Annotated in this window: 52 protein-coding genes and 2 tRNA genes (2 of these 54 cut by a window edge); 23 read left to right on the top strand and 31 right to left on the bottom strand. The window is 72.5% G+C overall.

Translation table 11 applies throughout. From position 1 onward, the window contains the following. On the bottom strand, window positions 1–386 hold the 5' portion of the coding sequence (locus HDG69_RS18210) for a DUF3145 domain-containing protein (RefSeq protein ID WP_171785237.1). The gene continues 115 nt to the left of window position 1, outside the view; the window shows 386 of its 501 coding nt (coding positions 1–386); the start codon lies at window positions 384–386; its stop codon lies off the left edge, out of view. A gap of 158 nt (window positions 387–544) precedes the next feature. After that, entirely contained in the window at window positions 545–1030 is a 486-nt protein-coding gene (gene def / locus HDG69_RS18205) for a peptide deformylase (protein WP_171785236.1), read from the bottom strand. 104 nt (window positions 1031–1134) lie between these two features. Here def and HDG69_RS18200 point away from each other — a divergent pair. Then, window positions 1135–1208: transfer RNA gene (locus tag HDG69_RS18200), tRNA-Ile, on the top strand. Window positions 1209–1302: 94 nt separating this feature from the next. Here HDG69_RS18200 and HDG69_RS18195 read toward each other — a convergent pair. Next, on the bottom strand, window positions 1303–1476 hold the full coding sequence (locus HDG69_RS18195; RefSeq protein ID WP_171785235.1) for a CsbD family protein: 174 nt from the start codon (window positions 1474–1476) through the stop codon (window positions 1303–1305). Between the two features lie 96 nt (window positions 1477–1572). Between HDG69_RS18195 and HDG69_RS18190 the strand changes: the two genes are divergently transcribed. The 3 genes from HDG69_RS18190 to HDG69_RS18180 all read left to right on the top strand — a co-directional run bounded on the left by HDG69_RS18190 (window position 1573) and on the right by HDG69_RS18180 (window position 3813). Continuing rightward, window positions 1573–2085, top strand: a complete 513-nt coding sequence (locus HDG69_RS18190; RefSeq protein ID WP_171785234.1) for a hypothetical protein — start codon at window positions 1573–1575, stop codon at window positions 2083–2085. A 54-nt stretch (window positions 2086–2139) separates the two neighbouring features. Next, window positions 2140–2212: transfer RNA gene (locus tag HDG69_RS18185), tRNA-Asn, on the top strand. A 197-nt stretch (window positions 2213–2409) separates the two neighbouring features. After that, window positions 2410–3813, top strand: a complete 1404-nt coding sequence (locus HDG69_RS18180) for an MDR family MFS transporter (RefSeq protein ID WP_171785333.1) — start codon at window positions 2410–2412, stop codon at window positions 3811–3813. A 7-nt stretch (window positions 3814–3820) separates the two neighbouring features. Here HDG69_RS18180 and HDG69_RS18175 read toward each other — a convergent pair whose 3' ends face one another. The 9 genes from HDG69_RS18175 to HDG69_RS18135 form a co-directional block, all read right to left on the bottom strand. Beyond that, entirely contained in the window at window positions 3821–4396 is a 576-nt protein-coding gene (locus HDG69_RS18175) for a Dps family protein (RefSeq protein WP_171785233.1), read from the bottom strand. 76 nt (window positions 4397–4472) lie between these two features. Then, window positions 4473–6431, bottom strand: a complete 1959-nt coding sequence (dnaG, locus tag HDG69_RS18170; protein ID WP_171785232.1) for a DNA primase — start codon at window positions 6429–6431, stop codon at window positions 4473–4475. A 42-nt stretch (window positions 6432–6473) separates the two neighbouring features. After that, window positions 6474–7772: a deoxyguanosinetriphosphate triphosphohydrolase gene (locus HDG69_RS18165; RefSeq protein ID WP_343036524.1), complete on the bottom strand. Its 1299-nt coding sequence runs from the start codon at window positions 7770–7772 to the stop codon at window positions 6474–6476. Window positions 7773–7841: 69 nt separating this feature from the next. Beyond that, the gene (locus HDG69_RS18160; protein ID WP_171785230.1) at window positions 7842–8582 is read right to left on the bottom strand and encodes a metallophosphoesterase family protein; all 741 of its coding nucleotides are present in this window, start codon (window positions 8580–8582) and stop codon (window positions 7842–7844) included. A gap of 40 nt (window positions 8583–8622) precedes the next feature. Further along, window positions 8623–10515, bottom strand: a complete 1893-nt coding sequence (locus HDG69_RS18155) for a glycoside hydrolase family 13 protein (RefSeq protein ID WP_171785229.1) — start codon at window positions 10513–10515, stop codon at window positions 8623–8625. 52 nt (window positions 10516–10567) lie between these two features. Then, a complete protein-coding gene (locus HDG69_RS19470) occupies window positions 10568–11140 on the bottom strand; it encodes a hypothetical protein (RefSeq protein WP_216645953.1) in 573 nt (190 codons plus the stop codon). Window positions 11141–11194: 54 nt separating this feature from the next. Continuing rightward, the gene (locus HDG69_RS18145) at window positions 11195–12109 is read right to left on the bottom strand and encodes a sugar ABC transporter permease (protein ID WP_171785228.1); all 915 of its coding nucleotides are present in this window, start codon (window positions 12107–12109) and stop codon (window positions 11195–11197) included. Window position 12110: 1 nt separating this feature from the next. After that, a complete protein-coding gene (locus tag HDG69_RS18140) occupies window positions 12111–13766 on the bottom strand; it encodes an ABC transporter permease subunit (RefSeq protein WP_171785227.1) in 1656 nt (551 codons plus the stop codon). A 67-nt stretch (window positions 13767–13833) separates the two neighbouring features. Then, window positions 13834–15081 carry a sugar ABC transporter substrate-binding protein gene (locus HDG69_RS18135; protein WP_171785226.1) on the bottom strand — a complete coding sequence of 416 codons (1248 nt, stop codon included), beginning with the start codon at window positions 15079–15081 and terminating at the stop codon, window positions 13834–13836. A gap of 195 nt (window positions 15082–15276) precedes the next feature. Here HDG69_RS18135 and HDG69_RS18130 point away from each other — a divergent pair, with 195 nt between their 5' ends. From HDG69_RS18130 to HDG69_RS18120, 3 genes are all read left to right on the top strand, one after another. Beyond that, window positions 15277–16299 carry a LacI family DNA-binding transcriptional regulator gene (locus tag HDG69_RS18130; protein ID WP_343036515.1) on the top strand — a complete coding sequence of 341 codons (1023 nt, stop codon included), beginning with the start codon at window positions 15277–15279 and terminating at the stop codon, window positions 16297–16299. A 187-nt stretch (window positions 16300–16486) separates the two neighbouring features. Beyond that, on the top strand, window positions 16487–18229 hold the full coding sequence (locus HDG69_RS18125) for a glycoside hydrolase family 13 protein (protein ID WP_171785224.1): 1743 nt from the start codon (window positions 16487–16489) through the stop codon (window positions 18227–18229). Between the two features lie 122 nt (window positions 18230–18351). Continuing rightward, window positions 18352–19950, top strand: coding sequence for a protein kinase domain-containing protein (locus tag HDG69_RS18120; protein WP_171785223.1), 1599 nt, complete (start codon window positions 18352–18354; stop codon window positions 19948–19950). 23 nt (window positions 19951–19973) lie between these two features. Here the strand turns inward: HDG69_RS18120 and dusB are convergent, their stop codons facing one another. Next, the gene (gene dusB / locus HDG69_RS18115; protein ID WP_171785222.1) at window positions 19974–21179 is read right to left on the bottom strand and encodes a tRNA dihydrouridine synthase DusB; all 1206 of its coding nucleotides are present in this window, start codon (window positions 21177–21179) and stop codon (window positions 19974–19976) included. A 30-nt stretch (window positions 21180–21209) separates the two neighbouring features. Next, on the bottom strand, window positions 21210–22658 hold the full coding sequence (locus tag HDG69_RS18110; protein WP_171785221.1) for an alanine/glycine:cation symporter family protein: 1449 nt from the start codon (window positions 22656–22658) through the stop codon (window positions 21210–21212). Between the two features lie 251 nt (window positions 22659–22909). On the opposite strand from HDG69_RS18110, the gene HDG69_RS18105 reads away from it, so the two are divergent. After that, window positions 22910–23059, top strand: coding sequence for a hypothetical protein (locus HDG69_RS18105; protein ID WP_171785220.1), 150 nt, complete (start codon window positions 22910–22912; stop codon window positions 23057–23059). Between the two features lie 88 nt (window positions 23060–23147). On the opposite strand, the gene HDG69_RS18100 is transcribed toward HDG69_RS18105, so the two are convergent. After that, a complete protein-coding gene (locus HDG69_RS18100; RefSeq protein WP_171785219.1) occupies window positions 23148–24536 on the bottom strand; it encodes a glycine--tRNA ligase in 1389 nt (462 codons plus the stop codon). A gap of 213 nt (window positions 24537–24749) precedes the next feature. Here HDG69_RS18100 and HDG69_RS18095 point away from each other — a divergent pair, with 213 nt between their 5' ends. The 9 genes from HDG69_RS18095 to HDG69_RS18055 all read left to right on the top strand — a co-directional run bounded on the left by HDG69_RS18095 (window position 24750) and on the right by HDG69_RS18055 (window position 32668). Next, entirely contained in the window at window positions 24750–25739 is a 990-nt protein-coding gene (locus HDG69_RS18095) for a metal ABC transporter solute-binding protein, Zn/Mn family (RefSeq protein WP_171785218.1), read from the top strand. After that, window positions 25736–26539 carry a metal ABC transporter ATP-binding protein gene (locus HDG69_RS18090; RefSeq protein WP_343036514.1) on the top strand — a complete coding sequence of 268 codons (804 nt, stop codon included), beginning with the start codon at window positions 25736–25738 and terminating at the stop codon, window positions 26537–26539. The genes HDG69_RS18095 and HDG69_RS18090 overlap by 4 nt, the downstream gene beginning before the upstream one ends. Further along, window positions 26539–27477 (top strand): metal ABC transporter permease, encoded by a 939-nt coding sequence (locus tag HDG69_RS18085; protein ID WP_171785331.1) that lies wholly within the window; start codon window positions 26539–26541, stop codon window positions 27475–27477. The genes HDG69_RS18090 and HDG69_RS18085 overlap by 1 nt, the downstream gene beginning before the upstream one ends. Then, the gene (locus HDG69_RS18080; RefSeq protein ID WP_171785217.1) at window positions 27474–27878 is read left to right on the top strand and encodes a Fur family transcriptional regulator; all 405 of its coding nucleotides are present in this window, start codon (window positions 27474–27476) and stop codon (window positions 27876–27878) included. Before HDG69_RS18085 ends, HDG69_RS18080 begins: the two co-directional genes overlap by 4 nt. Before the next feature lie 33 nt (window positions 27879–27911). Beyond that, window positions 27912–28490, top strand: a complete 579-nt coding sequence (locus HDG69_RS18075; RefSeq protein WP_171785216.1) for a DedA family protein — start codon at window positions 27912–27914, stop codon at window positions 28488–28490. Window positions 28491–28546: 56 nt separating this feature from the next. Then, complete coding sequence (locus HDG69_RS18070) at window positions 28547–29584, top strand: FecCD family ABC transporter permease (protein WP_171785215.1); 1038 nt, start codon at window positions 28547–28549, stop codon at window positions 29582–29584. Between the two features lies 1 nt (window position 29585). Continuing rightward, complete coding sequence (locus HDG69_RS18065) at window positions 29586–30614, top strand: FecCD family ABC transporter permease (RefSeq protein ID WP_171785214.1); 1029 nt, start codon at window positions 29586–29588, stop codon at window positions 30612–30614. Beyond that, window positions 30611–31486 (top strand): ABC transporter ATP-binding protein, encoded by an 876-nt coding sequence (locus HDG69_RS18060; protein ID WP_171785213.1) that lies wholly within the window; start codon window positions 30611–30613, stop codon window positions 31484–31486. Before HDG69_RS18065 ends, HDG69_RS18060 begins: the two co-directional genes overlap by 4 nt. Window positions 31487–31606: 120 nt before the next feature. After that, entirely contained in the window at window positions 31607–32668 is a 1062-nt protein-coding gene (locus tag HDG69_RS18055; RefSeq protein ID WP_171785212.1) for an ABC transporter substrate-binding protein, read from the top strand. A gap of 76 nt (window positions 32669–32744) precedes the next feature. Here the strand turns inward: HDG69_RS18055 and HDG69_RS18050 are convergent, their stop codons facing one another. The 13 genes from HDG69_RS18050 to hrcA form a co-directional block, all read right to left on the bottom strand. After that, the gene (locus tag HDG69_RS18050) at window positions 32745–33536 is read right to left on the bottom strand and encodes an isoprenyl transferase (RefSeq protein ID WP_171785211.1); all 792 of its coding nucleotides are present in this window, start codon (window positions 33534–33536) and stop codon (window positions 32745–32747) included. Further along, entirely contained in the window at window positions 33536–34270 is a 735-nt protein-coding gene (recO, locus tag HDG69_RS18045) for a DNA repair protein RecO (protein WP_171785210.1), read from the bottom strand. Before recO ends, HDG69_RS18050 begins: the two co-directional genes overlap by 1 nt. A 34-nt stretch (window positions 34271–34304) precedes the next feature. Next, on the bottom strand, window positions 34305–36083 hold the full coding sequence (gene leuA / locus HDG69_RS18040) for a 2-isopropylmalate synthase (RefSeq protein WP_171785209.1): 1779 nt from the start codon (window positions 36081–36083) through the stop codon (window positions 34305–34307). 172 nt (window positions 36084–36255) lie between these two features. After that, entirely contained in the window at window positions 36256–37986 is a 1731-nt protein-coding gene (locus HDG69_RS18035; protein ID WP_171785208.1) for a DUF7937 domain-containing protein, read from the bottom strand. Between the two features lie 97 nt (window positions 37987–38083). After that, window positions 38084–39664: an alpha/beta hydrolase gene (locus HDG69_RS18030; RefSeq protein WP_171785207.1), complete on the bottom strand. Its 1581-nt coding sequence runs from the start codon at window positions 39662–39664 to the stop codon at window positions 38084–38086. Between the two features lie 50 nt (window positions 39665–39714). Next, entirely contained in the window at window positions 39715–40677 is a 963-nt protein-coding gene (era, locus tag HDG69_RS18025; protein WP_171785206.1) for a GTPase Era, read from the bottom strand. Then, a complete protein-coding gene (locus HDG69_RS18020; protein ID WP_171785205.1) occupies window positions 40674–42011 on the bottom strand; it encodes a CBS domain-containing protein in 1338 nt (445 codons plus the stop codon). The genes era and HDG69_RS18020 overlap by 4 nt, the downstream gene beginning before the upstream one ends. A gap of 8 nt (window positions 42012–42019) precedes the next feature. Continuing rightward, window positions 42020–42472, bottom strand: a complete 453-nt coding sequence (ybeY, locus tag HDG69_RS18015; protein ID WP_171785204.1) for an rRNA maturation RNase YbeY — start codon at window positions 42470–42472, stop codon at window positions 42020–42022. Further along, a complete protein-coding gene (locus HDG69_RS18010; protein ID WP_171785203.1) occupies window positions 42469–43551 on the bottom strand; it encodes a PhoH family protein in 1083 nt (360 codons plus the stop codon). The genes ybeY and HDG69_RS18010 overlap by 4 nt, the downstream gene beginning before the upstream one ends. A gap of 2 nt (window positions 43552–43553) precedes the next feature. Then, complete coding sequence (locus HDG69_RS18005; protein WP_171785202.1) at window positions 43554–43907, bottom strand: HIT domain-containing protein; 354 nt, start codon at window positions 43905–43907, stop codon at window positions 43554–43556. A gap of 10 nt (window positions 43908–43917) precedes the next feature. Beyond that, window positions 43918–44700: a 16S rRNA (uracil(1498)-N(3))-methyltransferase gene (locus HDG69_RS18000; RefSeq protein WP_171785201.1), complete on the bottom strand. Its 783-nt coding sequence runs from the start codon at window positions 44698–44700 to the stop codon at window positions 43918–43920. Window positions 44701–44879: 179 nt separating this feature from the next. Continuing rightward, window positions 44880–45998, bottom strand: coding sequence for a molecular chaperone DnaJ (dnaJ, locus tag HDG69_RS17995; protein ID WP_171785200.1), 1119 nt, complete (start codon window positions 45996–45998; stop codon window positions 44880–44882). 49 nt (window positions 45999–46047) lie between these two features. After that, the gene (gene hrcA / locus HDG69_RS17990; RefSeq protein ID WP_171785199.1) at window positions 46048–47079 is read right to left on the bottom strand and encodes a heat-inducible transcriptional repressor HrcA; all 1032 of its coding nucleotides are present in this window, start codon (window positions 47077–47079) and stop codon (window positions 46048–46050) included. 282 nt (window positions 47080–47361) lie between these two features. On the opposite strand from hrcA, the gene HDG69_RS17985 reads away from it, so the two are divergent. The 3 genes from HDG69_RS17985 to HDG69_RS17975 all read left to right on the top strand — a co-directional run bounded on the left by HDG69_RS17985 (window position 47362) and on the right by HDG69_RS17975 (window position 51565). Next, the gene (locus HDG69_RS17985) at window positions 47362–47580 is read left to right on the top strand and encodes a hypothetical protein (RefSeq protein ID WP_171785198.1); all 219 of its coding nucleotides are present in this window, start codon (window positions 47362–47364) and stop codon (window positions 47578–47580) included. After that, window positions 47577–50444 carry an ATP-binding protein gene (locus tag HDG69_RS17980; RefSeq protein WP_171785197.1) on the top strand — a complete coding sequence of 956 codons (2868 nt, stop codon included), beginning with the start codon at window positions 47577–47579 and terminating at the stop codon, window positions 50442–50444. The genes HDG69_RS17985 and HDG69_RS17980 overlap by 4 nt, the downstream gene beginning before the upstream one ends. 239 nt (window positions 50445–50683) lie before the next feature. Continuing rightward, window positions 50684–51565 (top strand): DUF3097 family protein, encoded by an 882-nt coding sequence (locus HDG69_RS17975; protein WP_171785196.1) that lies wholly within the window; start codon window positions 50684–50686, stop codon window positions 51563–51565. On the opposite strand, the gene HDG69_RS17970 is transcribed toward HDG69_RS17975, so the two are convergent. Continuing rightward, complete coding sequence (locus tag HDG69_RS17970) at window positions 51566–52075, bottom strand: DUF4282 domain-containing protein (RefSeq protein ID WP_171785195.1); 510 nt, start codon at window positions 52073–52075, stop codon at window positions 51566–51568. It lies immediately after the preceding gene. A 123-nt stretch (window positions 52076–52198) separates the two neighbouring features. Between HDG69_RS17970 and HDG69_RS17965 the strand changes: the two genes are divergently transcribed. Both HDG69_RS17965 and HDG69_RS17960 read left to right on the top strand, forming a co-directional pair. Next, entirely contained in the window at window positions 52199–52591 is a 393-nt protein-coding gene (locus HDG69_RS17965; protein ID WP_171785194.1) for a DUF4870 domain-containing protein, read from the top strand. A gap of 119 nt (window positions 52592–52710) precedes the next feature. After that, window positions 52711–53139, top strand: coding sequence for a DUF4870 domain-containing protein (locus HDG69_RS17960; RefSeq protein WP_246256769.1), 429 nt, complete (start codon window positions 52711–52713; stop codon window positions 53137–53139). Between the two features lie 37 nt (window positions 53140–53176). Here the strand turns inward: HDG69_RS17960 and hemW are convergent, their stop codons facing one another. Further along, on the bottom strand, window positions 53177–54457 hold the full coding sequence (hemW, locus tag HDG69_RS17955; protein ID WP_171785193.1) for a radical SAM family heme chaperone HemW: 1281 nt from the start codon (window positions 54455–54457) through the stop codon (window positions 53177–53179). Window position 54458: 1 nt separating this feature from the next. Next, the gene (lepA, locus tag HDG69_RS17950; RefSeq protein WP_281360241.1) at window positions 54459–56357 is read right to left on the bottom strand and encodes a translation elongation factor 4; all 1899 of its coding nucleotides are present in this window, start codon (window positions 56355–56357) and stop codon (window positions 54459–54461) included. A 144-nt stretch (window positions 56358–56501) separates the two neighbouring features. Between lepA and HDG69_RS17945 the strand changes: the two genes are divergently transcribed. Then, window positions 56502–57268: the 5' portion of a maleylpyruvate isomerase N-terminal domain-containing protein gene (locus tag HDG69_RS17945; protein ID WP_171785192.1), read on the top strand. Its footprint extends 37 nt past the window's final position; 767 of the gene's 804 nt are visible here — the first part of the coding sequence; its start codon is at window positions 56502–56504; the stop codon falls past the right edge of the window.

Below are 57268 nucleotides of genomic sequence, written 5' to 3'. Positions count from 1 at the left end.
TGGGGGTCCTGGTGGTTCTCCATCGCGCTGCGCACCCGGTCCTCGGGGACGACGACGTTGCCGTGCACGTCCGTCATCGCGTGGAAGAGGCCCAGGTCCGGCGTGTGCGACCAGCGGGCACCGTCGGCGCCGTGGCTGGCGTCCTCGGTGACCTCGTAGCGCAGGTGGTCCCACCCGCGCAGGGCGGACGCCAGCCGGGCACCTGTCCCCTGGGGGCCCTGCCAGGGGTACTCGGCGCGGTAGAGACCCCTGGCCGCAGGCTGGGGTGACCAGTCGAGCGAGACGTCCCCGCCCAGCACGTTTCCTGCCGCCCACTCGAGGTGGGGGCAGAGCGCGCGCGGCGCTGAGTGCACGAAGAGCACACCGTGGGTGATTGCGCCAGCCATCTTGTCCTCCCTGGGTTCCGAGGTCCGTCTTCCCCTACGTCCTCAGTGCCCGAGAATCTGCTGGTCAGCGCATCGCTACGGCGTGTCGTGTTGCTTCTGCCCATATCTTGCCGGACCCTGGCGGCACCCGCGAGGGGGACCCGGACATTTGAGGCACCTCAGAGGCGCTCTCGCAGCTCCCTCATCGCCTTCTTGCGGATGCCGCGCTCGAGCCGGTCGAGGTAGAGCTTGCCGTCCAGATGGTCGCACTCGTGCTGCAGGCAGCGAGCCATGAGCTCGGTGCCCTCCACGACCACGGGGTTGCCGTCGAGGTCGATCCCCTCGACCCGTGCGTACCACGCGCGCGTGGTCGGGTAGTAGAGGCCAGGGACGGACAGGCAACCCTCGTCGCCATCCTGGATCTCCTCCGAGACGTCCACGAGCCGCGGGTTGAGCACGTAGCCGATCTCGTCGTCGACGTTCCAGGAGAAGGCCCTCAGGTTGACGCCGATCTGGTTGGCAGCGAGCCCGGCACGCCCGTCCGCGTCGACGGTCTCGAGCAGGTCGTCCACGAGCCCGCGGACACGGTCGTCGATCGTCGTGATCTCGTCGCACGCCGTGCGCAGGACAGGGTCGGGCACCACCCGGATCTCTCGCATCGCCATAGGCGACATTCTCCCACGCCGACGCCGTGACCTGCGGCATCCGGACGCCTGACGGCAGTACGTCACACCGGCGCGACAAGACGGTTCCGGTAGGCTCGCGCCGCGCCCCGTTAGCTCAGCTGGTCAGAGCAGTCGACTCATAATCGATCGGTCGCGGGTTCAAGTCCCGCACGGGGCACCGCAGCGAGTCGTGCGGCGGCGCGGGCCCTTCGGGGCACGACAGAGGGCGGGCGCCGCACACGGCGGCACCCGCCCTCGAAGAGCGTCGGAGCCTACTTGCCGAAGGCGTCCTTGACGTTGTCACCGGCCTTCTTCAGGTTGGCCTTGGACTGGTCGGCCTGTCCCTCGGCCTCGAGCTTCTCGTCGTCGGAGGCCTTGCCCGTCGCTTCCTTGATCTTGCCGGCGGCTTCTTCCGCGGAGTGCTTGGCCTTGTCGGCGAATCCCATCATGAACCTCCATCTACGGGGATTCATGACGCTACGAGCGGTCGCCCATGCTCGCATCCGGGCTCGGGCCGGACGTCTGCCGCTAGCGTGGCCCCCATGTTCTCGCGCCGACGCCAGCTCCCCCCCACCGTTCGCCGTGCCGTGGCCGCCCAGGGGGCCGAGCGGCTCCTGGCGGGCGCCGAGCTCGCGGACGGTGATCACGCCGTCGCCACCACGGCGGGCCTCGCGGTGGTGTCCGGCGAGGGCGCGCGCGTCACCCTGCGACGCCCCTGGTGCGACGTGGACCGTGCGGCATTCGACCCCGAGCGCTCGGTGCTCTCGATCGTCTGGGTGGACGCCGCCCCCGACCTGCGGCTGCGCCTGCACGACCCGCGGACCACCAACCTGCCGGCCGTGCTGCACGAGCGCGTCCTGTGGTCCGTGGTGCTGGCCGAGACGGTGGACGTCCCCGGCGGTCGCGTCCGCCTCGCGGTGCGCCGCCGGCTGGACGGTTCGCTCTTCTCGCAGGCCGTCGCCGGCGACGGGGTCGACCTGGCGGACCCGACCGTCGCGGCCGTGGTGAACGCCACGGAGTCCAGGCTCCGGGGCGCGTGCGGACTACCGGGGTGAACCTGGTATTGTTTTTCCCGGCCCGGCGGTCCGCTGGAACGCCTGGCCCGACGATCCCGCGTAGCTCAGCTGGCAGAGCATCCGACTGTTAATCGGACGGTCACTGGTTCAAGTCCAGTCGCGGGAGCCCCCGGAACCAGCCCTCGGCCTGCTCGACAGGTCGGGGGCTGAGTCGTTCCTCGCCACCCCCGCGGCGGTCCCGCAGCGCAGGCGGGAGAAGTTGCCCCGGAATACCGGGGCCCGGTCGGGGACTTGACCTGAGACGTGACCTCCATCACGTCGGTCGGGCTGCGATCCGCACGGGGACCCGTCCTGCTCGCGCTCATGCTGTCCACCGCGCTCGTCGCCCTGGACGCGACGATCATCGCGACGGCGTCGGCCACCATCGCACGCGAGGTCGGCGGGTTCGAACAGCTCCCGTGGCTCTTCTCCACGTACCTCCTGGCGCAGGCCGTCGGCACCCCGCTGGCCGGGCGCCTGGCGGACGTGCTCGGCCGCCGGCGGATGATGCTGGGGGGCGTGGCCCTGTTCTTCCTCGGCTCGGTGGTGTGCGGCGCGGCACCCTCGATGGGCGTCCTGATCGCCGGCCGGGTGCTGCAGGGCCTCGGTGCGGGCGCCGTCATGCCGACGTCGCTGACCATCGCGGCGGACATCTACACGCTCGAGGAGCGGGCCAGGACCCAGGGCTACCTGGCGTCGGTGTGGGCGATCTCCTCCGTCGTCGGGCCCACGCTGGGCGGTGTCTTCTCCGAGTTCGTCAGCTGGCGCTGGATCTTCTTCGTCAACGTCCCGCTGTGCGCGCTCGCCGCCTGGATGCTGCTGCGCCGCTACCACGAGTCGCCCCGCGACGGTGCGCGCGAACCCATCGACTACCTGGGCGCCGGGCTGCTGGCGAGCGGCAGCACCGCCCTGCTCCTGGGCCTGCTGGAGGGTGGCAGCACCTGGGCCTGGGGATCGCCCGCTTCCCTCGTGCTCTTCGCCGCCGCCGTCGCGCTCCTGGCGGGGTTCGTGGTGCGCGCCCGCCGCGCCCGGCACCCGATCATCGACCTGGGCATCCTGCGACGCCGGGTGATCGCCGTCCCCACGGCAGCCTCCCTCCTGGTGGGGGTCATCGTGCTGGGGCTGGCCACCTACATCCCGATCTACGCCCAGGGCGTGCTCGGGGTCGGTCCGCTCGTGGCGGGTTTCACCCTGGCGGCGATGATGGTGGGCTGGCCGTTGTCCGCGACCAACGCCGGCCGCCTCTACCTGCGGCTCGGGTTCCGGCTGACCGCGATGACCGGTGCGACCCTGGTGCTCACCGGGACAGCCCTCGCCCTGCTGCTGGGCGCCTCCAGCGCCGTCGTCGCCGTCGCGGGCGTGTGCTTCCTCGTGGGTCTCGGTATGGGGCTGACGGCGGTCCCCACTCTCATCGCCGCTCAGTCGGCCGCGACGTTCACGGAGCGAGGCGCCGTGACCGGCACCACCATGTTCGCCCGGTCGCTGGGTTCCGCCGTCGGTGTCGCGGTGTGCGGTGCGATCGTCAACTCCCGCACGACCGTCGGAGCCGACGGCGTGCCCGAGGGTCCGGGGCTGATGTCGGCGATGCACGTCGTGTTCATCGTGCTCGCGGCCTGCGCGGCGGTCCTCCTGCTGGTGGCGACGCTCATGCCCGCCGACCGGGACCAGGCACGAGAACGCCGCGCGGGGACGGGGTCGGCCGAGGCCACCCCGACCCGCGCGGCGTGAGGCAGGGTCAGCCGCGCTGCTCCGCCTCGCGCGCGTCGCGTGCCGCCCCGAGCTCGGTGGTCGCGTCCGCGGTGGACAGCCGCCCGGTCGCCGACTCCAGGTGGGCGCGCACGAACCAGTGGAACTGCTCCAGCTCGCGCAGGTTGCCGATCAGCAGGTCGTTGGTGACGTCGTCGAGCTCGGCCGTGGCGTCCGCGGCGGCGCGGTGAGCACTGATGACGCCCTTGTACACCTCGTCGAGCGCACCGAGGTGCTCGGTCGTCGTGGCCCGACCCAGGTGGTAGTCCTCCCAGGTCCGGGACGCGACGAGCGCTCCCGGGGTGCCGTGCGGCTCCGCCCCGAGCGTCGCGATGCGCTCGGCGACGTCGTCGGCCATGAGCCGCACCGCGTCCACCTGCGGGTCGAGCATCTCGTGCACCGCGATGAAGTGCGGGCCCACCACGTTCCAGTGGACGTGCTTGAGCGTCAGGTGCAGGTCGGTCAGCGAGTTCAGCCGGTCCTGCAGGATCTCGGCGACCTTGGCGCCGTCCTCGGGCGTCAGCGACGGCACGGTGTAGGTGGGCACGTGCTTGGCAGCAGACATCTGGGCCTCCTCTGTCGAGCGATGTCGGGTGCGCCCATCGTGCCCACGAGTGCCGGGGCCCGCGACCGGACCGGCATCACACGCTCTCGCGCAGCTCGCGACGCTCCCTCTCGATGGCCACGAGCTGCGCGAACGCGGCACCGTAGGCGTCGGCGTCCCGGGCGGGGTCGAGGCGCTGCACCCGGCTCTTGGCGTCCGCGATCCGGCGGGTGAGGCCGAGGTCCATCACCTTGCGCACGACGTCGGCCACGTACGCCGCGATGACGTTCTCGCGGTCCTCGGGCACCGGCGCGACCGCGAGCTCGGTCACCAGCGGGCCGACGGCGTCGCCCGCCTCGTCGACGACGGCCTCCACCCAGCGGCTGCCGGCGACGTCGCGTCCGCTCGCCACTCCCCCGGCCGCCCGGACCGCGGCGTGCACCGCCCGCCACGCGGGGGTGGCGAAGGCGTCCTCGTCGAGGGTGTCGAACAGCGCCGGGACGTGCTGCGGGTACTGCAGCGTGACGACCAGCGCGAGCCGTTCGATGCGGGCGACGGGGTCGCGCGGGTCCGGTGCGGTGAGGACGGGGCTTCCCGGCCCGCCGTCCGGGCCCGACGCCGGAGCGTCGTCCCGCGGGCCGCGCACGTCACGCTCGTCGCCCCGTCGGGCGGGGCCCGACCGGGAGGAGGCGCGTCCGACCTCCCGGCGCACCTCCTCCGGGTCGAGGCCGATCCATCGCGCGAGCGAGCGGCTGTAGCCCATCTGCATGGAGCGGTCGCGGATGCCGGCCACGAGCGGGGCAGCCGTGCGCAGCGCGCCGACCCGCCCCTCGACGGTCTCCAGGTCGAAGCCGTCCAGGGTGGTGCGGATGACGAACTCGAAGAGCGGCACCCGGCCGTCCACGAGCGCCTTGACCGCTTCCGGACCTCGCGCCATGCGCAGGTCGCACGGGTCCATGCCGCTCGGCTCGACCGCCACGAACGTCTGGGCGTGGAACCTCTGGTCCTCGCCGAAGGCCCGCATGGCGGCCTTCTGCCCCGCGGCGTCACCGTCGAACGTGAAGATGATCTCGCCGCCGAGCGAGGCCCCGGAGGCGAGCTGCAGCCCGCCGCCGGCGGTGGTGTCCCCCAGCAGCCGCCGCACCACCTTGGCGTGGTCGGCGCCGAAGGCCGTGCCGCACGTGGCGACGGCGACCTCCACGCCGGACAGGTGCGCGGCCATCACGTCGGTGTACCCCTCGACGATCACCACCCGCTTGGACTGCGCGATCGCACGCTTGGCGAGGTCGATCCCGTAGAGCACCTGGGCCTTCTTGTACAGGCTGGTCTCGGGGGTGTTGAGGTACTTGGGGCCCTGGTCGGAGTCGAAGAGCTTGCGTGCGCCGAACCCGATGACGGCGCCCGTCACGTCCCGGATCGGCCAGACCAGCCGGCCGCGGAAACGGTCGTAGACGCCACGCTGCCCCTGGCTCACGAGCCCGGAGGCGACGAGCTCGGGCTGGGTGAAGCCGCGGCCCTGCAGGTGGCGCATCAGGGCGTCCCACCCGGTCGGCGCGAACCCGAGGCCGAACGTCTCCGCGTCGTCCCGGCCGAAGCTGCGCTCGGCGAGGAAGGCACGGGCGGCCTGCGCGTTCGGCGCGAAGAGCTGCTCGGCGTAGAACTCCGCGGCGACCCGGTGCGCCTCGATCAGCCGCTGCCGGCGTCCCGGTTCTTCCCGGGGCCCCCGCGAGGCGGCGGCCCCGGTGCGGGAGTCCTCGTAGCGCAGCTGCACCCCGACGCGGTCGGCGAGGTGCTCCACGGCGTCGGTGAACCCCATGCCGTCGATCTTCTGCACGAAGGAGATGACGTCCCCGCCCTCGCCGCAGCCGAAGCAGTGCCACCGCCCGACGCCGGGACGCACGTGGAACGAGGGTGAGCGCTCGTCGTGGAAGGGGCAGAGGCCCTTCATGGATCCGACGCCGGCGGACTTGAGGGTGACGTGCGCCGAGACGATCTCCTCGATCCTCGCGCGCTCGCGTACCGCCTCCACGTCCTCGCGCTTGATCAGCCCTGCCACGCAGGGGAGTCTATGCCCGGGCGGCCGGTCAGGGTGGCCGTCTCAGTCGTCCCGGCCCAGCAGCCGCGCGTGGAGCTGCATCGCCGAGACGTCGGTGAGGGAGGCGACCTGGTCGATGACGACACGCAGCCGAGCGCCGTCGTCGGCGGCGTGCTCCCAGTCCGCGGCGAAAGCCGGTTCGAGCGCCACCGGCGCCCGGTCGAGGAGCACCTCCACCAGCTCGGTGACGATGGCGCGCTGCGCACCGTAGACCGGTTCGGACTCCCGCGGCGCCATGACGTAGGTGACCGCGACACCCTTGAGGGCGAGGATCTCGTCCGCGGTCTCCGGCGGCACCACCAGCCGTGCGGAGTACCGCGTCAGCGGACCCTCGCCGTACAGCTCGCGGGTGGCCCGCTGGGCCGCTCCGCTGAACCGACCGATGAGCTGGCTCGTGGCGTCCTTGAGCGCGGCGAGCGCGCGCCGTGACCCGTCGAAGTCGGTGACCAGGTAGCCGGTGTCCCGCAGCCGGCACAGGGCGGCGTCGAGCGCCTCGGGGTCGTGCCAGTCGCCGTACCAGGACCGCACGTGCTCGACCACGCGGGCGCGCTCGGCCTCGTCGTCGAGGAGGCGCAGGTCGACACGCCCGCCGACCACCGCGTCCTCGACGTCGTGCACCGAGTAGCTGATGTCGTCGGCGAGGTCCATGACCTGCGCCTCCATGCATCGCACCCCACCGCGCGGCGCCCCCTGACGCAGCCAGGCGAACACCGGGGCGTCGTCGGGGTACACGCCGAACTTGTGGGTGGCGCGACCGTCCGGCCGCGCCGGCCCCTCGCCGAGCCGCCACGGGTACTTCACGCTCGCGTCGAGCGAGGCGCGCGTCAGGTTCAGGCCGCGCGGGGCGCCGTCGTCGGCGATGATCTTCGGCTCGAGCCGGGTGAGGAGCCGCAGTGTCTGGGCGTTGCCCTCGAAGCCGCCGATGTCCGCCGCGAGGTCCGCGAGCGCCCGTTCGCCGTTGTGCCCGAACGGCGGGTGGCCGAGGTCGTGCGTGAGGCAGGCCGTGTCGACGAGGTCCGGGTCGCACCCCAGTGCGCGCCCCATCTCGCGCCCCACCTGGGCGACCTCGAGGGAGTGGGTGAGCCGGGTGCGCACGAAGTCGTCGCTGCCGGGGGTGAGCACCTGGGTCTTGGCGCCGAGGCGGCGCAGCCCCGAGGAGTGCACCACCCGGGCGCGGTCCCGCTCGAAGGGGGTGCGGTGCTTGGACTTGGGCGGCTCGGTCGCCCAGCGCTCTGTGTCGGCGTCGGTGTACGAGGTCGTGCCCTCCTCGCCAGGAGCGGGGCGCGGCCCGCTCCCGACCACGGTCGGGTCGAACGCGTCCTGCGAGAAGGTCTGCACGGGGAGCAGCCTACTCAGCGTCACCGACGAGGCTCACGGTGTCAACGCGCGGTAGACGGCGGTGCGCAGCTCCTGCTCCCAGGCGGAGTACTGGGGCATGCCGGCGTCACGCGTGGCGGCGAGCTCGGCGTCGATGTCGTAGGGCAGGCGGACCACCTGCAGCCCGAACGGCGCGGGGTCGGGCCCGGGGACGCCCTCGAGGATCGCGTAGCTCGCGCTCGGCTCGTCGAGGGCGTTGCCGACGCTGCCCGCGTTGAACAGCGTGCGCCCCCGGCGGGTGCGCTGGTACGCGGCATGCACGTCGCCGTAGCCGACCACGTCCGGTGCGGGACCGGGCCCGGTGAGCTCGGTGGCGGCGAACATGCCGGCGAACTCCTCGCGGGTGTGGTCGACGTGCACCCGGACGTGGACGCTGGCCGCCGAGGCGTGGAAGAGCCGGACGCGACGCCCGGAGAGCTGCAGGTCGTGGCTCAGGGGACGACGCCGGATCCTCTCGCGCTGGTCGGGGCGCAGCTCGTCGCGCCACCAGACCAGCTCCGCGGCGCCGTCGTCGGGGATCTGCGGCAGGAAGTCGTCCCAGTTGCCGCGGACGTTGACCTCGCAGACCTGCTCGGTGCGGTCCACGACGGCGCTGCCGCGCGGGCCCTTGCCGACGTCGTCACCGAGGTTGACGATGCGTCCGACCCCCCGGGAGGCGATGTCGGCGAGGACCGTCTCGAGGGCGGTGAGGTTGCCGTGGACGTCGGAGATGATCGCGATCTGCTCGGTGGCCACGCCCCGATGCTGCCACAGCGCTGCTGCTGCAGGGAGGGTGTCAGGCGAGCCGGTGCACCCCGACTCCGGGGCCGTCCCCCGGCACGACGATCCCGGCCTCCGTCGCGCGCACCTCGACCTGCCCGTACAGCGGTTCGGGCGACGCGCCCGGTGCCACCAGGTGGCCGGGCAGCACCGCACCCGCCCAGGGCCCGCGGGCCAGCACCACCAGCACGCGCTCCGTCGGCGACTCGCGCAGGAACACCACGGCGTCCTCGGTCACCACGGCCCACCGCAGGCCGCCGTCGCGCAGCGCCGACGATCCTCTCCGCACGGCCGACAGCCGCCGGTACACGTCCAGGGTCGCGGCGTCCCAGCGCGGCCCGCCCCCGCGAGCGCCCTGGTCCCAGGCCATGGTGGTCCGGGCGTGCTCGCCGTTGTCCCCCGTGGCGCCGACCTCGTCGCCGGCGAAGACGACGGGTGTGCCGGGGTAGGTGAACAGCAGCGTCGCGGCGACCTCGACCAGCTCGGCCGAACCGACGACGGTCGCCAGCCGCGGCGTGTCGTGCGAACCGAGCAGGTTCCACTGCCGTGCGGTGACCGACCACGGGACCGCGGCGTCGAAGTCGCGCATCGCCGCGACCATGGCCGAGCCCGGACGCCGGACACCGGCCACCGGCAGCCCGTGCGCCGCCACGGGCGAGCCGTGCTGGGCGAGCCACGACCAGGCCGGGCGCGTGAAACCCGTGTAGTTCATGTTGGCGTGCCAGCCACCGGCCAGCAGGTCGTGCGTCGCGTCGTGGAAGTGCTCGGCGATCAGCCCCGCGTCCGGGCGCTCCCCGACGACGGCGGCACGCAGCTCGCGTGCGACGTCGTGCGCCCGGTCCGCGCTCCCCCACCGGCCGGTCATGTTCGCCACGTCGACGCGCCACCCGTCCAGGCCGAACGGCTCGCGGAGGTAGCGCGTGATCGGGGCCCGGTCGCCGGTGACCAGGCGGCGCCAGGTCTCGGGTGAGGACCAGTCGAGCTTCGGCAGGGAACCGAAGCCCAGCCACGCGGCGTACCCCGCGCCGTCGGGCGTCGTCGCGACGTCGGGCCGTCCGGGCTCGTCCCACACGTACATGCCGCGCTCGGGCGACGTCGGGTCGGCCAGCGCGCGGGCGAACCACTCGTGCTCCTGCCCGGTGTGGTTGGTGGTGATGTCGCCCATCAGCCGCATGCCCCGGGCGTGCACGGCCGCCGAGAGCCGCGCGTAGGCCTCGTCCCCGCCGAGCAGCGGGTCGACGTGGTCGAAGGTGGAGGCGTCGTACCGGTGGTTGGAGCGTCCGGGGAACACCGGGGTCAGGTAGACCGTGCCCACGCCGAGCGCCACCAGGTGGTCGAGGTGCTCGGTGATGCCGTCGAGGTCGCCGCCGTAGAGCTGGGTCCCGGCGAGCACCCCGTCACCGGCGGGCTCGTCGTCCCACGCCGCCGGGGCCGCCCAGTCCGGCACCGCCCGGTCGCTCGCCGCGCCCGAGCGCGCGAAACGGTCGGGGAAGACCTGGTAGACCAGGCCGTCCCCCAGCCAGGCCGGGGCGGGGGCGTGCGTCGTGAGGCGGAAGCTGCCGGCGTCGGGCACGTCGCGGTCGTGCACCCCGCGTCCGTCGAGCCAGCGGTAGCCGCCCGACCCGTCGAGCAGGAACCGGTAGGGGGTCACCGGGTTGTGCACGTCCACCTCGGTGACGAACGACGCCTCGCCGCCCGGGGTGTCACCGTCGCGCACCGCCTCGGAGAGCCGCGGCTCGCCGTCGCGGACCGTCCGCAACCACACCCGGTCGACACCGGCGGCCTGCGGCACGCGGACCCGGACGGGGACACGGTCGCCGAGCGTCGGGGTCCCCTCCGGGACGTGCAGCGCCGACCCGTCGTGGTGCGGCTGGTCGAGCAGGTTGGTCACGGCACGGATGCGATGCATGAGATCCTCTCGGTCGGCGGCCCCCGCGCCGACCGAGGCCCTCAGGAGCCGGTCAGCGGCGGCGGCCGATCGCCCACCCGGCGGCGAGCGCGATCGCGATCCCGACGATCTGTCCGCCGAGGATCGCCTTGTTCAGGTCCAGCACGGGCTGCCAGCGGGCTCCCTCGGCCGACACGACGTAGACGCCGAGCGGCTTCACCTGCAGACCGTAGCCACCGCCGCCGCCACCACCCTCGCCGGAGCCCTCCCCGTGGGTCTCGCCGCGGATCTCTCCCTGGGCGTCGCCGGAGGCGTCACCGGCGTCGGAGCCGTTGGCAGAGTCGTCGCCCGCGTCGCCGCCCGCGGTCTCCGACCGTGACCCGGCCTGGAAGGACCTCGACCAGCCGGCCAGGTGACCGGAGCCCTTGCCGGTGCCCGTCCCCTGACCCGAGCCGTGGCCCGCGCCGGTCCCGGCACCGCCGCCGGAGCCGGTCCCGATGCCTCCCCACACCTTGGCGACGGGGACGATGAGATGACCCTGGTGCTCGTAGGGCTCACCGTACGCACGGCGCACGGAGAACGAGTCGTCGGCGGCGTCGGTCAGGCGCCGCAGGTCCGGGGAGTAGCTGCGCGTGTCATCGGTCATGCGCCCAGGCTAGAGGCACGGTGTGAGCCCCGCCACAGCCCGGCAGGACGTTCCTCAGCCCTTCACCGATCCGGCCGTCAGCCCGCCGACGATGAACTTCTGCAGGAACAGGAACAGCACGAGGATCGGGATCGTGGAGATCACCGCTCCCGCCGCGAAGAGGCCCCAGTTCGCCTCGAGCAGGCTGGACACCCAGGAGTAGAGCCCCACCGCGAGGGTCCAGTTCGACTCCGACTGCAGCAGCACGCGGGCGATGACGAACTCGCCGAACGTCGCGATGATGGACAGCAGCGCCACGACCGCGAGGATCGGGGTGACCAGGCGCAGGATGATCGTCCAGTACGTCTGGGCGTGCGTCGCGCCGTCGATCTTCGCCGCCTCGTCCAGCTCGCGCGGGATCGTGTTGAAGAACCCGTACATCAGGAACGTGTTCACCCCCAGGGCGCCACCCAGGTAGACGCACACGAGCGCCACCTTGGAGTTCAGGCCCAGGGCCGGCACGACCTCACCGAGGCTGATCAGCAGCAGGAAGATCGCCACGAACGCGAGCATCTGCGGGAACATCTGCACGATCAGCAGGGTCGTCAGCCCCGCGCGGCGCCCCTCGAAGCGGAACCGGCTGAACGCGTACGCCGCGGCGGCGCCCATGAGCACGGTGCCGATCGACGTCACCACGGCCACCTGGACCGAGTTGGCGAACCACGACCAGAACCTCGTGCCGGCCAGCGCCGCGTAGTTGTCGCCGCTGATCGTGTCGAAGAGCTGGTTGGAGCCCGTCAGGGTCCCGCCGGCGGACAGGGACGCGGACAGCACGTAGACGATCGGGAAGACCGCGTACACGACGAACACGACACCGACGAGGTGGCGCCAGCCGGTGTCCGCGAACCAGCGGCCCGGTGTCCGACGGCGGGCGGCGGGCGGCGACGGACGACCGGTGGCGCGCCCCTCGGGGAGGATGGTGGCGGTCATGTCAGTTGATCTCCTCGAGCGAGCGGGTCCGCTTGAAGGCGATGGCCGAGATCGTCGCGATGATCACGAAGATGACGATCGACAGCGCACTGGCGAGCCCGAAGTTCTTGGGCGCGCTGCCGTCCAGGCCGGCCACGGCGTACACCATCGTGATGAGGATGTCGGTGTGACCCAGCGGCACGGAGGCGTCGGCGAACCGCGGCCCGCCCCCCGTGAGCATGTAGATCAGCGCGAAGTTGTTGAAGTTGAAGGCGAAGCTCGAGATGAGCAGCGGCGTCGTCGAGACCAGCAGCAGCGGCAGCGTCACCGAGCGCCAGGTGCGCAACCGGCCGGCGCCGTCGATCTTCGCGGCCTCCATCACGTCGGTCGGCAAGGACTGCAGCGCCCCGGTGCAGATGAGGAACATGTAGGGGAAGCCGAGCCACAGGTTGACGGCGATGATCGAGAACTTCGCCAGCAACGGGTCGGTGAGCCACGGGACCGCCGCCCCTCCGAGGAGCACCTGGTTGACGAACCCGAAGCTGCGGTTGAGCAGGCCGGACCACAGCAGCGGGGCGACGAACCCCGGGATGGCGTACGGCAGGATCAGCAGCGTGCGGTAGACCCTGCGCCCGCGGATCGGGGCGTTGAAGGCGGTCGCCAGGAACATCCCGAGCAGGAACGTGGTGGCGACCGACGTGAAGGCGAACACGAAGGTCCACACGACGACCTGGAAGAAGGGCCCGGCGTACCGCGAGTCGCTGAACGCCGTGGTGAAGTTGTCGAAGCCGATGAACACCCGCCAGCCCACCTGCAGGGTGGAGCCGTCCGCCGCCTCGAACTGGCCCTCGTCGTTGGGGGCGTAGACGGCCCCGGTCGTGGTGTCCGTCATCGTGTCGGCGACCTCGTCGTAGACGAGCGCCGGGGTGAAGAGGTACCCGGTGCGTGCGTCCTGGGTGCGGACCGATCCGTCGTTCGGGTCCTCGGAGGCGGGCACCCGCAGGGTGGTGACCTCGCCCTGCCTCTCGAGGATCTCCTGGCGGTCCAGCACCTCCCAGCCGTCGACGGCGGTGATGCGGCCCTCGTCGACGGTGGCGTCGACGGGAGCGAGCGCCGTGTCCGCGCTGCCGGCCGCCGTCGTGCCGTCCGGCCGGACGACGGCGAACCCGAGCTCGTCACCGTCGGTGACGACGGTCAGCGGCAGGCTGGGCGAGTCCTCGACGCGACGCTCGTTCTGCGCGAGCAGGGCGGTGATCGCGTCGTCCTTGGTGGAGTTGTGGCCGTCACCGTAGTTGGTGAACGCCACCCACCCGGTGTACGCGATCGTGAAGATCTGGAAGGTGAACAGGAAGATCAGGCCGGGCAGCACGTACTTCAGCGGCACCGTGCGCCGGGAGAAGTACACCCAGTTGGCCACCGCGAGCATGGCGAGCATCGCCCCGAGGATGACCCACGCCTCGGCCACCCACGCCGACCAGACCACGTAGACGCCGAACGCGTCGACGACGGCCATCATCGCGAGCTTGGCGAGGAACCCGGGCCCGAGACGGCGCGCCGGGGACTCGTCGGGACGGACCCGGCGTCCGCGGGACGGCTCCGGCGGGAGCGTGGAGCCGGCGCCCGGGCCCGGGCGCTCGACGGTGGCGCGCGGGGCGCCGGGGTGCTGCAGATCGGTCATCGCAGTGCCTTCCGAGGTCGCACGACGGGCCGTGGCGTGCCGCCACGGCCCGTCGTGTGCTGGTACGTCAGGAGCCGAGGGCCCCTTCGATGTCCGAGATCATCTTGTTCCAGGCCTCGGCCGGTTCGGCCTTGCCCGAGATGATGCCCGCCTCGGTGACACCCCAGAAGGCCCAGACCGAGCCCATCTCCGGGATCGACGGCATCGGCACGGCGTCGGCGCCGACCTCACGGAAGCCCGCGACGATGGGGTCGGACGACGCCGCGTCGGCGGCGGCGGTGAGGGCCGGCGGACGGCCACCCGCCTCGAAGAGCGCGGTCTGCGCCTCCTCCGTGGACAGGAAGTTGACGAGGAAGTCGTTGGCGAGCAGGGCGTTCTCGCTGCGGGCGCTGACGTAGAAGCCCTGGACGCCCACGAACGGCTGCGCCGCCTCGTCCCCTGCTGCGGGGACCGGGTCGATGGCGAGGTCGAGGTCGGCGAACTGCTCGAGCATCCACGGGCCACCCACGATGAACGGCGACTCGCCGTTGGCGAAGGCCTCGACGGAGATGTCGTAGGTGGTGTCGATCGTCAGGTTGCCGGCCTCGCCCTGGTCGGCGAGCCACTGGGCGTAGGCCTCGCCGTTCTCGCCACCCATGGCGAGCTCGGGGGTGTAGGAACCGTCGGCGTTCTGCTCGAAGACGGGGGCGCCGAACGACGTCTGGAAGGGGTAGTAGGTGTACGGGTCACCGTTCTCCCCGTCGGACTGGATGAGGAAGGGGAACTTCGTCCCGGCGTCCTCGCCGGCGGCGATCGCGTCGTCCCAGGTGGCCGGCGCGGAGTCCGCGAGCTCGGTGTTGCGGATCAACGCGATGTTCTCGATCGCGTACGGCAGGCCGTAGACCTGGCCGTCGGCGGTGAACGCCTGGACGGCGACCTCCTCGAACTCCGCGGCGGTGTCACCGAGCTCGACGGGGGCGACGACACCGTTGGTGATGAGCTCGCCGAGCCAGTCGTGGGCGCCGACGGTCACGTCGGGACCCTCGCCGGTGGGGACCTGCGCGATGAAGTCCGCGCGGATGTCCTCGAAGGGCTTGAGGACGAGCTCGACCTCCGCACCCGTCTCGGACTCGAACGCCTCGGCAGCGGCCGCCACGGCGTCCTGGCGGGTCTCGTCGACCCAGACCGTGAGCGTGCCGCCGTCGCCGGCGGGCTCGGTGGTCTCGTCGGCGGCGGCACTCTCGTCCGCTGCCGCCTCGCCCGTGTCGTCGGTCCCGCACGCCGTGAGGGCGAGCGTGGTGACCAGGGCGGAGGCAAGAAGGATGCTCCGTCGCATCGTGGTACTCCCAGCATGAGTCGGTCGGCCCGGTGAGCTACGCACCCGGTGGGCCCTGCTGAGGGACGAACCTAAGAGGTACGATCAGTTTTTGCAAGGTCTTGCAATAACGTTTCTGCAACACGGCGTCATACCGCGCGTCCACGCACCGGGCGCCCAGGACGAGGAGGTCCGTTGTCCCCTACCATCGGCGGCGTGCGAACCCGACTGAGCGACCTGGCCGAACAGGCCGGCGTCTCCACCGCGACGGTCTCGCGCGTGCTCAACGGCAAACCGGGGGTCGCCAGCTCGACCCGTCAGTCCGTCCTGGCAGCCCTGGACGTCCTGGGCTACGAACGACCCTCGGCACTGCGGGCCCGCTCCGCCGGCCTCGTCGGCCTCGTCGTGCCCGAGCTCACCAACCCCGTCTTCCCCGCCTTCGCCCAGGCGGTCGAGTCGATCCTGTCCCAGCACGGGTACACCCCGCTGCTGTGCACCCAGGCCCCCGGCGGCACCACGGAGGACGAGTACGTCTCCACGCTCGTGGACCACTCCGTCGACGGCATCGTCTTCATCTCCGGCCTGCACGCGGACACCCGCGCGGACCACACCCGGTACGAGCTGCTGCGGGGCCAGGGCATCCCCATCGTGCTCGTCAACGGCTACGCGCCAGGGATCGACGCCCCCTTCGTCTCTCCCGACGACACCGCCAGCGTCGACGTCGCCGTCCAGCACCTGACCACGCTCGGCCACCGCCGGATCGGCCTCGCGATCGGCCCGGAACGCTACGTCCCCGCCCAGCGCAAGCTCGCCGCGTTCACCGCCGCCCTGGTCCGTCACGGGCTCGCGGCCGACGAGCGCGAGGCCCGCGAGCACGTCACCAGCACGCTGTACACGCTGGAGGGCGGGCAGGCCGCCGGTGCGGAGCTCTTCGCCTCCGCGCACACGGCCGTGGTGTGCGGCTCCGACCTCATGGCGCTCGGCGTCGTGCGGGCGGCACGCTCGCGCGGCCTGCGCGTGCCCACGGACGTCTCGGTCGTGGGATACGACGACGCCCCGCTGATCGCGTTCACCGAGCCGCCGCTGACCACCGTGCGCCAGCCCGTCGAGGCCATGGCCCACGCGGCCGTCAGCGCGCTGCTGACGGAGATCGGCGGCGACCGGGCTCCGCGGACCGAGCTGCTGTTCGCACCCGAGCTGGTCGTGCGCGGGTCGACGGGCGTCGTTCCCCGCGTCTGACGGGCTTGCCCCGGCCCCACCCCACCCGTCGGGCACGTCACCGGCCGGTTTGCGGCCCGCCCGCGAGCCGCGCAGGCTGGGCGGCGAGCAGGACACGCCCGGACGCCCCGGCAGCCCTTCGTGAAAATCTTGCAGCAACGCATACACTCGACCGCCGTACCTACTCGCCGAATCCTCGAGGACCCCCATGGCCACCACCGAGCCGACCATCCCGAACATGCCGGCGCTCGCCGCGGACGCCACCGTGCACGTCGGGTCCGACACCGCCCGGGAGTGGTGGCGCGACGCCGTGATCTACCAGGTCTACCCGCGGTCGTTCGCCGACGGCGACGGTGACGGGATCGGGGACATCCCGGGGATCACCGCGCGCCTGGACCACCTGCGCACCCTGGGCATCGACGCCGTCTGGCTCTCCCCGTTCTACCGGTCCCCGCAGAAGGACGCCGGCTACGACGTCGCCGACTACCGTGACGTCGACCCGCTGTTCGGCACCCTCGACGACTTCGACGCGATGCTCGCCGGCGCTCACGAGCGCGGCATGCGGGTCATCGTGGACCTGGTCCCGAACCACACCTCCGACCAGCACGTCTGGTTCCAGCAGGCGCTCGCCGCCGCCCCCGGCTCCGCCGAGCGTGCCCGGTACATCTTCCGGGACGGCAAGGGGCCCGGCGGTGACGAGCCGCCGAACAACTGGCAGTCGATCTTCGGCGGCGCCGCCTGGACCCGCGTCCCGGACGGCCAGTGGTACCTGCACCTCTTCGACTCCTCGCAGCCCGACCTCGACTGGAACCACACCGAGGTACGCGCCGAGTTCGAGGACGTGCTGCGCTTCTGGCTCGACCGGGGCGTCGACGGCTTCCGCGTGGACGTCGCCCACGGCATGGTCAAGGCGGACGGCCTGCCCGACTGGCACGGTCAGGTGTCGATGGTGGAGGGCAGCAGCGACGAGCAGCCCACCGACCCCGGCGCACCCGAGGACGGCTCCACGGGCGCCGGCAACCAGGGCCCGATGTTCGACCAGGACGGCGTGCACGAGATCTACCGCTCGTGGCACCAGGTGCTCGCCGCCTACGACGGCGACCGCTGCCTCGTGGCGGAGGCCTGGGTCGAGCCGCTGTCCCGCCTCGCCCGCTACGTGCGTCCGGACGAGATGCACCAGGCCTTCAACTTCTCCTTCCTGACCACCGCGTGGGACGCGGCAGCACTGCGCCGGGTGATCGCGGCCTCGTACCAGGCCAACGACGAGGTCGGCGCCCCGACCACCTGGGTGCTGTCCAACCACGACGTGGTCCGGCACGCCACCCGCCTCGGTCTGCCCGACCCGGGGACGCGGCCCAACGGTGTCTTCGCCACCGACCCTCAGCCCGACGAGGAGCTCGGTCTGCGGCGGGCACGGGCCGCCTCGTTGCTCATGCTCGGCATGCCCGGCTCGGCCTACCTCTACCAGGGCGAGGAGCTCGGCCTCCCGGAGCACACGACGCTGCCGAACGAGGTCCGCCAGGACCCCGGCCACTTCCGCACCGACGGCGCCGAGGCGGGCCGGGACGGCTGCCGCGTGCCCCTGCCCTGGGAGGCCGACGCGCCGGGCTACGGCTTCGGACCGACCGGGGCCACCTGGCTCCCCCAGCCCGACTCGTACCGTCGCTACGCGGCGGACGCCCAGTACGGCGTGGACGGCTCCACGTTCGAGCTGTACCGCACCGCGCTGGCCGCTCGCCGGGCGGAGGGCCTCGGGCACGGCGGGCTCGCCTGGCTCGACGCCTGGGCCGACTCCCCCGACGTCGTCGCGTTCGTCAACCGTGACGTCGCCGTGGTCGCCAACCTGTCGTCCACGCCGGTCGCCCTGCCCGGGGCCGACGTGCTCCTGGCCTCCGGGCCGCTGGACGAAGGTGCGCTGCCGGCCGACACGACCGTCTGGCTGCGCGCCTGAGCCCTCGGCAACCCACGGCCGGGTCGGCACCCTCCTGCCGACCCGGCCGGGGCCGTGCGGATGAACGCTCACGGCCCCGGAGTCGGTAGCCTCCTGGTGTCCGACCACCCCGGAGGAGCCCCGTGTCCCAGAGCAGCCCCGGCGAAGCGCTGCCCGACGGCGTGACACCGCTCGCGCCGACCGATCCCCGCACCCTCGGGGCACTGCGCGTGCTGGGCAGGATCGGCCGCGGCGGCATGGGACTGGTCTACCTCGGCGAGACCGGCACCGGCGTGCAGGTGGCGATCAAGGTGGTGCGCCCCGAGTACGCCCAGGACCCCGAGTTCCGCACCAGGTTCCGCCGGGAGGCCGCGGCCGCCCAGCGGGTGCGCAGTCGCTACACCGCTGCGCTCGTCGACGCCGACCTCGACGGACCCGCTCCCTGGCTCGCCACCGAGTACGTCCCCGGTCCCACCCTCGCGGCACAGGTGGCCGACGTCGGTCCGCTCGCCGAGGTGCAGGTGCGGCAGCTCGTGGAGCACCTCGCCGGCGCGCTCCACGACGTCCACCGCGCCGACCTCGTCCACCGTGACATCAAGCCGGCCAACGTCCTCCTCGGACCGGACGGCCCCCGGCTGATCGACATGGGGATCGCCCGCGCCGCGGACTCGACGTCCCTGACGATGACGGGGATGCAGCTCGGCACGCCCGTGTTCATGGCCCCCGAGCAGGCGAGGGTCGACGAGCCCAGTGCCGCCACCGACGTCTGGGCGCTCGGCGCCGTGGCCTTCTTCGCCGCCACCGGCCGACGGCCCTTCGGCGAGGGTCGTCCCGACATCATGTACTACCGGGTCGTCCACGAGGAGCCACGCCTCGACGAGTGTCCGGACTTCCTGCGGCCCTTCGTCGAGACCTGCCTCGCGAAGGAACCCGCGGACCGGCCCACCGTCCCCGAGATCCTCGCCGCCCACCCTCACCTGCCCGGTCCACGTCCGAGCCCGGGCACCGTCCGGCATGCCGACGTGCCGTTCGTCGCGCCCGAACCGGTCGACGACTCCCCCACCGACGACACCCAGGTGCCACGGGCCCCCGCACCGGAGCCCACGCCGGAACCCGCCGAGGCCGCGCCGCGGCGCCGCGGCCGCCCGGTCCTGGTGGCCGCAGCCGCCGGGATCCTCGTCCTCGGTGCCGGGGCGGCGCTCGCGATGAGCTGGCCGCTCGTCGGTGGGACGCCGACGACGTCCCCGAGCACGACGCCGTCGACGTCACCGTCGCCGTCGGCCACGCCTGCCGCGACCGATCTCGCGACCGGCGCCACGATCGACCCGTGCCTCGTGGGGCGCTGGGAGCAGACCTCCATGACCGACACCTGGGACCTGCTGGGCGAAGACGTCGGCATCTCGGGCTGGGACGGCCGCGTGCTCGAGATCCACGACGACGGCAGCCAGGTCATCACCTACGACGACGCCGACCCCGTGACCGGCGCGATGAGCGTCGGCACCATCACGGACACCTGGAGCGGGACCACCACGGACCAGCTCGCCACGGACGACGGCACACTGGAGTTCACCGCGACCGATCACTCCGCGGTCACGGTGGACCGTGACGTGGCGGGGTTCACCGAGACCTACCGACCGCCGTCGGGCACCGCTGACGGCGTGCTCTACACCTGCGACGGGACGACCCTCACCCAGCGTGAGCCGGACGGGGCCTACGAGGCGACGTTCACCCGCCTGGACTGACGCGGGTGGGCGCCCCCACGGCGTCAGCCGCCCGACACGCTCAGCTCGGCCTCGCGCAGCTTGGCCTCGAACTCGGCGTCGAGCTCTCGCGAGTCGAGCCAGCCGTAGGGCAGGTGGGGCTTCTTGGGCGAGCCGGCACGGCCACGTGGCCCCTCGGCGTCGGCCCCGGGATAGCCGAGCGTGAGGTCGAGCGCGTCGAGGTGCTCACGCAGCTCGACGAGCGTGGAGACCATCGCCAGCGCGCGGCGGGTCTCACCGCCGACGGCGTATCCCTTGAGGTACCAGGCCATGTGCTTGCGCAGGTCCCGCATGCCCTTGGACTCGTCGCCGTCGTAGTAGTCGATCATCAGCTCACCGTGGCGGTAGATCGTCTCGGCGACCTCGCGCAGCCCGGGGCGCACGCGCTGGTCGGAACCGTTGAAGGCGGCGGCGAGGTCGGCGAACAGCCACGGCCGCCCCTGGCAGCCGCGGCCGACGACGACGCCGTCGGCACCCGTCTCACGCACCATCCGCAGCGCGTCCTCGGCGGCCCAGACGTCACCGTTGCCGAGCACCGGGACCGTGGTCACGGCCTCCTTGAGCCGGGCGATGGCCGTCCAGTCCGCCGTGCCGGAGTAGTGCTCCGCGGCCGTGCGGGCGTGCAGGGCGACGGCGGCCACCCCGAGGGACTCGGCAGTGCGCCCGGCGTCGAGGTAGGTGAGGTGGTCGTCGTCGATGCCCTTGCGCATCTTGACCGTGACCGGGACGCCGTACGGCTCGGCGGCGTCGACGGCGGCGCGCACGATGTCGGTGAAGAGCTGCTTCTTCCAGGGCAGCGCCGAGCCGCCGCCCTTGCGGGTCACCTTGGGGACCGGGCAGCCGAAGTTGAGGTCGACGTGGTCGGCCCGGTCCTCGGAGGCGATGATCCGCACCGCCGCTCCGACGGTGGCCGGGTCGACGCCGTAGACCTGCGCCGAGCGGGGCGACTCGTCCTCGCCGAAGGTGACGATGCGCAACGCCTCGACGTTGCGCTCGACCAGCGCACGGCTCGTGACCATCTCCGCCACGTACAGCCCCGGGTCGAAGCCCGTGGCACGACCCGCCTCGCGGCACAGCGTGCGGAAGGCGCGGTTGGTGACGCCGGCCATCGGCGCGAGCACCACGGGCGTTCCCACGGTGATCGGGCCGATCTGCAGCGGCGGCAGCACGCGGGTGCTGACGGGTTCGAGCATGGAAGTCACATCCGCCATTGTCGCAAACGCGCCGGGCGGACCCGAGGGCTACGCCTTGACGACCGGCGTGACACCGGTCACCGTGCGCTCGTCCTCCCAGCACTCGATGCCGGACACCTCGGGCAGCCGGTCACGGGTGAAGACCGGGTCGAGACCGGAGCGCCGCTGCGCGAGGTAGTCGGCGAGCAGCTTCCACACGATCCCGGACAACAGCGCGATCGCCACGAGGTTCACGAGCGCCATGAGGCCCATGATGCCGTCGGCGGTGTTCCAGATCAGCTCCGAGGACGCGACCGAGCCACCGAGGATCGCGAGCACCACCAGGGCTCGGTAGCCCTGCAGCACGCCTCGGGAGGTGGTGATGAACTCGATGTTGGACTCGCCGTAGTAGTAGTTGCCCAGGATGGAGCTGAAGGCGAGCAGGAAGATGATCACGGTGAGCAGGACGTTCGACCAGGATCCGAGGCTCGCTACGAGCGCCTCCTGGGTCAGGGTGATCCCGGGGGCGGCGTTCGCCAGGTCCGGCCCGGTCACCAGGATGATGAACGCGGTGACCGAGCACACGACGAACGTGTCGAAGTAGACGCCCAGCGACTGCACCAGCCCCTGCTTGACCGGGTGCGTCACGGCGGCCGTCGCACCGGCGTTCGGCGCCGACCCGAGGCCCGCCTCGTTGGAGAACATCCCGCGCTTGACCCCCTGCATGATGACGGTGCCGAGCGTGGCACCGAGCACCTCGTTGAACCCGAACGCGTCGGTGAAGATCGCGCCGACGACGTCCGGGATGCGCTCGGCGTTCAGGGCGACGACGACCAGCCCCGTGAGCAGATAGACCAACGCCATCGTGGGGACCACCGCCTGCGTCACGTGCGCGATGCGTCGCACCCCGCCGAAGATCACCAGGCCGGTGAGCACCGCGAGGAGGATGCCGACGCCCCAGGCGAGCCCACCACCCTCGACGCCGGCGGTCGTGGCCACGGTGACGGAGATCGTGTTCGCCTGCAGGGACGAGAAGGCGAACGGGAAGCAGAGGATGAGGATGACGGCGAACAGGATGCCCATCCATCGGGCCTTGAGCCCTCGCTGCATGTAGTACGCCGGCCCGCCGCGGAACCCGTCGGCGTCCCTCGTCTTGAACAGCTGCCCCAGCGTGGACTCGACGAACGCCGACGCCCCGCCGACGAACGCCATCAGCCACATCCAGAAGACGGCGCCCGGACCACCCACCGCGATCGCGGTGCCGACGCCGGCGATGTTGCCCACCCCGACGCGCGAGGCCGCCGAGATGGTGAAGGCGCCGAACGCGGAGACGGACTGGGCTCGGCCGTCCGGGCCCTTGGGGGCCGGGTTGGTCAGGGTGCGGAACATCTCCGGGAGCAGCCGCAGCTGCACCACACCGCTCCGGACCGTGAAGTAGACGCCGAGCACCGCCACGACGGGCAGGACGATCCAGGTCCACAGCGCGTCCCCACCGGTGAGGATCCAGTCGTTGAGCATCCGGTCATTCTGTGCGGCGCCGGCGCGCACGTCGAATCGAGCGTGCGCGCCGGCGTGCCTGTGACCCGGAGCACCGCCATCCTGGTGGAACGGTGTCAGACCGACGCTGGGGCGCCATCGTCGACCGAGTAAACCGGCACGTCGGGCGACGAGCCTTTTGTCCGATATGAGTGCCGGGGTGCGTCATACCCGTCGATGTGACACGTTCAAGGAGTCACGGCAACTGTTCGTGACTGACGAAGGAGGTCGACATGCCACTCTGGCTCATTCTGATCCTGATCGGCGTCGTACTGGTCGTGCTCGGCGTCGCCACAGAAATCGGCATCTTTCTGCTCTGGATCGGTGTCGCTGTCCTGGTGGTCAGCCTCGTGCTGGCCCTGGTGAGGCGGACCAAGACCTGACCCTCATCTCGATGCACCTCCGCTCACCAGCGGGAGCAGAGCGGGGGCCGTCCGTCCGGACGGCCCCCGCTCGTGTGCTGGAGCGACGTCAGACGCCAGGCATCCGCTGGGCCAGGTAGCCGGCGACCTGGTCGAGGGCCACCCGCTCCTGAGCCATGGTGTCGCGGTCGCGGATCGTCACGGCCTGGTCCTCGAGCGTGTCGAAGTCCACGGTGACGCAGTACGGCGTACCGATCTCGTCCTGACGCCGGTACCGCTTGCCGATCGCCTGCGTGACGTCGTGGTCGATGTTCCAGTGCTCGCTCAGCTCGGCGGCCAGCTTCTCTGCCGTGGGCAGCAGGTCGGCGCTCTTGGACAGCGGCAGCACAGCGGCCTTGACCGGCGCCAGGCGCTTGTCCAGGCGCAGCACCGTGCGCTTGTCCACCCCACCCTTGGTGTTGGGCGCCTCGTCCTCGGCGTAGGCCTCCACGAGGAAGGCCATGAGAGAACGCGTCAGACCGGCGGCCGGCTCGATGACGTACGGGTAGTACTTCTCGTTGGTCACCGGGTCGCGGTACTGCAGGTCCTTGCCCGAGTGCTCCGAGTGCGTCTTGAGGTCGAAGTCCGTGCGGTTCGCGATGCCTTCCAGCTCACCCCACTCGCCCCCCACGAACCCGAAGCGGTACTCGATGTCCACCGTGCGCGTCGAGTAGTGGGAGAGCTTGTCGGCAGGGTGCTCGTACACCCGCAGGTTCTCCGGCGCGATACCCAGGCCCGTGTACCAGGCCATCCGCGCGTCGATCCAGTACTGGTGCCACTCGGCGTCGGTCCCCGGCTCGACGAAGAACTCCATCTCCATCTGCTCGAACTCCCGCGTGCGGAAGATGAAGTTCCCCGGCGTGATCTCGTTGCGGAAGGACTTGCCGATCTGGGCGATGCCGAAGGGCGGCTTCTTGCGCGCGGCGGCAGCGACGTTGGCGAAGTTCACGAAGATCCCCTGCGCGGTCTCCGGGCGCAGGTAGTGCAGGCCCGAGTCGTCGTCGACGGCACCGAGGAAGGTCTTCATCAGACCCGAGAAGTTCCGCGGCTCGGTCCACGCACCAGGCTGACCCGTCTCCGGGTCCCGGACGTCGGCCAGGCCGTTGGCGGGCGGGTGGCCGTGCTTGGCCTCGTACGCCTCGATGAGGTGATCGGCGCGGTACCGCTTGTGCGTGTGCAGGGACTCCACCAACGGGTCCGTGAACACCTCGACGTGGCCCGAGGCGTGCCAGACCTGCGGCGGCAGGATGATGCTGGAGTCCAGGCCCACGATGTCGGGGCGGCGCGTCATCGCCCGCCACCACTGACGCTTGATGTTCTCCTTGAGCTCCGTGCCGAGCGGACCGTAGTCCCAGGCGGACCGGGACCCGCCGTAGATCTCACCGGACTGGAAGACGAACCCCCGCCGCTTGGCGAGGGAGACGACGGCGTCGAGCTGGGCGGTCGCGGATGCAGCCACGGATCACTCCTGAGGTCGACCCCGCAGGTGGCTCCGGCGGGGCGGGTGTGCATGGACAGCGCCGACGAACGGACGCCGGCACCAGTGGTTCAGCCTACCGGGCAGGCCTCGCGGCCCAGGCGTCCGGCACCACCGCAGAGCTGCGCGTAGCGTGACGAACGCCCTAGCCGACCGCTTTGACTTCCCTTCCCGCCAAGCCTGAGAATCGTTCTCATGACTCGTCGTCCCCTGCTCGCCCTCGCTGCCGCCCTGCCCGTCACGCTCGCGCTCACGGCGTGCTCCACCGACGGCGGCGGCTCCGAGGCGGACGGGGTGCAGGTCCTCGCCTCGTTCTACCCCCTGCAGTACGTCGCGGAGCAGGTCGGCGGCGACCTGGTGAACGTCGAGAACATGACTCCCCAGGCCGCGGACCCGCACGCCCTGGAGCTCGCCCCCTCGCAGGTGCGCGCCATCGGCGACGCCGACCTGGTGGTCTTCCAGTCCGGGTTCCAGCCCGCGGTCGACGAGGCCATGGACGCCCGCGCGCCCGAGCACGTCGTCGACGCCGCCCCGCTCGGCGGCCTCGAGGCCCACCCCGGGTCGGTGCAGCACAGGGACGAGCACGAGGGCGAGTCGGCGGAGGAGCACGCCGACGAGGAGCATGCCGACGACCACGGGCACGAGGGTGGGTACGAGAACCTCGACCCGCACTTCTGGCTCGACCCGACCCGGCTGGCCCCCGTCGCCGAGGAGGTCGCGGCGGAGCTCGGCGCCGCCGACCTCGACAACGCCGCCACCTACACCGCCAACGCCGAGTCACTCGTCGCGACGCTGGAGGACCTCGACACCGAGTACGCCACGGCGCTCGAGCCCTGCCAGGGCGAGACGCTCGTGACGAGCCACGCCGCCTTCGGCTACCTCGCCGAGCGGTACGGACTCGTGCAGATCGGCATCTCCGGCCTCGACCCCGAGGCCGAGCCGTCCCCGGCCCGCCTGCGCGAGATCGGGGCCGTCGTCGCCGGGAACGACGTGCAGACCATCTTCACCGAGACGCTCACCAGCCCGAAGGTCGCCGAGACCCTCGCCGGCGACCTCGGCGTGACGACCGCCCTGCTCGACCCGCTCGAGGGACTGTCCGCCGAGGCCGAGCAGTCCGGCGCGGACTACATTTCTGTCATGGACGACAACCTCGCCGCGATCACCGAAGGACTGGGCTGCGCGTGACCACACCCGTCATCGACGCCCAGGGAGTGCACGTCCACCTGGGTGCCAGCCACGTGCTGCGCGGGGTGGACCTGCGCGTGGACACCGGAGAGGTCGTCGCCCTGCTGGGCGCCAACGGGTCCGGCAAGTCCACCCTGGTGCGCACCGTCGTCGGTGTCCTGCCCCCGTCGCGCGGCACGGTGAGCCTCCTGGGCCACCCGCTGGGCAACGGGGTGCCCTGGCACCGCATCGGCTACGTCCCGCAGCGCGTCAGCGCGGCCGCCGGCGTCCCCTCGACCGCGGCCGAGGTCGTCGCCTCCGGGCTGCTGCACGGTCGACGCCTCGCGCTGCCGCGCGGGTGGCGGCACCTGGTGCGCGAGGCTCTCGACCAGGTGGGCCTCGCCGACCGTGCCGACGACGCCACCAGCCAGCTCTCCGGGGGTCAGCAGCAGCGCGTCCTCATCGCCCGCGCCCTGGTGCGCGAGCCCGAGGTCCTCGTCCTCGACGAGCCGGTGGCCGGGGTCGACCGGGCCAGCCAGGAGGCCTTCGCGGCGACGATGACCCGGCTCGCCGACAGCGGCCTCACGGTGCTCGTCGTGGTCCACGAGCTGGGCGAGCTCGCCGGTCTCGTCACCCGCGCCGTCGTGCTCCGGCACGGTGTCGTGGTGCACGACGGCGCCCCGCCCCGCGCACGGGCCGCGCACGACATCCCCGAGCACGACCACGTGCACCCGCACACCTCGGAGCTGCCTCTCCAGACGGCCGAGGTCGGGCTCGGCGACGGCCCTCTCGGCACCGGCCCGACGGAGGTGAACCCGTGATGGGCGAGCTCGGCTCGATGTTCACCGACCCCCTGATGCAGCGGGCGCTCGTCGCGGCCCTGCTCGTCGGCGTCAGCGCCCCGGTGGTCGGCACCTACCTCGTGCAGCGGCGCCTCGCCCTCCTCGGCGACGGCATCGGGCACGTCGCCCTGACGGGTGTCGCGCTGGGCTGGCTCGTCGGGGCGGGCCTGGGGCTGGTGCCCAACGACGTCCTCGCGATCCCCGGCGCCGTCGTGGCCGCCGTCGTCGGCTCCGTGCTCATCGAGGTCGTCCGACGGCGTGGGCGCACCTCCGGCGACCTGGCGCTGGCGATCATGTTCTACGGGGGCATCGCCGGCGGCGTGCTCATCATCGGCATCGCCGGTGGCTCCTCCGGCAACCTCATGGCCTACCTGTTCGGGTCGATCTCGACGGTCACCTCCACCGACCTGATCCTCACCGTGGTGCTGTGCGCACTCATCCTCCTGGTGGGCGTCGGCCTGAGGCCGGCGCTGTTCTCCGTCAGCCACGACGAGGAGTTCGCGATCTCCTCGGGCCTGCCGGTCTGGGCGCTCAACATGGCCGTGGCCGTGCTCGCCGCCCTCACCGTCACCGTCGCGATGCGGGTCGTGGGGCTGCTGCTCGTCTCGGCGCTGATGATCGTCCCGGTGGCGATCGGCCAGCTCGTCACCCACTCGTTCCGTCGCACGATGGCGGTAGGCTCGGTGGTCGGCGTCGTCGTGTGCGTCGTCGGGCTCAGCATCACCTACTGGTACCCGGTCTCCCCCGGTGCCCTCATCGTGGTCCTGGCCATCGCCGTGTACGCGGTCGTGGCAGGCTTCCACCCGCTGCTGACCCGTCGACGGCCGGCGCGAGACCCGCACCCCGACATCCCCGACGACGTCGAGGTCGAGGTCGCCGCCACCACCACCAGCACCGAAGGAGTGTGCGAGAGATGACCCAGCAGCTGCGCATGACCAAGCAGCGTGCCGCCGTCGCCGGCGCGCTGGACGCGACCGACGAGTTCCGCAGCGCGCAGCAGCTCCACGAGCTGCTGCGTGACCGCGGTGACGCCGTCGGGCTCGCCACCGTCTACCGGACGCTCCAGTCCCTCGCCGCCGGCGGCGAGGTCGACGTGCTGCGCACCGAGGACGGCGAGGCCCTGTACCGGCGCTGCGTGCGCGACGAGCACCACCACCACCTGGTGTGCCGCTCCTGCGGTACGGCCGTGGAGATCGACGGCCCCACGGTCGAGTCCTGGGCGGCACGCGTCGCAGCGGCCCAGGGCTTCTCCGACATCGAGCACACCGTGGAGCTGTGGGGTACGTGCGCGGCCTGCCGTGCCGCGCGCGAGGGTTAGGCCAGCCATACCTCAGCAGGGCATGATGTGCTCATGACCCTCGCCTCGATCACCCCGGCCGCGGTCGTCGTGGTCGCCTCGACCGGGGAGAGCGGGCACCGCGGGGTGTTCACGCTCGACGGGTTCCCCTACTGGGTCGTCTACGTCATCGCCTTCTGCATCGTCATGGCGCGCGCCCAGGGGACGTACTGGCTCGGCCGTGGCGTCGCCCGCGGCATGGGCGGGACCCGGGTGGCGCACCTGCTGGCGACCCCCCGCGCGGTCCAGATCGTCGACCGCATCCACCGCTGGGGGCCGCCGGCGGTCACGGTGTCCTTCCTCACCGTCGGGGTGCAGACGATCGTCAACCTCGCCGCCGGATACCTGCGGATGCCGTTCGGCCGCTACCTCGTGGCGCTCTTCTTCGGCTGCCTCATCTGGGCCGCGGTCTGGACGACGGTCGGCACGGCCGTGGTCTATGCGGCGATCCTGCTCTTCCTCGTCCACCCGGCCGCGCTGGCCGTGGCGCTGCTGTTCGCCGCGGCCGGCGTCGCCTGGCTCGTGCGCCGCCGTCGGTCCCGGCTCCGGACCGAGGACGCCGCCCTGGCGGACCCGGCGAGCGATCGAGCCTGACGGCTCCTCGCGGACAGCGGTCCGGATCACCCGGACCGCTGTGACAAGATAAGGCAATGCTTACCTCACCGCAGGTCACGTCCTCGGACGCGGCCCGTCTGGTGGCGTCGCGCGCCCGGCGACGGGTCGCGGCCTGCGTCGTGGCCCTCGGTGCGCTCACGCTCGTCGTCGTCGCCAGCCTCGTGCTCGGCGTGCGCGAGGTCTCCCCGGCCGTCGTCTGGGAGGCACTGACGGCTCCCGTCGCCGGGGACGTCGACCACCAGGTCATCCTGGGCCAGCGCGTACCTCGCGCCCTGGTCGGCGTCTGCGCCGGCCTCGCCCTCGGTGTCGCCGGGGCGGTCATCCAGGGCGTCACCCGCAACCCGATCGCCGACCCCGGCCTGCTCGGGCTGAACTCCGGGGCGTCGCTCGCGATCGTCTGCGCGGTCTGGCTGCTCGGCCTGACCGCGCCGGCGCAGTTCGTGTGGTTCGCGTTCCTCGGCGCCGCCGCCGCGGCGGCGCTCGTCTTCTCCATCGGGGCGGGGCAACCGGTCAAGCTCGCCCTCGTCGGCGCGACGGTCACCGCCCTCATCACGCCGATGATCACCCTCGTGCTGCTGCGCGACCAGCAGGCCTTCAACCTCTACCGCTTCTGGGCCGTCGGCTCGCTGACAGGACGGGGTCTCGAGACGCTGGCGGTCGTCCTGCCGATCATCGCGGCCGGCGCCGTGCTCGCCGCGGGCCTTGCGCACCGGCTCAACATGCTCGCCCTCGGCGACGACGTCGCCCGCGGCCTCGGGCAGCGGGTGGGCATGACCCGTGCGCTGGCCGGCCTGACGATCGTGCTCCTGGCCGGCTCCGCCACGGCGCTCGCCGGCCCGATCGCACTGGTCGGCCTCGCCGTCCCCCACGCCGCCCGCCGCCTCGTCGGCACCGACTACCGCTGGGTCCTCGCTCTCTCCGCCCTCCTGGGGCCGGTGATGCTGCTCGGCGCCGACGTGATCGGTCGCCTCGTGCTGCCCGGCAGCGAGCTCGAAGCCGGTGTGGTCGCCGCGGCGATCGGCGCGCCCGTGCTCGTCGCGGTCGCACGCGGCCGGAAGGTCGCAGGGGTCTGACATGAGCTCACCGGCCACCGTCGCCTCCCTCCGCACGCTCCGCCACCGACGCCTGGCCCTCGTGCTCGGCTCGCTCGCCGCGCTCGTCGTGGTCCTCGCCGCCCTCGGGCTGACCCTCGGCGCAGCGTCCCTCACGCCGGGCCGGGCGCTGCTCGCCGTCGTCGGTGTCGGTGACGCGGGCGACCTCTTCGTCGTCCACCGCCTCCGGCTGCCCCGGGTCGCCGCGGCGCTGCTCGCCGGGGCCGCCTTCGGGCTGGCGGGCGCGCTCTTCCAGTCCACCCTGCGCAACCCGCTCGCCAGCCCGGACATCCTCGGCATCGCCAGCGGGGCCTCCCTCGGTGCCGTCACCGTCCTCCTCGGCCTGGGCCTGACCGGTGCCGCCGTCTCCGCCGGGGCGTTCGTGGGCGCTGCCACCATCGCCGTGCTCATCTGGTTCTTCGCCTGGCGTCAGGGCCTGCACTCCATCCGCTTCGTCCTGGTCGGCGTCGGGTTCGCCTACCTCGCCTCCTCGCTGCTCGCCTGGATGCTGGCGAGCGCCGACCAGCGTGACGCCGCCACGGCGCTGGTCTGGACCGTGGGAAGCGTCGCCGACGTCCGCGGTCCAGCGCTGACCGTGCTCGGCGTGGGCCTGGTCGTCCTCGCCGCGGCCGTCGCCGCCCTCGCCCGCTGGCAAGGGCCGCTGGCGCTCGGTGACGACCACGCCCGCGGCCTCGGCGTGGCGACCGACGCGGCCCGTGTCACCACGCTGCTGGTCGCCGTCGCTCTCGTCGCCCTCGCCACGGCGACCGTCGGTCCGCTCGCCTTCGTCGCGCTGGTCGCCCCGGCGATCGCCCGCCGGTTGGTCGACGACGGCGGGCCCGCCCTGTCGGTCTCGGTCGCCACGGGCGCGACGCTGGTGCTGGCCGCAGACATCGTCGCCCAGCACGGCCTGCTCGGCGTGTCCGCACCGACCGGCATCGTGACAGGCCTGGTCGGCGCCCCCTACCTGCTGTGGCTCCTCGCCACCCACGAGAGGAGAAGTCGCGCATGATCGACGTCCCCCACGCCCCTCCGGGGTCACGCACCTCGGCCGGCGACCTGACGGCGCACGGCGTGTCGATCGGCTACGACGGACGCCCGGTCATCGAAGGGCTCGACCTCACCCTGCCCCAGGGGAGGGTCACCGCCGTCGTCGGACCCAACGCCTGCGGCAAGTCCACCCTGCTGCGCGGGCTGGCGCGTCTGCACCCGCTCATCGCGGGCCGCGTCACGCTCGGGGACCGGGACGTGACGAACCTGCCGCGCAAGGAGCTCGCCCGCCTCGTCGGTGTGCTCCCCCAGTCGTCGGTCGCCCCGGACGGCGTCCGCGTCGCGGAGCTGGTCGGCCGCGGCCGCTACCCGCACCAGGGATGGTTCGGTCGGCACAGCAGCGACGACGACGTCGTGGTCATGCGTTCGCTGGAGGCGACAGGGGTGGCGGACCTCGCCGACCGGCCGGTGGCCGAGCTGTCCGGCGGTCAGCGTCAGCGCGTCTGGGTGGCGATGGTCCTGGCGCAGGAGACGGACGTGGTGCTGCTGGACGAGCCGACCACCTTCCTGGACGTCACGCACCAGGTCGAGCTGCTCGATCTCCTGCACGACCTCAACCGGGAGCGCGGCACGACGGTCGTCATGGTGCTGCACGAGCTCAACCTCGCCGCCCGGTACGCCGACCACCTCGTGGTGATGTGTGCCGGCAGGGTCGTGGCCGAGGGCGCACCCTCGGACGTCATCGACGAGGCGACCGTGCTGGAGGCCTTCGGCCTCGATGCCAAGGTGGTGCCCGACCCGGTCTCCGGAACTCCGATGATCGTGCCGGTCGGCCGGCACCGCCGCGCGGACGGCACCCTCGCGCCGGACGGTTCCGCCGAGCCCCGTGAGTGACCTCACATGACCGATTGCTCACGAGGCGGGACCCGGGGTTCCACATCCCGACACAGTGAGGTTAGCCTTTCCTCAACTGACCTACCTCGCGTCCCGGCGCGAGCACACCGAGGAGTACCCGTGCGTCTTCGCCGTTCTTTGACCACCGCCGTCGGCCTCGCTGCCGTCGGCTCGCTCGCCCTGGCGGCATGCTCGTCCGGGGCCGACCCCGAGCCCGGCGAGGAGACCACGGCCACCCAGGACGCCGGCGACGACGACGCGACCGACGAGTTCCCCGTCACCATCACCCACGCGCTGGGCGAGACCGTCATCGAGGAAGCGCCCGAGCGGGTGGCCACCTGGGGCTGGGGCTCGACCGAGGCGGCCCTGGCCGTCGGTGTCGCGCCCGTCGGTGTCGGCGAGCAGATCTTCACCGTCGGCGAGCAGGCGCTGCTGCCCTGGGTCGAGGAGGAGTACGACGCCCTGGGCGCCGAGCACCCGGTGATCTTCACCGACGCCGAGGGCGGCGCCGCCGTGCCCTACGAGGAGTTCGTCGAGGCCGACCCGGACCTGATCGTCGCACCGTACTCCGGCCTGACGCAGGAGCAGTACGACGTGCTCTCCGACATCGCGCCGGTCGTGGCCTACCCCGAGGCCCCGTGGATCACCCCGTGGGACGACATCATCACCCTCACCGCCGAGGCGCTCGGCCGCTCCGCCGCCGGTGACCAGGTGCTGGCCGACATCGACACCTACCTCGCCGACCTCGCCGCCGAGCACCCGGAGATCGAGGGGAAGACCTTCGCCGCGATCGTCGACTCGCCCTCCGACGGCCTGGTGTACGTGTACACCCCGGCCGACCCCCGGGTGTCGATCCTCGAGAACCTCGGCGTCGTCTCCGCCCCCTCCGTGGACGAGCTGGACACCTCGGACGGCGGCTTCTTCTACACGCTGTCCTACGAGGAGCTGGACAAACTCGAGGCGGACTTCGTCATCGCGTACACGTACACCCAGGAGGAGGCCGACACCTTCGGAGAGGGGGCCGCGCTGCAGGCCGTCCCCGCCATCGCCGAGGGCAACATCGTCAAGGTCGTCGAGCCCGTCGCGGTGTCCTCCGTCTCGCCGCCCACGGCGCTGTCGTACGACTGGGCCGACGGCGTCCCGTCGGTCGTCGACCAGCTCGCCGAGATCTACGGCGGCTGACCCACCCCGGTCAGTGCCGAACAGGAGGTTGGGCCCGCTTTCCCCAGGGAAAGCGGGCCCAACCTCCTGTTCGGCACTACGAGGTTGCGGCGTCGACGGCGCCCCCGTACCGGCGGTCGCGGCGGGCGAACTCCTCCACCGCGCGCCACAGGTGCCGCCGGTCGACGTCCGGCCACGGCTCGGGCAGGAACACCAGCTCCGCGTACGCCGCCTGCCAGATCATGAAGTTGCTCGTGCGCTGCTCACCCGAGGACCGCAGGAACAGGTCGACGTCCGGCAGGTCCGGCTCGTCGAGATACTTCTGCACCGTCTTCTCGCTGACCCGGTCGGGGTTGAGCCGCCCGGCGGCGGCCTCCCGGGCGATCGCCGCCGCGGCGTCCGCGATCTCGGCCCGCCCGCCGTAGTTGACGCACATCGTCAGCGTGCAGCGGTCGTTGTCCTTCGTCATCTCCTCGGCGACCTCCAGCTCCCTGATCACCGAGCCCCACAGCCTCGGCCGCCGCCCGGCCCACCGGATCCGCACGCCCCACGACGACATCTCGTCCCGCCGTCGGCGGATCACGTCGCGGTTGAAGTTCATCAGGAAGCGCACCTCGTCCGGCGACCGCTTCCAATTCTCCGTGCTGAACGCGTACGCCGAGACGTGCTTGACACCGATCTGGACCGCACCGGCCACCACGTCCAGCAGGGACTTCTCCCCCTGCTTGTGCCCCTCGACACGGGGCAGCCCCCGGGCGTTGGCCCACCGGCCGTTGCCGTCCATGACCACCGCGACGTGCTGCGGGACGAACTCCGCAGGGATCGACGGCGGTGTCGCGCCGGACGGGTGCGGGTAGGGCTCGGCGTACTGCTGGGGGACGCGGGGCATCAGGCCTCTCTCTCGATCATGCGCAGCGAGCGCAGGGTGCGCTCGAGGTAGAACTGCGAGTAGGCGGCCACGAGCCCGGCCGCCTCCGCACGGTGTCGCTGCTCGGCGGCGTCGGCGACGTCCCAGTCGCCGGCGAGCAGCGCCGACAGCAGCACGAACGTCTCCGGCGCGGGCGCCGTCGACCCCGGTGGCCGGCAGCGGGAGCACACCGCACCACCCTGGCCGACCGCGAACGAGTGGTGCGGGCCGGGTTCGCCGCAGCGCGCGCAGTCGGCGAACGACGGCGCCCACCCGGCCACCGACAGCGCCCGCAGCAGGTAGGAGTCCAGCACGAGTCCCGGGGCGTGCGCGCGGCCCGCCAGGGCGCGCAGCCCGCCGGCCAGCAGCCAGTACTGCTGGACGGCGGGCTCGTGCTCGTGGGTGACCAGGCGGTCGGCGGCCTCCAGCATCGCGGCGCCCGCGGTGTACAGGCCGTAGTCCGCGCTGATCGGCCCCGCGTACGCACCGACCGTCTCGACCTGCGTGACCGAGTCGAGGCTCCGACCCGTGTGGAGCTGGACGTCCACCGCCATGAAGGGCTCCAGCCGCGCACCGAAACGCGACGAGGTGCGTCGCACCCCTCGACCGACGGCGCGGACCTTGCCGTGCTCGCGCGTCAGCAGCGTGATGATGCGGTCGGCCTCGCCCAGCTTGTGGGTGCGCAGCACGATCGCGTCGTCTCGGTACAGGGGCACCCGACCATTGTCCCAGGTGTGCCCGACACCGGGGTCAGCGGCGCTCGGCCCGGTTCACCGCCGACACGACGGCCTTCAGCGTGGCGGTGGTGATCGACGGGTCGATCCCCACGCCCCACAGGACGTCGTCGCCGACGGCGCACTCGACGTACGCCGCGGCCGAGGCGTCGCCGCCCTCGGAGAGCGCGTGCTCGGCGTAGTCCAGCACCCGGACGTCCAGGCCGACGTGGGCGATGGCGTCGACGAAGGCCGCCAGCGGGCCGTTGCCGGTACCGGTGAGCGCGTGCTCCTCCCCCCGGTCCACGACGTCGACCTCGAGGTGCGTGGCCCCGTCCTCCCCCGACGACGTCCGGGTACCGCGCAGACGCAGCCGGCCCCACGGCTCCAGCCCAGAGGCCGCGTCCACCGGCAGGTACTCGTCGGAGAAGATGCGCCAGATGTCGCTGCCGGTCACCTCCGTACCGGCCGTGTCGGTGTGCCGCTGCACGGCGGCCGAGAACTCGATCTGCAGCCGGCGCGGCAGCTCCAGGTGGTGCTCGGTCTTGAGCAGGTAGGCCACGCCACCCTTGCCGGACTGGCTGTTGACGCGGATGACCGCCTCGTAGGAGCGACCCAGGTCCTTGGGGTCGATCGGCAGGTACGGCACGCCCCAGGTGAGGTCGTCCACCGGCTTGCCCTCGGCCTGTGCACGGGTGGCCATGTGGTCGAAGCCCTTGTTGATCGCGTCCTGGTGAGAGCCGGAGAACGCGGTGAACACCAGGTCCCCGACGTACGGGTGCCGCTCGTGCACCGGCAGCTGGTTGCAGTACTCGACCGTGCGCCGGATCGCGTCGATCCCGCCACCCACGGTGAAGTCGATCTGGGGGTCGATGCCCTGGCCGAACAGGTTCATCCCGAGCGTGACCAGGTCGACGTTGCCGGTGCGCTCGCCGTTGCCGAACAGGCAGCCCTCGATACGGTCGGCGCCGGCCTGGTAGCCCAGCTCGGCCGCGGCGACAGCCGTGCCGCGGTCGTTGTGCGGGTGCAGCGAGAGCACCACGTTCTCGCGGTACCTCAGGTTCCGGCTCATCCACTCGATGGAGTCCGCGTAGACGTTCGGCGTGGCCATCTCGACGGTGGCCGGCAGGTTCACGATGACGGGACGTTCCTCCGTCGGCTCCAGCACGTCGAGCACCTCGTTGCAGATCCTCACCGCGAACTCCAGCTCGGTGCCCGTGTAGGACTCCGGGGAGTACTCGTAGTAGACCGTGGTCCCGGGGACGGTCTCCTCGAGCTTGCGGCACAGCCGTGCGCCCTGCAGGGCGATGTCGACGATGCCGTCCATGTCGGTCCGGAAGACCACCTCGCGCTGGAGGATCGACGTCGAGTTGTAGAGGTGGACGATCGCCTGCTTCGCGCCGCGGATGGCGTCGTAGGTGCGCTCGATGAGGTGGTCGCGGCACTGGGTCAGCACCTGGATCACGACGTCGTCGGGGATGCGCCCCGAGTCGATGAGCATGCGGACGAAGTCGAAGTCGGTCTGCGACGCCGAGGGGAAACCGACCTCGATCTCCTTGTAGCCCATCGCCACGAGCAGCTCGAACATGCGCAGCTTGCGCTCGGCGTCCATCGGCTCGATCAGCGCCTGGTTGCCGTCACGCAGGTCGACCGCGCACCAGCGCGGCGCCTTCTCGATCCGGCGGTCCGGCCAGGTGCGGTCCGGCAGGTCGACGACGATCTGCTCGTGGAACGGCACGTAGCGGTGGTACGGCATCCCGGAGGGGCGCTGGGGGTTGGCAGCGGCGATACCCGTGGGACGTGAAGAGCTCTGCATCAGTGGGGTCCTTCGGTGGGGGGCTCGAGTTCGGCCGGCACACCACGAACCACCGCGGCGAGGGTCCGGCCCGTCAGTTGGCCCCGCCGCGGCACGGAAGGAGGAGGCTCACCACGTGCTGCACAGTCACACCGTACACCGTGCGTGTCGTGTGTCACCCCGACGTCCGCGTTCACCGCCGGGTGCGCAGTGCCGCGTCCACCGCCGGGTCGCCCAGCGCGCCGAGCCAGTCGAGCAGGGCCGGGTACGTCGCCGGGTTCGCGGCCACGTGAGGCCGCAGGTGCGGGGCCTCCTGGACGATCTGGGCGAGGTCGGCCAACGGGGTCGACGGATCGAGCGCCTGCTCGGGTGTCCAGCGCGCACCCGGGACGTCCGCCACCGGGGGCAGCACCTGGGTGTGCGCCGGCTCCGGCACGGAGGCTTGCGGCTGTGCCGAGGCCTCGACCGGGGCCATCTGCTGGGTCGCGTCCGTGCCGACCGCCCAGGTCCCACGCCACCGCGAACCGGCATCACCCGCCGGCGCCTGCACGGGCGCCTGCACAGGCGCCTGCACGACCGGCTCGTGCACCGCGGTCTCCTGCCCAGCAGGCTCGTGGACGCCGGCAGCGTCCGGGGCCGGAGCCGCGACCCGGCCGAGCGGGACGGCGGAGAACGAGCCGCTGCCGTGGGCCGCGGCAACTTCGTCCCCGGGGCCGTCGGCGGAGCCCACGGGTGCGGCGTCGGTCTCCTCCGCATCCACGAGCTCGCGGACCGACGACGGCAGCAGCAACGCACCGAGCACGATCGCCGGCAGGGCGAGCGCGAGCAGCAGCTCCTCGACGTGCGACCGCGTGCCGATCCCGGCTCGGGCGACGAGGATCACCAGACCGAGCACGATCACGATGCACGCGGCACCGACCGCGGTGGCGTGCGCGGCACGCGCGTCCCGGAGCAGCGCTCGTCGCGCCAGGAACGCCACCACGACCACCAGCGCACCGACGATGAGGCGCAGCACGGGTTCGACGCCGAAGCCGAAGCCGGGCACGTCCGCCGACGCCGCGGCCACCAGCCGGACGACCGCCACGAGCGTGACGAAGCCCGCCACGACGATCATCAGCTCGAAGGCGCGCACGGCCACGCGCACCCACCGGGCGGCGTTCGTCCCGGCGGGCTCGCCCGCCGAGGCGGCGACCTGTCGTAGGACCGGCGGCACGGCGAAGGCCGCCACGACGGGGAGCAGGAGCAGGCCGTAGCGGTTCCCGTGCAGGGACTCGACCCACCCGTGCTGAGAGCTCCCTCCCAGCAGGGCGAGCTCCAGCGCCACCGCCGCACCGACGGCGACGAGCACGATGCCCGCGGCGTCGTCGTCGTGCAGGAAGGACCACACGGTGAGCCAGAGGATGCCGAGCACGAGCAGGGCGGCCAGGGCGGCGCCGACCACCATCGGCCAGGGCTGACCCTCGACGACGGAGGTCACCGGGGTGGCCACCGCGACGACAGCGACGACCACGGCCGAGGCCAGCAGCCCGCGCGTGGTCGGCAACGCGGCGGCCAGCACGGCGCCCGCGAGGCCGAGGGCGAGCCCGGCACCGACGCCGCCGCCGTTCACGGACAGCAGGTCGAGGACGAGGTGCAGCAGCACGACCAGCGCGTACGGCGCGAGGCCCACGAGGCGGGCTCGCGGCTCGGCGACTCCCCGCCATCCCTCCGGCAGGACCCCGGCGCGGCGGGCGTACGGCGCGCAGACGGCCAGGACGGCGATCCCCGTGGTGAGCACCACCCACAGGAGATCACTGCCGCGGTCGAGCACGTTCCAGGGCAGCGGGAGCGCCAGCAGGAGGGCGACGACGGCGACGACGTCGCGCACGACGTCGCGGGGCGGGACCTCCGCGAACGGTGACCTCGGATGGACGACGTCGGACATGGGTACTGACTCCCTGCATGAGTGGACGACCGAAGAACCGGTCGGGTCGTTTCTACCTGACGCGAGCCCTTCCCGTCAGGTCAGGCTCCGCGGCGCGTCACAGGCCCAGCTGGTACACACCCCAGTACGCGAGCGTGAACAGCAACGACACGGACCCCGCGACGACGCAGCACAGCGCGACGAGCGCGGGTGCCCCGCCCCGGGCCACGCGCACGCTACCGGAGGACCGCCGGGACGAGCGTACGTCGGCCACGCGTTGCAGCAGCACCGCGGCCGCGACCACCGTGAGCACGCCCAGCAGCCGGACCGCGACCCAGCCGCCCTGGACGATCACGTCGTTGCGCTGGTAGTCGAACGCGAGCCGGGCGACCAGCAGCAGGTACACGGCCAGAGCAGCGGTCGTCGTGACGGAGCCCACCCCGAGCGCCACCAGTGCCCGCCCGACGCCGGGTGCGAAGGTGGGCCGCGGCCCGGCGTGCCGTCGGGAGACCCGGCGGACGAGCACGACCGCGACCCACGCCCCGAGGGCGAGCACCACGAGCCCGGCCCCGCCCAGGACCGCCGCCACGACGACGTCCCCGCTGCCCCACCAGCGTGGCTGCGGCACGGGGGCGGCGAGGAAGAGCTGCTCCGGCGTGGCGCCGGCGACCTGCGGGACGGCGTCGGCGGTCCCGGGCTGGCCCTGGACCCAGGCGGCGAGGTCCCGGACGAAGTCGGGGTGCAGCGGGTAGCGGACCGTCCCGCCCACCGGGCTGTCGTCGCGCACCCGGATCCCGTGGTCCGCACCTGCGTAGTACCGGACCGTGACCGGCGCGTCGCCCGGACCCGCCGCGGTGTCGGTCAGGATCAGCTGGGCACCCTGCTCGACGGGCATCGAGGCGTCCGCCGTGCCGTAGACGACCAGCACCGGCGCCGTCTGCGCCGCGAGCCACGGGCTCACGTCGAAGTCCGCGTAGCCGAAGCCGCCACCGGGGAACTGCATGCCGACGGCACGGGGGATCGCGCGGAACACCTGGTCGGGCACACCCGTGTTGCGCAGGTAGTTGTCGGCCGCGTAGGCCGCCTGCTCCCGCGGGGCGACCACCGGCGCGGAGGTGAGGACGGTGAACGCGATCGACGGGTCGTCGACCTGCAGGACCGGCACGATCCACGCGCCCTCGGACTCGCCGTACGCACCGACCCGTGCGGGGTCGACTCCCTCGACCCCGCGCAGCAGCTCGACGGAGTGCTCGTAGTCCCGCGCCATCGCCTCGTAGTCGCGATCGCGCAACGAGTACGTGTCGAGACGCTTGTCAGGCACCAGGGTGACGACTCCGGCGCTGGCGAGGTCCGTCGCCGTGTCGCTGAACGCCTGGGCCGCGTGTCCGGTCCCGGCACCGTGGACGAACACGACCCCGGGCCGGTCCGGCAGCACGCTGCCGTCCTCGTGGAGCGGCCGGCGCAGCAGGCCGTCCACGACGGTGCCGTCCAGGTCGATCGTCACCGTCTCGGCCCGCACGTCGTGGTCCCCGACGGTCCCGACCGACTCCGGGTCCACACCGCCGATCGTCGTGTCGGTGGTCGCCGGGACCACGTGCTCGGTGACCGGCTGCGGGTCCCACTGCGGGCCCGCGACCGCGCCGACCACGGCCAGCCCGACCAGCAGCGCCGCGCTCGTCGCGATCGTCCGGAACACCACTCACCGGATGCTACCGGTCCCCGGTCGCCGGCGACCGGGGACCTGCCGGGTCAGAACCCCAGTCGCTGCAGCTGCTTGGGGTCCCGCTGCCAGTCCTTGGCGACCTTCACGTGGAGGTCGAGGTAGACGCGGGCACCGAGCAGCTTCTCGATGCCCTCCCGTGCCGTCGTCCCGACCTCTCGCAGTCGGGAGCCCCCACGACCGATGATGATGCCCTTCTGGCTCTCCCGCTCCACAAAGAGGGTCACCCGCACGTCCAGCAGGGGGCGCCTGCCCGGCACGTCGCCGCTCCCCTCGTCACCGGTACCCTCCCGCGGGACGATCTCCTCGACGGAGACCGCGAGGGAGTGCGGCAGCTCGTCACGCACGCCCTCGAGGGCCGCCTCGCGCACCAGCTCGGCGATCATCGTCTCCTCGGGCTCGTCGGTGAGCTCGCCGTCCGGGTACAGGTCGGGTCCCTCCGGCAGGTGCGCCACCAGCACCTCCGTCAGCTCGGCGACCTGGTAGCCGCCCTTGGCAGAGACCGGCACGATGGCCGACCAGTCGAGGTCCATCGACGTCGCGAGCTGGTCGACCGCGACCAGGTGCTCCGCGAGCCGACCGCGGTCGACCAGGTCGGACTTCGTCACCACCGCGACCACCGGCACCGGTCGGCGCCCCTGCATCAGCGGCGCCAGCCTGCTCGCGATGTACTTGTCACCCGGCCCGATCTTCTGGTCGGCAGGCAGGCAGAACGCCACCACGTCCACCTCGCTCAAGGTGTCCTGGACCAGCGTGTTGAGCCGCTCGCCCAGCAGGGTGCGCGGCCGGTGCAGCCCGGGGGTGTCGACCAGCACCAGCTGGGCGTCCTCGCGGTGGACGATCCCGCGGATGGTGTGCCGCGTCGTCTGCGGCCGCGCCGACATGATCGCCACCTTCTCCCCGACGAGCGCGTTCGTGAGGGTCGACTTGCCGACGTTCGGCCGGCCCACCAGGCAGGCGAACCCTGATCGGTGCAAGGTCTCGTGCGTCATGCGGAAACGTCCTTCTGATCGTGCGGTACGACGACGTCGTCCGCTGCTGGGTGTGCGCTCCTGCGCACCAGGATGCTCGCGAGCTGTTTGCGGCGCCCCTCGACACGCTCGGCCTCCAGCCGCAGCGGGCCGACGTCGGCGCGGGCACCGGTCAGAGGCACCTTACCGAGGTGCTTGGCGAGCAGGCCGCCCGCGGTGTCGACGTCGTCGTCGTCCAGACGCAGCCCGAACAGCTCGCCGAGCTCGTCGACCGGCCACCGGGCCGGCACCCTCCAGGTGCCGTCGCCGAGGTCCTCGGGCACCGGCTCCGATCCGGTGTCGTGCTCGTCCGTGAGCTCGCCCACCAGCTCCTCGATGATGTCCTCGACGGTCACGAGACCCGCCACTCCCCCGTACTCGTCCACGACGATCGCGATGTGCGAGCGACGGGCCTGCATGTCACGCAGCAGGTCGTCCGCCGGCTTGGACTCCGGCACGAACACCGGTGCGCGCACGTGGTCGACCACGGGGCGGTCCCCCGCGGACGGGTCGGCGTCCAGCAACCGAGCCACGTCCTTGAGATAGACGACCCCGACCAGGTCGTCCACCGTCCGCCCCACGACAGGCACCCGGGAGAAGCCGGAGCGCAGGAACAGCCTCATCGCCTTGTGGAGCGTGGTGCGCGACCCGACCGTCACCATGTCGGGGCGGGGCACCATGACCTCGCGCGCCAGCGTGCCACCCAGCTCCAGCGCGGAGCGGAGCAGCTCTCGCTCCGGGGCCTCGATCGCCTCGTTCTCGCGGACCCGGTCCGCCATGTCGCGCAGCTCCTCACCCTCCGGCACCGCCGCCTCGCCGGGCAGCCGACGCCGCGGCACCCAGCCCACGGAACGGTGCGCCACCCACAGAGGTGTGGCGAGAAGGATCAGCGCACGGGCCGGGTGGCGGTGGGCCCAGGTCCGCGGGCTCAGGCGCATCAGCAGCACACCCGCGACCAGGCCCGCGAGGGCGACCCCCAGCAACGCCTCCCACCAGACCTCGAACCAGTCGAGCAGCAGGACGGCCAGGGCGCCGACGCTGACCGACTCGGCGAGGACCCGCACGAGGGCGAGCGAGACGGGCACAGCGGGGTCGACGGCCAGGTGCTGCGCACGCTGGACGCGCCGGGACCGGGCGGTCCGCGCCGGGCCCGGGACGGCGCCGTCGGCGTCCGCCTCGCTGAGCGCCTCGGCGAGCGCCTCCGCGAGGGACGCCCTGGTCACCCGTTGCACCGCCGTCTGCCCGGCGCTGAGCACGGCGGACAGGGCCAGGCAGACCAGCAGGACGAGCCACAGCACCGGGTCCGGTGCGTCCACCGTCCCGGTCACCGTCCCGCGAGGAACGTGAGCAGGAGCCGGCGCTGCAGCGCGAACATCTCCTTCTCCTCCTCGGGCTCGGCGTGGTCGTACCCCAGGAGGTGCAGGACACCGTGCGTGGTGAGCAGCAGCAGCTCCTCGACGGTGGAGTGGCCGGCGGCCTTCGCCTGCTGCACCGCGACGTCCGGGCACAGCACGATGTCACCGAGCGTCCCGGGCGGCGTCTCCTCGCCCTCGCGCCCCGGCCGCAGCTCGTCCATCGGGAAGGAGAGCACGTCGGTGGGTCCCGGCTCGTCCATCCACTGCACGTGCAGGTCCGTCATGGTCGCCGTGTCGACGAACAGGATCGACAGCTCGCTGGAGGGATGCACGTGGAGGCTGTCCAGCGCGAAGCGGGCCAGCGCCGCGAACTCGGCCTCGTCGAGCTCGTGACCGGACTCGTTGTTGACCTCGACGCTCACCGACGGCTCCCTCGTTCGTGACGGCTCCCGCGTGGCGGCCCGTCCGCCGGGCCACCACCCGGACGAGCTGTGTCCCAGCGCGCATAGGCGTCGATGATGTCGCTCACGAGGCGGTGACGGACGACGTCGGAGCTCGTCAGGCGGCAGAACTCCACGTCGTCCACCCCGGTGAGGATGTCCTCGACCACCCGCAACCCCGACGTGGTGCCGTTCGGCAGGTCGACCTGTGTCGCGTCGCCCGTGATGACCATCGTCGAGCCGAACCCGAGGCGGGTCAGGAACATCTTCATCTGCTCGGCAGAGGTGTTCTGCGCCTCGTCGAGGATGATGAACGAGTCGTTGAGCGACCGGCCCCGCATGTAGGCCAGGGGTGCCACCTCGATGGTGGCGGACTCGATGAGCTTGGGGATCGAGTCGGGGTCGACCATGTCGTGCAACGCGTCGTACAGCGGGCGCAGGTACGGGTCGATCTTCTCGCTCAGGCCTCCCGGGAGGTAGCCGAGCTTCTCCCCCGCCTCCACGGCCGGCCTGGTCAGGATGATCCGGTTGACGCGCTTGGCCTGGAGCGCCTGGACGGCCTTGGCCATCGCGAGGTACGTCTTGCCCGTGCCGGCCGGGCCGATGCCGAACGTGATCGTGTTGGCGTCGATCGCCTCGACGTAGTGCTTCTGCCCGACGGTCTTGGGCCGGATGGTGCGGCCCCGGCTGGACAGGATGTCGAAGGTCAGGACCTCGGCCGGCCGCTGGGCCGGCGTGCCGGCGAGCATCGCCACGGATCGGGAGACGACCTCCGGGGTCAGCGGCGTCCCGGACTCGACCACCTCGATCAGCTCGTCGAGCAGACGGGCGACGATCGCGACCTCTGGTGCCGGCCCGTGCACCGAGATCTCGTTTCCCCGGGCGTGCACGTCGACGCCGGGGAAGCCGTCCTCGACGGCACGCAGCACGGCGTCGCGGCTGCCCAGCAGGGCGACCATCGGCACGTGGGCGGGCACGACGACGCGGTGCTCGGACGTGTGCTTCGTGGTGGGGGTGGCCGAGCGCACGGGGCGGTCGGAGGCTGCGGAGGTCGACGACATGCTCAGGCGGGGCTCCATCCGAGCTGGGTGCCCGCCACGACGTGCCCGTGGACGTGGAACACGCTCTGGCCGGCTCGGGGGCCGGAGTTGAAGATGAACCGGTACTGACCGTCGGCGAGGTCGTGGGCCACCGTGTCGGCGACCTCCACGACCTCCGCGAGCAGCGTCGGGTCGGCGGCGGCGAGCACGGAGACGTCCCCGTGGTGCTCCTTGGGCACGACGAGCACGTGGACCGGCGCCTGCGGATCGATGTCCCGGAACGCCACGACGCGCTCGGTCGTCTCCACGACGTCGGCGGGGAGCTCGCCGGCGACGATCCGGCAGAAGAGGCAGTCAGCCTCGGCGGTGACGTTCATGTGCTCCACGCTACCGCCACCGTCCCAGACGTTCGCTCAGGAGGGCGACGGCGACGGGTCCCGCGGTCGAGGTGCGCAGCACGTGCGGACCGAGGCGGGCGGCGACGGCACCGGCGGAGCGCAGGGCCGACAGCTCGTCGGACCCGATACCACCCTCGGGACCGACCACCACGAACAGCTCTGGCGCGACGGCGTCGGGCCCCGTCTCGGCCGGCACCGGCAGCACGACCTCCGCGAGCGCCGTCGTGGCCTCCTCGTGGAGCACGACGACGGCACCGCCGGCGTCGACCACGTCGCGGGTCCGCGCGGCGAGCTGCCGGCTCGTGAGGTGCTCGCCGACGGCGGGCAGCCACGCGCGGCGGGCCTGCTTCACGGCGGATCGCACGGTGGACTCCCAACGCCCGCGCGACTTGGCGGCTCGCGACCCGCGCCACACGACGACGCTCCGGTCGGCCTGCCAGGGCACGACGGCATCCACCCCGACCTCCACGGCGGCCTCGACCGCGAGGTGGTCGCGGTCACCCTTGGCGAGCGCCTGCACGAGAGTGAGGACGACGTCCGGCGCGGGCTCGTCGGTGCGGGCCTCGACGCGCAGGTGCACGTCGGTGCCCTCGACCGAGGTCACGACGCCACGCAGGCGGGTTCCCGCGCCGTCGACGACGTCCACGGTCTCTCCCGGGGCACGGCGCTGCACCACGCCCGCATGACGACCTTCGTCGCCGCCCAGGACGTAGGCGTCACCGGACCGGACCCCGGTCAGGTCGTCGGCCGCGAGGAAGACCGGCGCGCTCACGCTGCACACCTCCCACGCGACCACCGCGGTGCCTCGCTCCGCCACACCTCGTACCTCGGCGTACCTCCGCGGGGGCTCCTCGCGCTCACGCTGCACACCTCCCACGCGACCGCCGCGGTGCCTCGCTCCGCCACACCTCGTACCTCGGCGTACCTCCGCGGGGGCTCCTCGCGCTCACGTCAGCGGCCGCTCAGCTTGTCCTTGAGCCGCGAGAACACGCCCGGGTGCGCGGCGACGAGGCGCGGGTCGGGCCGCTCCTCGCCACGCAGCTCGGCGAGCCGGCGCAGCAGCCCGGACTGGTCGTCGTCCAGCCCGGTGGGGACCTGCACCTCGACGTGGATGTTCAGGTCGCCACGGCCGTTGCCGTGCAGGTGCCCGACACCGAGGCCCTTGAGCGTGATGATCTGCCCCGGCTGCGTGCCCGGGCGCAGGTCGATCTCCTCGGCGCCGTCGAGGGTGTCGAGCTCGAGGACCGTGCCCAGCGCGGCGGCCGTCATGGGGACCGGGAGCGTGCAGTGCAGGTCGTCGCCACGGCGCACGAAGACCTCGTGCGCCTTCTCGCGGATCTCCACGTAGAGGTCACCCGCAGGGCCGCCACCCGGGCCCACCTCGCCCTGGGCGGTGAGCTTGATGCGGGTGCCGGTGTCCACGCCTGCGGGCACGTTCACCGTCAGGCTGCGCCGCGAGCGCACCCGGCCGTCGCCCGAGCACTCTGCGCAGGGCTCGGGGATGACCGTGCCGAAGCCCTGGCAGGCAGCGCAGGGGGCGGTGGTCATGACCTGGCCGAGGAACGACCTGGCGACGCGCTGCACGTTGCCACGGCCGTGGCACACGTCGCAGGTGCGCAGGTCGGTGCCGGGGCGGCAGCCGCTGCCGGTGCATGTCCCGCACACCACGGCGGTGTCGACCTGCAGCTCCCGCTTGGCGCCGAACGTGGCCTCGACGAGGTCGATGTCCATGCGCACCAGCGCGTCCTGGCCGCGGCGGGCACGGGGCACCGGGCCGGAGGCCTGACCGCCGCCGAAGAACGTCTCGAAGATGTCCTGGAAGCCGAACCCCTGCCCGAAGCCGCCGCCCGCGCCGCCCGGTGCGGTCGGGTCGACGCCCCTGTCGTACTGCTCGCGCTTCTCCCTGTTGGACAGCACCTCGTAGGCGCGCGCGACGTCCTTGAAACTCTCCTCGCCGGCGGCTCCCGCGACGTCCGGGTGCAGCTCGCGGGCAAGCTTGCGGTAGGCCTTCTTGATCTGCTCGGGCGTCGCTTCACGCTCGACGCCCAGGATCTCGTAGTAGTCGGTCACAGTTCTCTCTTCGGTGACGTACGCAGTCGGGTCAGGTGTTCCGCGCGGCTCAGCCGGGCAGCACGCGGGACAGGTAGCGGGCCACGGCGTGCACGGAGGCGATGGTGCCCGGGTAGTCCATGCGGGTGGGACCGATCGAGCCCAGGCTGGCGACCGGGTCTCCTCCGGAACCGTAGTCGGAGACGACGACGGAGGCCTCCGTGAGCCCGTCGAGCCGGTTCTCGTGCCCGATCCGGACCCCGACTCCGTCGGTCGACATCTCGGTGAGCAGCCCGAGCAGGACCACCTGCTCCTCGAGGGCCTCGAGCACCGGGCTCAGCCCCTGCTCGAACGTCGACTCCGAACGGGCGAGGTTCGCCGTGCCGGCCAGCACGATCCGCTCCTCGCCCTCCTGGCCGAGAGTATCCACGACCAGGTCGGCCACGGCACCGGCGACCCCGGCCACGGACGGGCCGACGGCCTCGACCACCGCCGTGAACGCCACCGGCAGCTCGGCGAGCCGCTTGCCTGCGGCGGCGGCGTTGAAGCGGGCGCGCAGCTCGGCGAGCGTGGCCTCGTCGAGCACCGTCGCCCCGTCGGCGCCCGCAGGCACCTCGCAGAACCGCTGCTCGACCCGTCCGGTGTCGGTGATGACCACGACGAGCAGACGGTCCTCCGCCACCGGGACGAGCTCGAGGTGACGCAGCCCCGACCGTCGCAACGACGGGTACTGCACGACGGCGACCTGGCCGGTGAGCTGGGCGATGAGGCGCCCGGCCCGGACCACGACGTCGTCGAGGTCCACGGCCTCGGACAGGAACGTCTCGATGGCCCGCTTCTGGGGGACCGTCAACGGCCGCACCTCGGCGAGCCGGTCGACGAAGAGCCGGTAGCCGGCGTCGGTGGGCACACGACCGGCCGACGTGTGCGGCTGGGCGATGTAGCCCTCCTCCTCGAGCGTGGCCATGTCGTTGCGGATGGTCGCCGGCGAGACACCCAGTCGGTGGCGTTCGGTGAGCACGCGCGAGCCCACGGGTTCACGCGTGGTCACGTAGTCCTCGACGATGGCGCGCAGCACCTCGAGCCGTCGTTCCTCGCTCACGTCCCTGCGCCTCCTTCCGCCGAGCACCCGGCCGTGCCGCCCACCGGGGCGTCCCCCGCCCCGAAGGCTTAGCACTCTCGATCGCTGAGTGCCATCCTACGCGTCCTCGCGCACTCCACCCCGACCCGCTCCCGCCGCACGCTGAGGTACCTCAGAGCCGTCCGCGCTGCCACAGACGTCCCAGGACCGGGCACCTGACCGATCCGCGCCGGTGCCTCAGCGGACGAGGGTTGGTGCCGACGGGCCGCCCGGCCCGGTCGACGAGGCTCACGGAGGCCCACCATGCATCTCGACCACCTCACCGAGCACCAGGTCCGCGAGGCCGAGCTGGTCCGTCGCGTCGAACAGGTCCGCCGGGCCCGCGAGCGCCTCGCCGACCGGGCGTCCCGCGACGACGTGCCCCCGGAGCGGGCCACCCGGCGGCGGTCTCGGAGGCTGCCCTGGCGCCTCGCACCGGGCCGGTCGGCACGACCACCGCGACCTGGCACGATGTCGGCATGACCCAAGGACGTTCGCGGCTGGTCGGTCGCGCCGCCGAGCTCGCGACGCTGCGCGACGCACTGTCCACGGCACTCGCCGGAGCCGGTTCGGTCGTCGTCGTGGCGGGCGAGGCAGGGATCGGCAAGACACGGCTGGTCACCGAGCTGCTGGCCGGCGTGCCGGACGGCACGCTCGTGCTGACGGGTCAGTGCGCGGACTCGGGTTCGGCCCCGGTGCCCTACGCTGGGGTCGACGGCGTGCTGCGCGGGATCGTCGACGCCGTCGGCCGCGCCGACGCGCTCGCCGCGGCGGGACCCGCCGCCGATGCCCTCGGTGTGATCCTGCCGGGCCTCGTCGACGTGCGCCCGGACGTCGACGGCGGGCGCGCCCCGGACGTGCTGACCGACCTGCTGACGACGCTCGCCGGCGAGCGACCGGTCCTGGTGGTGCTCGAGGACCTGCACTGGTCCGACGACGTCACCCGCTCCGTCGTCGCACGCCTGGCGAGATCGGCCCGCGACACGGCGCTGTGCGTCGTGGCCACCTACCGCACCGACGAGACCGACCGCCGTCATCCGTTGCGCAGCACCCTCGCCGAGCTCGACCGCGCCCGTCTCGTCACCCGCGTCGACGTGCCGCGGCTCGGCGCCGCCGAGGTCGCGACGCTCGCCGGGTCGGTGCTCGACGACGGCCGGTCCGCGGCGCTCGACGCCGCCGGGCTGGCCGACCTCGTCGAGCGCTCCGAGGGTGTGCCGTTCTACGTCGAGGAGCTCGCCTCCTGCGCCGGGCGGGAGATGCCGAGCACCCTGCGCGACGTGATGCTGCTGCGCTACTCCCAGCTCTCCGCCTCGGCCCAGGAGTTCTGCCGGCTCGTCTCCGTCGCCGGGGCACGGGCCGCCCACGACGTCCTGGCGGCCGTCCTCGGCGACGAGGCGCTCACCGCCGCCGAGCCCGCCGCGAGGGAAGCCGTCGACGCCCTCGTCCTGGTCGCTGAGCGCGACGGCTACCGGTTCCGCCACGCGCTCATGCGTGAGGCGATCGACGACGAGCTGCTGCCGACCGAGCGCCGCCGCCTGCACGCGGCGTATGCCGAGGCGCTCGCGGTCCAGACCGCCACCGTGCCCCGGCTGGCCGAGATCGCCGACCACTGGTGGCGGGCACGGGTGCCGGACCGCGCGCTGGCGGCCGCCGTCCGGGGCGCGCAGGCCGCCGGGTACGACGCCGCCACGTCGACGGCGATGGCGCTCGGCGAGCGCGCGCTGGAGCTGTGGGACATGGTGCCGGACGCCGAGGCCGTCTCGGGGACCACGCACCACGAGCTGCTGCTCCGCGTCGCCGACAAGCAGAAGGACGCCACCCGACTGAGCCGTGCGGTCGCCCTGGCCCGGCAGGCGCACGCCGAGTGGCCCGCGGACGACCCGGGCGGTCGGGCCCGTGCGCTCGGGCTCGCCGCCGTGCACACCCTGCGCACCGGGAGCCCGTCGGGCCTGGTGCTGTTGCGCGAGGCCCTCGAGACCGCGCCCGACGAGCCCGCCGCCCGGGTCCCGCTGCTGCGCATGCAGGCCCGGACCGAGATGCTCGCCGGCCGCAACGAGGAGGCCGTGGCCACCGCCGACGCCGGGATCGAGGCCGCGCGGGCGATCGGCGACACCTCGACGCACTCCTCCCTGGTCAACGCCCGCGCCCTGGCCAGGATCGCCCTCGGCGACCTCGACGCGATCGACGACCTCGAGGAGGCGCGCCGGCTCGCCGGGGACGACTGGTCACCCCTGTCGCGCTACTTCACCAACGCCTCGGACACGCGGATCAAGCTCGGCCGCTTCGCCGAGGCGCGTGACATCGCCCGCGAGGGTGCCGACCGGGCGCGCGAGCGCGGAGCCGGCCGGGTGAGCTTCGCGATGCTCGAGGGCAACGTCACCGAGGCCCTCATCGGGCTCGGTCGCTGGGACGAGGCGAACGCCTGGTACGAGCACGCGACCACCGTGGTCGAGCCGAGCACCTACGCCGTCTACCTCGCCGAACGCTGGACGTGGCTCACCCTCTGGCGCGGGGGCACGGCCGCCGCGGAGTCGATGGCGCGCCGCCACCGCGGGGTGTGGCTGCGCCACGAGCGGCTCGAGGTACAGGTGCGCTCGCGGGTCCGCGGGACTCTCGCCGAGCTGGCGCTCGCCCGCGACGACCTCGACGACGCTCTCGACCTCGTCGCCCCGGCGACCGATCCCGAGCTCCTGCACGGCGCGTACGCCCTGCCCGTGCTCGCCGTCGCGGCCCGTGCGCTCGCCCGCGCCCGCGGGGCGGGCCGGGACGTGGACGTCGCGCCGTTCAGCGCCGCCCTCGACGCCGCCTCGTTCTGGCCCACGTACCCGGTGTGGTCGTCGGTCTTCGAGGCCGAGCTCGGCCACGCACCGTGGTCGGCCGTCGCGGACCTCGGGCTCGACGACGGCGCACCGGCCCACCTGCGCCCGTACGCCCTGTGGCGCGACGGTCAGGCGCGGCTCGACGCCGGGGACAGGCAGGCCGCGCGAGAGCTGCTCACGGGCGCGGTCGAGGCCGGCCGGGACATCGGCGCGGGGTACGTGGTCGACCACGCCGGTTCCCTGCTGGACGACGCCGGTCTGGCGGCCCGCCCGTCCGACACCGGCCCCACGAGGCGGAACGACGCACCGCCGTCGGGCCTCGGGAGCCTCACCGACCGCGAGCGCCAGGTGCTGGATCTCGTGGCGGACGGCCTGACCAACGGGCAGGTCGCCGAGAGGCTCTTCATCTCGCGCAAGACTGCCTCGGTGCACGTCTCGGCCATCCTGCGCAAGCTCGGCGCGGCCTCACGGACCGAGGCGGCCGTCCTGGTCCGCACCTCGACCCCCACCGGCCCCACCGCGAAGTAGTACCTCCGGTCGTGGGGGGGGGGGCGGGGGGGGGGGGGCCCCCCCCCCCGCGGGGGGGGGGGGGGGGGGGGGGGGGGGGGGGGGGCGGGGGCCCCCCCCCCCCCCCCCCCCCCCCCCCCCCCCCCGGGGGGGGGGGGGCCCCCCCCCCCCGCCCCCCCCCCCACGACCGGAGGTACTACTTCGCGGGGCCGGGGTGTCGGTCATCGCCGCAGGCACCGGCGCCGCCTACGCTCGCCCGCGTGCACGACCGCTACGGAAACGACGTCCTCGCCGCCGCCTCGACCCGCTCACCGGGCGCACCGGACGGCTCCGCCCACCACCGGCGACGTCCGACCTCGCAGCCACGGCCGGCCGAGCGTGGCCTGGTGGTCGAAGAGGTGCAGACGGGCTGGGTCGGCGCAGTCGTCCGCGTCGAGAAGTCGGGCGGCATGCACCTGGTCGTGCTCGAGGACCGGCAGGGACGGACCCGCTCCTTCCCCCTGGGGCCCGGGTTCTGGGTCGACGGGCAGCCCGTCGAGCTCACGGCGCCCGTGACGTCCCGGGCTCCGGCCGCACCCACGCGGACGGCGTCGGGGTCCGTGGCCGTACGCGGGGCGCGCGCACGGGTGGCGCGAGGATCGCGCATCTGGGTGGAGGGCAAGCACGACGCCGAGCTCGTCGAGAAGGTGTGGGGTGACGACCTGCGCGTCGAGGGGGTGGTCGTCGAGATGCTCGACGGCGTGGACAACCTCGCCGAGGCGCTCGCCGAGTTCGCACCCTCCCCGGAGCGCCGTGTGGGCGTGCTCGTCGACCACCTCGTGCCGGGCTCGAAGGAGCAGCGGCTCGCGACGGCAGCCCTGCGGGGCGTGCCTGACGGCACGGTGCTGGTGCTGGGCCACCCCTACGTCGACGTGTGGCAGGCCGTGAAGCCGGCCCGTGTCGGGCTCGAGAGCTGGCCGACGATCGACCGCGGGACCGAGTGGAAGATCGGCATCCTGCGCGAGCTCGGCTGGCCCGCCGCGGGGCCGGCCGACGTGGGTCGCGCCTGGCAGCGCATCCTGGGGACCGTGCGGGACTTCCGAGACCTCGACCCGGCCCTGCTGGGCCGGGTCGAGGAGCTCATCGACTTCGTGACGGCGTGATCACATGATCCCGTCGCGGCGGGCGTACAGGTTGACCTTCTCGGAGATCGACACGATGGCCTGGACGAACTCCAGGCCGATGCGCCACAGCGCCAGGTAGACCAGCGCGACGATCCAGCCGAACAGGATGCCGATCAGCCCGAGGTACCACTGGTCGGAGAAGAGCGTGACGAACGAGGCGATCAGCGCGATGAGCCACCAGAAGGCGATGAGGATCGTCACGATGATGTAGATGATCTTGACGACCTTCGGCGTCACGTAGTTCGTGAACGAGTAGTCGAACAGCGCCCCGAAGAAGCCCTTGGTGTCGTTGCGCGCCACGTCCGCCGCCGACGACGCCGCTCCGGCGTAGAACGGTTCCTCGCCGACGGGGCGCTCCCCGATCGGCTGCTGGTACGGCTGCTCGGGCTGCTGGTACGGCTGCTGCGGCCGCCCCGGGGGCTGCTGAGGCGGTTGCTGACCGTACGGGTCCCCCGGCTGTCCGGGGGGCGTGGGAGTGTTCTCGCTCATCATTCCTCCTGGTGGGTGGACCAACCGTCACCACTGTCGGCCCACTCCTCGCCCCGCGCCACCGGAACGGGCCGACGGCGCGGCCGGCAGGGGAGCGGGCGCAGACTCTGCCACGATGAGGGCATGACCCAGGTCCCCCCGCCCGACCAGCCCTACGGGCCCCGCCCGCTGTCGCGGTCCGACGAGCGGACCTGGGCGATCCTCGCCCACATCGGCCCCTTGGTCCTGCTGGCGCTGAGCGCGGGGACGGTCGGCTTCCTGGCACCGCTTGTCATCTGGCTCGTGCTGCGCGACCGCAGCGCCTTCGTGGCCGACCAGGCCAAGGAGGCGCTGAACTTCCAGATCACCCTGCTCCTCGTCAGCCTGGTCGGCTGGTTGCTGACGAACGTCCTCATCGGCTGGCTCGTGCTCCTCGCCGCCTGGATCACCGCCCTCGCCCTGGCGATCGTCGCGGCGGTCACGGTCAACCGCGACGAGGCGTACCGCTACCCGGTCGCCCTGCGTCTGGTGCGGTGACCCCGGTGGCACAGCGGGTGAAATTTCCCATTCCCTGGTCACGTCGGGCGCGGGTGACGGCAGGTCACCGATAGCGTGCGTCCGGCATCCTGACCGACCCGACCACACGGAGTCCCTCGTTGACTGACACGACCCCCGACCCCCAGGAACCGCAGCAGCCCGCCCAGCAGCCCGGTGCGCAGCCCCCGCCCCAGCAGCCCGCCGGCCCGTACCCGCCGGCTCCCGTCTCTCCCGCGGACGAGAGGACCTGGTCGATCCTGGCGCACGCCGGTGGGATCGTGCTCGGTTTCATCGCGCCGCTGATCATCTGGCTGATCTTCCGCGAGCGCAGCCAGCGCCTCGACGACCAGGGCAAGGAAGCGCTGAACTTCCAGCTCACGCTGCTCATCGCGCACGTCGTGGGATGGGTGACCATCTGGATCTTCATCGGCAGCCTGATCCTCTTCGCCGCGTGGGCCTGCGCGGTCATCTTCGGCATCCTCGGCGCGGTAGCCGCCTCGCGGGACGAGTGGTACCGCTACCCGTTCAAGATCACGTTCGTCAAGTGACAGCGGAGCGAGGGGGTCCCGTCCGGGGCCCCCTCGCTCACTCCGTCAGCTCGCGGACGACGGCGTCCGCGAGCAGGCGTCCCCTGCGGGTGAGCACCGCACGTCCCGTGACCGCGGTCCGGCCATCGAGCAGACCGGTGGCCACCAGTCCCGCGACCGCTCGCCGGCCGGCAGGGCGCAGGACGGCCAGGTCCAGTCCGTCGGACAGCCTCACACCGAGCATCACCCGTTCCAGGTACGCCTCGTCCGCGGTGAGGACCTCACGTCCGGCACCGGGCGAGGATCCCGACTCGAGCAGGGCCGCGTACCGCCGCGGGTGCTTGACGTTCCACCAGCGCACACCGGCCGGGCCGTCGGACGAACCGTCGGCTCGCGCCGCCCCGACGAAGGAGTGGGCGCCCGGTCCGACCCCCCACCAGTCGTCACCGCGCCAGTAGGCGAGGTTGTGCCGGCAGGCGTGCTCGGGCCCTCGCGACCAGTTGCTCACCTCGTACCAGCCCAGTCCGGCTTCCGTGAGCAGGTCGTCGGCGAGCTCGTACTTGGCCGCCTGGTCGTCCTCGTCCGGCAGCAGCACCTGCCCGCGCCGCACCTGGGCAGCCATCTTCGTGCCGGCCTCGACGACGAGCGCATAGGCCGAGACATGGTCGACGCCCGTGGCCAGCGCGGTCTCGACCGAGGCGCGCCAGTCCTCCAGCGACTCCCCCGGCGTGCCGTAGATGAGGTCGAGCGAGACGTCCAGGCCTGCCTCCCCCGCCCAGCGCACGACGTCGGGGATGCGTGCCGGGTCGTGCGTGCGCTCCAGCGTGGCCAGCACGTGCGGCACCGCGGACTGCATCCCGAACGACACGCGGGTAAAACCTGCCTCGGCAAGCACGCCCAGGGACTCGGGCGTGACCGAGTCGGGGTTCGCCTCGGTGGAGACCTCAGCACCGGGCGTCAGCCCCCACGCCTCACGCACACCGGTCAGGATCCGGGCGAGGTCCGTGGCCGGCAGCATGGTGGGGGTGCCTCCCCCGAAGAACACCGTCGAGACCGGCCGGCCGCCCACGCCCGCGTCGTCCAGGACGCGGGCGGCGAGCTCGACCTCGCGCAGCGCCGTCGTCGCGTAGGCCATCTGCGAGGCCCCACCGCCGAGCTCCGAGGCCGTGTAGGTGTTGAAGTCGCAGTATCCGCACCGCACCGAGCAGAACGGCACGTGGACGTACACGCCGAACCGCGAGCGCGACGGCTCGGCACCGTCGGACGGACCACCATCGCCGACGAAGGCCGGCAGGGTGCCGTCCGCCGGGACCGGTTCGCCGTCAGGGAGGGCGGGCACGCTACTTCTTCTTGTCCTTCGTCTCCTTGCCGCCCCCGGCGTCGGAGGACAGCGCCGTGATGAAGGCGTCCTTCGGGACCTCGACCGACCCGATGTTCTTCATGCGCTTCTTGCCCTCCTTCTGCTTCTCGAGCAGCTTGCGCTTACGGGAGATGTCGCCGCCGTAGCACTTGGCGAGCACGTCCTTGCGGATCGCGCGCACCGTCTCGCGGGCGATCACCCGGGCGCCGACGGCCGCCTGGATCGGCACCTCGAACTGCTGGCGGGGGATGATCTCCTTGAGCTTCGCGGTCATCCGCACGCCGTACTCGTAGGCGGCGTCGCGGTGCACGATGGCGCTGAACGCGTCGACCTGGTCACCCTGGAGCAGGATGTCCACCTTGACGAGGTCGGCCGCCTGGTCGCCGACGGGCTCGTAGTCCAGGGAGGCGTACCCCCGCGTGCGGGACTTCAGGGCGTCGAAGAAGTCGAAGACGATCTCCGCCAGGGGCAGCGTGTAGCGCAGCTCGACCCGGTCCTCGGACAGGTAGTCCATGCCCTGCATGGTGCCGCGGCGGTCGGTGCACAGACCCATCACCGTGCCCACGAACTCGCTCGGCGCCAGCACGGTGGCCTTGACGACGGGCTCGCGGACCTCCTTGATCTTGCCGCCCGGGAACTCCGACGGGTTCGTCACCTTGACCTCGGTGCCGTCCTCCAGCGTGACGTCGTAGACGACGTTCGGCGCGGTCGAGATCAGGTCGAGGTCGAACTCCCGCTCCAGGCGCTCGCGCACGATCTCCAGGTGCAGCAGCCCGAGGAACCCGACACGGAAGCCGAAGCCGAGAGCGACGGAGGTCTCCGGCTCGTAGTTCAGCGCCGCGTCGTTGAGCTTCAGCTTGTCGAGCGCGTCGCGCAGCGTCGGGTAGTCGGAACCGTCCACCGGGTACAGCCCCGAGAAGACCATCGGCCGGGGCTCGTCGTAGCCGCCGAGCGCTTCGGTGGCCGGCGTGCTCACGGTGGTGACCGTGTCACCCACCTTCGACTGGCGCACGTCCTTCACGCCCGTGATGAGATACCCGACCTCACCGACACCGAGCCCGTTGGTCTTGATCGGCTCGGGCGAGATGACGCCGATCTCGAGCAGCTCGTGCGTGGCCCGGGTCGACATCATCTGGATGCGCTCGCGCGGGTTGAGGTCGCCGTCGACCGCGCGGACATAGGTGACCACTCCGCGGTAGGTGTCGTAGACGGAGTCGAAGATCATGGCCCGGGCCGGGGCGTCCGGGTCACCGACGGGAGCAGGGACCCGCGCGACGATGCGGTCCAGCAACGCCTCGACACCCACACCCGTCTTGCCGGAGACCTTGAGCACGTCCGCGGGGTCGCCGCCGACGAGGTTGGCCAGCTCCTCGGCGTACTTCTCCGGCTGGGCGGCCGGGAGGTCGATCTTGTTCAGGACCGGGACGATCTCCAGGTCGTTCTCCATCGCCAGGTAGAGGTTGGCGAGGGTCTGCGCCTCGATGCCCTGCGCGGCGTCGACCAGGAGGACCGCGCCCTCGCAGGCCGCGAGCGAGCGCGAGACCTCGTAGGTGAAGTCGACGTGCCCGGGGGTGTCGATCATGTTGAGCGCGTACGGGGTCAGCACCGCGTCGTCGGCCGCGCCGTCGGCCACTGCCCACGGCATGCGCACGGCCTGCGACTTGATGGTGATGCCACGCTCGCGCTCGATGTCCATCCGATCGAGGTACTGCGCACGGGCGTCACGCGCCTTGACGACGCCGGTGAGCTGCAGCATGCGGTCCGCGAGCGTCGACTTGCCGTGGTCGATGTGCGCGATGATGCAGAAGTTGCGGATCAGCTCGGGCGCGGTGGCGTTGGGCTGGATGCGCTCGCTCAGCGCGGGGGACGGGATGGGCAACGCGTCTCGCTCCGTCAGTCGGGGCCGGTCGGGATGGGCGCGCTCATTCTCCCATGCCTCGCCCACCTCGGACGGCAGCACCTCGACGACACCTGGCAGACCGGCACCTTCTCGCCGCCCACCCCCGCCGCCTACGGTGACGCCATGGCCACGCCCGCACCTGTCGTCGACCCCGTCTCAGGCCTCCGGACCGGGGCCGGACCCGACCTCGACCACCTCACGGTGCTGGCGGGGCTGCAGGACGCGTTCCAGGCCGGCATCGACGGCGCCGACCCGAACGCCCCGGTCCCCGCGTGCCGGCGGTGGCGGGTCCGGAACCTCGTCACCCACCTCGGGCGCATCCACCACTGGGCCGCCGGCCAGGCACGCCGGCGGCAGGAGACCCCGCTCGGCCGCGGACCGTTCGACCTCGCGCCCTTCTACGCGACGCAGGCGGCCGAGATCCGCGACACGCTGGCCGCGCTGGGGCCGGACGCCTCATCGTGGACGCTGCTCGGCAACGGCCCGGCGTCGTTCTGGCGACGCCGGCAGGCCCACGAGACACTCGTCCACCTGCACGACCTGCGCGCCGCCCGGCTCGGCTCGGGTGCAGCCGTTGCCGACACCGCACCGCTCGACGTGCCCGCGGACGTCTGGGCCGACGCCGTCGACGAGGTCGTGCGGCTGTTCGCCCCGCGCCAGGTGCGGCTCGGACGGGCTGCACCGCTGCGCGCCGCCGTCGGGCTCGAGGCCTTCGACGTCGGATGGTCCTGGGTGCTCGGCACGGCCGACGGCGTCGACCGGCAGCACGACGCCCCTGCGGACTCTCCGGACGTCGTCCTCCGCGCCACCGCGCGGGACCTGGCGCTGGTCCTGTGGGGGCGGCTCGCTCCGGACGAGGTGGACGCGCAGATCACCGGAGACCGCGGGGC

The organism is Isoptericola halotolerans (assembly GCF_013149785.1).
Taxonomy (GTDB): Bacteria; Actinomycetota; Actinomycetes; order Actinomycetales; family Cellulomonadaceae; genus Isoptericola; species Isoptericola halotolerans.
The sequence above is the reverse complement of the archived record's forward strand: the minus strand, read 5'-3'. Positions and strand labels throughout refer to the sequence as shown.

Coding starts and splice junctions, on each gene's coding strand:
- def (WP_171785236.1), bottom strand. CDS start 1,030: ATGGCGATGCGAGAGATCCGGGTGGTGCCCGACCCTGTCCTGCGCACG.
- HDG69_RS18195 (WP_171785235.1), bottom strand. CDS start 1,476: ATGGGATTCGCCGACAAGGCCAAGCACTCCGCGGAAGAAGCCGCCGGC.
- HDG69_RS18190 (WP_171785234.1), top strand. CDS start 1,573: ATGTTCTCGCGCCGACGCCAGCTCCCCCCCACCGTTCGCCGTGCCGTG.
- HDG69_RS18180 (WP_171785333.1), top strand. CDS start 2,410: ATGCTGTCCACCGCGCTCGTCGCCCTGGACGCGACGATCATCGCGACG.
- HDG69_RS18175 (WP_171785233.1), bottom strand. CDS start 4,396: ATGTCTGCTGCCAAGCACGTGCCCACCTACACCGTGCCGTCGCTGACG.
- HDG69_RS18155 (WP_171785229.1), bottom strand. CDS start 10,515: ATGCATCGCATCCGTGCCGTGACCAACCTGCTCGACCAGCCGCACCAC.
- HDG69_RS19470 (WP_216645953.1), bottom strand. CDS start 11,140: ATGACCGATGACACGCGCAGCTACTCCCCGGACCTGCGGCGCCTGACC.
- HDG69_RS18145 (WP_171785228.1), bottom strand. CDS start 12,109: ATGACCGCCACCATCCTCCCCGAGGGGCGCGCCACCGGTCGTCCGTCG.
- HDG69_RS18140 (WP_171785227.1), bottom strand. CDS start 13,766: ATGACCGATCTGCAGCACCCCGGCGCCCCGCGCGCCACCGTCGAGCGC.
- HDG69_RS18135 (WP_171785226.1), bottom strand. CDS start 15,081: ATGCGACGGAGCATCCTTCTTGCCTCCGCCCTGGTCACCACGCTCGCC.
- HDG69_RS18125 (WP_171785224.1), top strand. CDS start 16,487: ATGGCCACCACCGAGCCGACCATCCCGAACATGCCGGCGCTCGCCGCG.
- dusB (WP_171785222.1), bottom strand. CDS start 21,179: ATGGCGGATGTGACTTCCATGCTCGAACCCGTCAGCACCCGCGTGCTG.
- HDG69_RS18110 (WP_171785221.1), bottom strand. CDS start 22,658: ATGCTCAACGACTGGATCCTCACCGGTGGGGACGCGCTGTGGACCTGG.
- HDG69_RS18105 (WP_171785220.1), top strand. CDS start 22,910: ATGCCACTCTGGCTCATTCTGATCCTGATCGGCGTCGTACTGGTCGTG.
- HDG69_RS18095 (WP_171785218.1), top strand. CDS start 24,750: ATGACTCGTCGTCCCCTGCTCGCCCTCGCTGCCGCCCTGCCCGTCACG.
- HDG69_RS18085 (WP_171785331.1), top strand. CDS start 26,539: ATGGGCGAGCTCGGCTCGATGTTCACCGACCCCCTGATGCAGCGGGCG.
- HDG69_RS18080 (WP_171785217.1), top strand. CDS start 27,474: ATGACCCAGCAGCTGCGCATGACCAAGCAGCGTGCCGCCGTCGCCGGC.
- HDG69_RS18075 (WP_171785216.1), top strand. CDS start 27,912: ATGACCCTCGCCTCGATCACCCCGGCCGCGGTCGTCGTGGTCGCCTCG.
- HDG69_RS18070 (WP_171785215.1), top strand. CDS start 28,547: ATGCTTACCTCACCGCAGGTCACGTCCTCGGACGCGGCCCGTCTGGTG.
- HDG69_RS18065 (WP_171785214.1), top strand. CDS start 29,586: ATGAGCTCACCGGCCACCGTCGCCTCCCTCCGCACGCTCCGCCACCGA.
- HDG69_RS18060 (WP_171785213.1), top strand. CDS start 30,611: ATGATCGACGTCCCCCACGCCCCTCCGGGGTCACGCACCTCGGCCGGC.
- HDG69_RS18050 (WP_171785211.1), bottom strand. CDS start 33,536: ATGCCCCGCGTCCCCCAGCAGTACGCCGAGCCCTACCCGCACCCGTCC.
- leuA (WP_171785209.1), bottom strand. CDS start 36,083: ATGCAGAGCTCTTCACGTCCCACGGGTATCGCCGCTGCCAACCCCCAG.
- HDG69_RS18035 (WP_171785208.1), bottom strand. CDS start 37,986: ATGTCCGACGTCGTCCATCCGAGGTCACCGTTCGCGGAGGTCCCGCCC.
- era (WP_171785206.1), bottom strand. CDS start 40,677: ATGACGCACGAGACCTTGCACCGATCAGGGTTCGCCTGCCTGGTGGGC.
- HDG69_RS18010 (WP_171785203.1), bottom strand. CDS start 43,551: ATGTCGTCGACCTCCGCAGCCTCCGACCGCCCCGTGCGCTCGGCCACC.
- HDG69_RS18005 (WP_171785202.1), bottom strand. CDS start 43,907: ATGAACGTCACCGCCGAGGCTGACTGCCTCTTCTGCCGGATCGTCGCC.
- HDG69_RS17985 (WP_171785198.1), top strand. CDS start 47,362: ATGCATCTCGACCACCTCACCGAGCACCAGGTCCGCGAGGCCGAGCTG.
- HDG69_RS17980 (WP_171785197.1), top strand. CDS start 47,577: ATGACCCAAGGACGTTCGCGGCTGGTCGGTCGCGCCGCCGAGCTCGCG.
- HDG69_RS17970 (WP_171785195.1), bottom strand. CDS start 52,075: ATGAGCGAGAACACTCCCACGCCCCCCGGACAGCCGGGGGACCCGTAC.
- HDG69_RS17965 (WP_171785194.1), top strand. CDS start 52,199: ATGACCCAGGTCCCCCCGCCCGACCAGCCCTACGGGCCCCGCCCGCTG.